Genomic DNA, 55836 nt, shown 5'->3' with positions numbered 1-55836 from the left:
TGGCCGCCAGCTCCCGCACGAAGTCGACCTTCTCCTCCGCGAGGACCGGGACCCCGGCGCGGAACGGGTCGGCGGCGTCCGCCGCGGAGCGGACCACCCACACGCCCTTGCCGTCGTAGCCGCCGCGCACGGTCTTGAGGATGACGGGGAAGCCGCCGACCTCCTCGGCGAACGCGGCGGCGTCGGCCGGGTCGCTCACGATGCGGTGGCGGGGGCAGGGGGCGCCGATCTCCAGGAGCTTGGCCCTCATCACCCCCTTGTCCTGGGCGTGCACCAGGGCATCGGGGCCGGGGCGCACGGGGATGCCGTCCGCCTCCAGGGCCCGCAGATGCTCGGTCGGCACATGCTCGTGATCGAAGGTGATCACGTCGCAGCCGCGCGCGAAGGCGCGCAGCGTGTCCAGGTCGCGATAGTCGCCGATGACGACCTCGCTCACCACCTGGGCCGCCGAGTCCTGGGGAGTGTCACTGAGGAGCTTGAATTTCAGGCCGAGGGGGATGCCCGCCTCGTGGGTCATACGGGCGAGCTGACCGCCGCCGACCATGCCGACTACCGGGAACGTCACGCCTCCAGGGTATCCGCCGCGCCGGTGGTTTCCGGACGGGCGTACGGCGTCGTCCGGCCACCGCCCTCATGGACTCACGGGCGTCACACGGGTGGGCTGGTTAGCATGGCGGGGTTGACGTGGTTGCGTCGACGTCATCCAGACGCCTTCCAACGGACGGGGCCAGCGATCACCATGAGCGAACGGGGCGCACTGCGGACCCGGCTTGAGCTGCTGGCCCGGGAGGTCGCCAAGTTCGGCGCGGTCGGCGCTTTCGGCCTGCTGGTCAATATCGCGGTCTTCAACCTGCTGCGGCACACGACGGACCTCCAGGTGGTCCGGGCGAGCGTGCTGGCGACGTTCGTCGCGATCCTCTTCAACTACGTGGGCTTCCGCTACTGGACCTACCGGGACCGCGACAAGACCGGCCGGACCCGCGAGCTGGTCCTCTTCCTGCTGTTCAGCGCGGTGGGCGCGGTGATCGAGACGGGCGTGCTGTACCTGGCCACGTACGGCTTCGGCTGGAACACCCCGGTCCAGAGCAATGTCTTCAAGATCGTCGGCATCGGGATCGCCACCCTGTTCCGCTTCTGGTCCTACCGGACCTGGGTCTTCAAGACCCTGCCTGCCAAGGAGGCCGTGCTGAGCGCGGAACGGTTTCTGGAGCAGCGCCGGCCGGCGGAGGAGCGAGTAGCGCCCGACCCCGTACGGAACTGACCCGCCGGCCCCGTCGTTGTTCAGCGCACCGGGCGCTCGGGGTCCGTGCGATCGACCGGGACCCGGCTGAGGAAGAGCGCGAAGACCGCCGGGTGCTGCTGGAGCAGCTCCAGCCGCCCGCCGTCCGCCTCCGCGAGGTCGCGCGCGACGGCCAGGCCGATGCCGGTCGAGTTGCGGCCGCTGATGGTCCGCTCGAAGATCCGCGCCCCCAGTTCGGCGGGGACGCCGGGGCCCTCGTCGGTGACCTCGATGACCGCCTGGTTGCCGGTGACCCGGGTGCGCAGGGCGACGGTGCCGCCGCCGTGCATGAGGGAGTTCTCGATCAGCGCCGCCAGGACCTGGGCGACCGCGCCCGGGGTGCCGACGGCCTTCAGCCCGTGCTTCCCGGAGCAGACCAGCGCGCGGCCCGCGCTGCGGTAGGCGGGGCGCCACTCCTCGATCTGCTGCTTGACGATCTCGTCGAGGTCGAAGACGACGGCGGAGCCGGTGCGCGGGTCGCGGGAGTTCGTCAGGAGCCGCTCGACGACGTCGGTGAGGCGCTCGACCTGGGTGAGGGCGATGTTCGCCTCCTCCTTGACCGTCTCGGGGTCGTCGGTGACGGAGATCTCCTCGATGCGCATGGAGAGCGCGGTCAGCGGCGTCCGCAGCTGGTGCGAGGCGTCCGCGGCCAGCCGGCGTTCGGCGGTGAGCATCCGGGCGATCCGCTCGGCCGAGGAGTCCAGCACGTCGGCGACCCGGTCGAGCTCGGGCACCCCGTACCGCTTGTGGCGCGGGCGGGGGTCTCCGGAGCCGAGGCGTTCGGCGGTCTCGGCGAGGTCGGTGAGCGGGGAGGCCAGCCGGTTGGCCTGGCGTACGGCGAGCAGCACGGCCGACACGATCGCCAGCAGCGCCACCGCCCCGATGATCAGGAGGGTGCGCCCGACCTCGCGGGTGACGGCCGAGCGGGATTCCTCGACGGTGACCTTCTCGCCCTGCTCCCCGGTCTCGGTGGCGCGCAGGACGCTGCCGGTGGGGCGTTCGCCCACGGAGATGGGGTCGCGCCCGGGGATCTCGATGAGCGCGTACCGCTTGGGGTCGATCTGCTCGGCCAGCACCCCGGGGTTGATCCGCTCCGAGCCCAGCAGCCGGCTCTCGACCACGCTGATCAGCCGGAGCGCCTCGGACTCGACGCTCTCCTGGGCGCTGGCGCTGATGGTGCGCGTCTCCACGATCACCAGCGAGACGCCGAAGACGGCGATGACGACGAGCACCACGGCGAGCGTGGAGTTGATCAGCCGGCGGCGCATACCCGCCTCATCGGATCGTCGGGACGCACGTCGGTACGCACGTCAGGGCAGTCTTCGCAACGCATGGGAGCTTCGTACGTCAGCTCTTCTCGAACCGGAAGCCGACGCCCCGGACGGTGGCGATGTAGCGCGGATTGGCGGCGTCGTCGCCGAGCTTCTTGCGCAGCCAGGAGATGTGCATGTCGAGGGTCTTGGTGGAGGACCACCAGGTGGTGTCCCAGACCTCGCGCATCAGCTGGTCGCGGGTGACGACCCGGCCGGCGTCCCGGACCAGGACCCGCAGCAGGTCGAACTCCTTGGCGGTGAGCTGGAGTTCCTCCTCGCCCATCCAGGCCCGGTGCGACTCGACGTCGATCCTGACCCCGTGGGTGGCGGGCTGCGGGACGGGCTCGGAGGCCCCGCGGCGCAGCAGGGCGCGGACCCGGGCGAGCAGCTCGGCGAGCCGGAACGGCTTGGTGACGTAGTCGTCGGCGCCCGCGTCCAGGCCGACGACCGTGTCGACCTCGTCGGCGCGCGCCGTCAGCACCAGGATCGGGATGGTGTGGCCGCCGGCCCGGAGCCGTCGGGCGACTTCGAGACCGTCCATCCCGGGCAGCCCCAGGTCGAGGACGACCAGGTCGATGCCGCCCTGGAGTCCGGCGTCGAGCGCGGTCGGACCGTCCTGGCGGACCTCGACCTCGTAACCCTCCCGACGCAGGGCGCGGGCCAGTGGCTCCGAGATGGATGCGTCGTCCTCGGCGAGCAGTACACGGGTCATGGACTGATGGTAGTCCGGACGGGGGGCCGGGAGTGAGGCCCACGGCGCTACCTGCGGGTCAGCGACACAAAGAGGATGGGCACCTTTGAATATGGGAGTCTGGTTCCATCCGGACCTGTGATCCATGTCTCAAGTCCTTTCATATCCCGCTGTGTCGTGTCGTATGGTGTCCGAACGCCTGTTGCACTACTCAAGGACCTTTGGGCAGCCATGAGCGCCAAGGGTCTCTTTTGTGTGCGGGGCCGGTACCCGCCGGCCTGTTAACCGAGTGAATGACCTGTGAGCCGGGCCCGGAGCGCGAGAACGCGTGACGGGCGTGGATCCCGACGCGGTTCCTCCCCGCTCCGCCGCCGCATCTCCGCCAGGAGTCCGGCCGTACGGAGCGCGTCCCCCAGGCGTGGGGACGGGGTACGCCGCGCCGGTGCCGGCTGCCCCCCACCGGGCGCGTAACGCTCACGAGGCGACGCGTCCCGACCAGCAAGGATCGACCATGGCGTCCAGCCTGACGAAGGATTCGCCCCATCCCGGGGAAAAGACCTTCTTCGGCCATCCCCGCGGTATGGCCACCCTGTTCATGACGGAGATGTGGGAACGCTTCTCCTGGTACGGGATGCGCGCCATCCTCACCCTGTACTTGGTGGCCGCCGTGCTCGACGGCCCCCTGGAGGGCCGGGAGGCGCTCGCCGCCTCCATCTACGGCGTCTACAACGCCGTCGTCTACATGGCCGCGATGCCCGGCGGCTGGGTCGCCGACCGTCTCTGGGGCGCCCGCAAGGCCGTCCTGGTCGGCGGCATCGTCATCGCGCTCGGCCACTTCACCCTGGCCCTGCCGAGCGACATCGCGTTCTTCGTCGGCCTCACCCTGATCGCGGCCGGTACGGGCCTGCTGAAGCCGAACATCTCGGCGATGGTGGGCGCGCTCTACGAGGGGCAGTCCAGCGCCCGCCGTGACGCCGGTTTCACCCTCTTCTACATGGCGATCAACATCGGTGGCCTCGCCGCCCCGCTGCTGGTCGGCTACCTCGGCGAGAACGTCAACTGGCACCTCGGCTTCGGTGTCGCCGGTGTCGGCATGACCTTCGCGGTCATCCAGTACGCCCTCGGCTCCAAGCACCTCGGCGAGATCGGCAAGCTGCCCGCGAAGCCCGCCTCTCCCGAGGAGCGGCGGCAGATGCTGCGCAAGGTGGGCCTGTGGTCCGGCGTCGCGGTCGTCGCGCTGCTGATCGACCTGGCGCTGGGCACGTACGACATAGAGCACATCGTCAACGTCCTGGCCGTCCTCGGCGTCGTCGTGCCGATCGTCTACTTCATCTCGATCTTCCGGGACCCGGCGCTGACCAAGGAGGACCGGCCGAAGATCAAGGCGTACGTGTGGTTCTTCATCACGGCCGTGCTCTTCTGGATGATCTACGACCAGTCCGGCTCGCTGCTGACGATCTTCGCCGACAATAAGACGGACCGCCTCATCGGCGGCTGGGAGTTCCCGGCCTCCTGGCTGCAGTCGGTCAACCCGGCCATGGTCATCATCCTGGCCCCGATCTTCGCCGGGCTCTGGGTCAAGCTGGCCACCCGCAACCGTGAGCCCAGCACCCCGATGAAGTTCGCCCTGGCGATGCTCCTCATCGGCGGCTCCTTCGGCATCATGGGCCTGGCGGGCGCGGCCGCGGCGAACAGCGACACCGGCAAGGTCACCGTCTTCTGGCTGCTCGCCGTCTACCTGGCGCAGACCATGGGCGAGATGTGCCTCTCCCCGGTCGGCCTGTCGCTGTCGACGAAGCTGGCGCCGAAGATGTTCATCGGCCAGATCATGGGCCTGTGGTTCCTGGCCACGTCGACGGGCAACGCCCTGAACGGCTGGACCACGAAGCTCAACGCCCCGCTGGGCGACGCCGCGTACTACACGTTGCAGGCGGTCGTGGCGGTCGCGGCGGGCATCGCCTTCATGGTGGCGGGACGCAAGATCCGCGCTCTCATGGGCAACGTCAAGTAGCGAGGCCCCCGGCGACGTCACACCGTCGCCCCGGTCACGCCCGAACACGGCAACGGGTCCGCACGAGCTTCTCGTGCGGACCCGCTGCCGTTCGGTTCGGGCGGTCGCGACGACTACTTGGTCTCGACCTTGACGCTCCGCAGGAAGCTGCTGAACCCGCACTTCACCGAGGACTTCTGGCTGGGCTTCTTCCAGCTGCCCATCACCGTCCACGGAATGGTGTGCTCGGCTCCGCGCCCCCGGACCACATCGCAGACGAGCACGGCACGGTGCTTCTTGACGCTCTTGCCCTTGGCGGACTTCTTGCAGGCGGAGGTCGACACCGGGCGCCCCAGCGAGAGGCTGGGCGTCGCCTTGCAGCTGTACTTCGCACCGGCCGCCGCAGCCGGCGCGGCGGTGGCCAGCGTCAGTCCGGACGTCATCAGCAGGCCGGCGAGCACGCCCGTCGCAGCCTTCTTCCCCCAGGTCACGTTCATGGTGTTCCTTTTCTCAACCCGTGCGGCAGCAGCAGGTGGTCAAGCCTGCCGGACAGTTCCGCACCCAGACGATGCCCTTCGCTGCTGCGAAGAGACGCACGGGAAACCTAGCCTTGTCGATCTTGTGCGAGCAAGGCGCGGCGGGTGATTTGAGCAAGTTCAGAGCATGACGGGGGCTCCGCCAGGAGAGACGCTCTCCGGGCGGAGCCCCCGCACGTGGTCCCGGCTCAGCGCATGCCGCGCAGCTTTCGCCACGGGGTGAACGTGAACACCGCGCCGCCCAGCAGGATCGCCGTGCCGGCGACCAGGCCGAGCGCCCTGAGCGCGCCGTCGCCCTCGGCCCCGGTGGCGGCCAGGCCGCCGCCGGAGTCCGTGCCGCCGCCGGACGCCGCCGCTCCGCCGGAGCCGGTCGCGCCGCCGCTCCCGCTGCCGCCGGACGCGCCGCCCGGCTGGGCGGAGGTGTCCAGCTCCAGGGAGACGGCCACATCGTCGGGCGGGGTGCAGGTGGTCGTCGTACCGGCGGCCATCACCGTCAGGACACCGGGGCTGAGCGTGGACTTACCGCTCGCGCCGGGCTTGTAGGTGCCGGTGAGATCGGGGATCTCGATCGGCGCACCGGTCTTGATGACCTCCTTGTTCAGCGGTCCCTCGACCTTGACCGTGCCCTGGTCCGCCCCGCCGAGCTTGACGTCCATGGATGGTTTGACCTGGTTGGCCGGAATGTCGATCGGGCTGTCCATCACGGACTCGCTGAACTTCACCGTCAGGTCGTACGCGCCACCGTTCTTCTTGGCGCTGATCCGGACGGGCGAGGTGGCGTTCTTGTCCCCGATCGGGGTCTTGCACGCGTAGGCGACGGACACCTCCTCGCCGGGGAAGTCGGTCTCGCCTCCCCCGCCGCCGGTGCTTCCACCGGACGTGGTTCCTCCGGTGTCCGCGCCGCCGTCCGCGCCGCCCGAGCTCGTGCCGCCGGAATCTGCGCCTCCGGACGTGGTTCCCCCGGTGTCCGCACCGCCCGCCGTGGTGCCGCCGGTGTCCGTGCCCCCGCTGTCCGTGCCCCCGGAGGTCGTGCCGCCCGTGGTGGAGCCGCCGCCCTCGGTGACCTTGACCGTGACGCCCGGCTGGACCTGTTCCTTCGGCGTGCACTTGGTGTCCGTGGAGATCGGCTTGGACACGTTGATGTTGTACGCGCCCGGCGTCAGCGTGATCTCGCCGGCGGCCTCCAGCTTCAGCGTGCCCTTCATGTCGGGCAGCACCATGGGGCTGTTCTTGGGAATGGGCGGGTTCTGCCGCGGGCCCTCCAGCTTCAGTTCGCCGCTCGCCGCACCGCCCAGGGTGACGGTTCCGGTCGGCTTGACCGTGTCCGCTCCCAGGTCCAGCACGTCCGGGTTCTTGGACGCGGCCTCGACCGTCTTCCAGACGACCTCGATCTCGTCGCCCACCTTCGCCTCGGCCGGGGCGGTCAGCTCCACCTTCGTGGTGCCCTGCACAGCGGGCAGTCCCGAGATCGGCGGCGGAATGCACTCCGTCGCGTAACTGACCTCGGCGGCCTGGGCCGGGCTCGCGGCCATCAGGATGCCCGCGCCGCCGAGCATCAGCGCGACTCCGGCCGCGCTCATCCTCCGTTGCGTGCTCACGCTTGTCCCTTCGTCGTGGGTGGGGGTCGGTTCTCTGACGGTGCGGAATCCTGGGTGAACCACGGCAGCACGGCCGTGGTCGCGTTCGTGGTCGCGTTCGTGGTCGTGGTCACGTTCGTGCTCGTGCCCGTGGTCACGTTCGCGTTCGTGCTCGTGCCCGTGCCCGTGCTCGCGTGGGGCCCGGCGCTCGTGCCCGGAGGCCGGGTCGGCGGCCGTGTCCGTGTCCGCGTCCGCTTCCGCGTACCGTGCGAACCGGCGGGGCGGGGCCGGACCTTGTCCACGACCGCCATACCGATGCGGAAGACGGCCGCCGGGACGACGAGGCACAGCAGGACCCAGAAGAGCGGGACGCCCCACGGGCGGCTCACCCCCCACGGCTGCTCGGCCAGCACCTTGTCCCCGTACCGCAGGGAGACCTGGTAGTCGCCGTGCGCGCCCGCCGACAGTTCGACCGGCAGTTTGATCTGCGCCTTGCCGCCGGGGGCGACCGTGCCGCGCCACTGGCGTTCCTCCCACTGCGGGGCGTAGACGCCGTGCGCGGTGCCGATCTCGAAGACGGGGTCCTCGACGGGGGCGGACCCGAGATTGCCCACGGTGAAGACGAGCCGGCGGGCGGGCGGGGCCCCGAACCAGGTGAGCAGCGAGCTGTCGCCCTCCAGGCGTGTGGTGGCCAGCACCGCGAGCTTCCCGTCGCCGGTCTGCCGCGGCAGGTCCGCCGTGGGGTGGCCCGCGACCGTGAACACCGCGTCGGCCAGGGCCTGTTCGCCGGTCACCGTGGCGACGTGCACCACGCAGGGGCACGGCTTCGGCGGTTCGGTGACCGGCAGTTTCTTGCTGAAGGCGCCCTTCTTGTCGGTCGTGACCGCGCGGCCGTCGGCGTTGGCGCAGGAGTTGGTGCCGCCGATCACGCCCCGCTCCGGCGTGGACTGACCGCAGACCAGCAGCATCAGCAGCGCCTGGGCGCGCCAGCCGCTGCCGCTGACGGTGATCTCCCCGCCCTGGCCGGCCTCCTTCTTGGACAGGCTGACGGTGGGGTCGCCGTCGGCCGCCCGCGCGCCCGGCGCGGTCAGGACGACCAGGGCGGGCAGGAGGGCCAGGAGAGCGGCCAGGAACAGGAGGACGGGCGACGCGGTGCGCCGGAGGGCTTCGGTGCCGGACTGCCGCTTCACGATTCCGCTCCCGCCTTCACCAGGGGTCCCGTATGCACGGGGGGTCCCGCCTTCACCGGGGATCCCGTCTTCACCAAGGGCCTCGTCTCTGTGGTCGGCCGCCGATCGCCGGAGGTCTCCGGTGCCTCCGGCTCGTCCGGTGGCCCGCGCCGGCCGCGTCGCCGCCGGTACGCGCCGGAGCCGAGCACGGCCAGGACACCGAGGACCAGCAGCCCGCCGCCGACGGCCGGGAGTACCGGGACGTACGTCGCCGAGACCTGCGCCTCGTCCCGAGCGCCCCCCGACGCGCTGACCCGCAGCCGTACGGTGACCGCGTCCAGGGCCGGGGCGCCGGGCCAGGGCTCGGCCAGTTCCACCCGTCGGCCGGGGGCCAGTTCCAGCGGCAGGGGCCGTTCCGGGCGGTCCAGCAGCGTGCCGAACACCCCGTCGACGCGCACCGCCAGCCGGGGCTCCAGCAGCGCGTTACCCCGGTTGACCAGGGCGTACCGAAGGGTTCCGCCGGATATCTCGACGTCCTCGACGGTGAGCGCCGCCAGCGTCGGGCCGCCGATCCGCACCCGGACCGGTACGCGGACCTCCTCGTCCCCGCCGGTGGCCACGACCTCCCCGGACGCGTCGCCGGGCACCGCGTCGGAGGGCACCGTGAGGGCGAACGGCACCTCGGCACGGGTCCGGGCCGGGACGGTGACCGTGTCCGCGGCGAACCCGGTCCAGGCCCCGGTCCGGCCGTCGCCCCGCAGGCGTACGGTCAGCGGGGCGCGGCCGGAGTTGGTCACCGCGAGCCGGTCCTGGAGGGCCGTCCCGGGGGTGCCCTCCAGATAGACGTAAGGCCGGGCGTCCCGGTCGGTGCTCCCGCCGGCGGGCCGGGCCGTCCAGTCCGCCGGGCCGTCGGCGGCGGCGGCCGGGAGCGGGGTGAGCGCCGCGCACAGCAGCGCGGCGAGCACCGCCGTCAGGACGAGCAGCGCCCGGCGGAGGCGCGGGGTGGGTGGCGACATGGGCGGCTCCTCTGCCGGGGAGGGATCAGCCTGCGGAGCGCTGCCCCCGCCGGGTCAGCCAGAGCACTCCGGCCGCTCCGGTCAGCAGCACGGTGCCGCCGAGGGTGCCGAGCGCCGCCGCCGAGTCCAGCGGGCCGGTGCGGGGCAGTTCGCCGCCGCCCGAAGCGCCGCCGGTCGAGCCGCCTCCGCCGGATCCGCCCGTGGAACCGCCCGTGGAGCCGCCGCCGGTGGAGCCGCCGCCCGACGAACCGCCCGCCCCCTGGACGTCGAGTTCGAGGGAGGGGCCGGGGCTGTTCTTGGGCGTACAGGTGGTGGTCGTACCGAGGGCCTTGATGGTGAGCACCCCGGCGGTGAAGGTGACCTTGCCGCTCTTCTTCGGGGTGTACGTCCCCGACAGGTCACTGATCTTGATGGGGGTGTTGGCCGGAATCGCCTCGGCGTTCGCCGGGCCGGAGACCTGGACCTTCCCCTTCTCCGCGCCGCCCAGCTCGATCACGGCGCTCGGGTTCATGGCCCCCTTGCCCAGTTCGACCGGGCTGGAGGAGACGCCCTTCTGGAAGGACATGGTGAGCCGGTAGCCGTCGCCGCTCCTGACGCCCTTGATATCGATGGGCGAGACCGCCCCTTTGGGCCCGATGGGCGTCACGCACTGGTAGTTGACGTCCACGACCTCGGCGTGCGCGGCGGGGGCGCCCGCCACCACGATCGATCCTGCCAGCGCAGCCGCCAGCGCGAGAGTGGTCCGCTTCTGGTTCGACACCTCGTGTTCCCCTCATGCCGGACGCCGCCGCGCTACGCCCGTACGGGCGCACATTCCTGACGGCACATCAGATTGGGCGCTCAAGGTACGCCCGGGGCCTGATGGAGGGAAGACAAAGTGCGCGGCCGATCCGGCGCGCTCGTCCGGGGCTGCCGCCGGCCCGGCTGTCGGCCCGGCTTTCGGGGATCGGCGGGTCCAGCGAAGCGGGCGGCCCGGGTCCCTCTGGCCGATCTGAAGGACGGCGCCGCGCTGTCGCCGATCCGGAGGACGGCGCCGCGCTGTCGCCCGCGGCGGCCGACGCTCTGCGCATGATGGACCGGGCGAAGGCGGCCCGCACAGCCGCTCGTTGAGGATCGCCGGGAATCCCGGCGGAACGGACCCCTAGGCGGGCGCGGCCAGCTCCGCCCAGACCGTCTTGCCCGGGGCGTCCGGTGTGCGCAGGACGCCCCAGTCGAGGCAGAGGCGCTGCACGATGAACATGCCGTGTCCCCCGGGCCGGCCGGCGCGGTGCGGCGTACGGGGTGCGGGCTGCCCGGCGCCCCGGTCGACGACCTCGACCCGCAGCACCTTGGCGGTGCGGCCGATCCGGAGCTCCTCGGGGCCCTCTGCGTGGAGACAGGCGTTGGTCACCAGCTCGGAGACCACCAGCAGAACGTCCTCGGCGGCGGCCCGGCGGTCGGCGCTGGACGCCGGGAGCCAGCCCCAGTCGTGCAGCGCCTGCCGGGCGAAGTCGCGGGCGGCCGGAACGATGCCGCCGGCCTGACCGAGGGAGAGCGTGCGCCACTGCCGCTCGGCCGGGACGGCCGGGGCTGCGCCCGCTTCGTCCGGCTCGCGACCGAGGTCGCCCGGCGGATGCTGCCGGGTGGTGCTCATCAGCGCTTCACCTCACCGATTCGCCATGTCGCCATGTCGCCGTCGTACAGATAGTGATCAGTTACCGAGTGTGCCGGAGCCCTTGCGGGGCGCCGCCGGGGTGTCTCCTGCCCTGCCGTATCGCAACAACACCCACTTGGGGCACACGATCGCGTGACACAGCCGACATCGGGGAGGTCCACGGTCGCACGCCCCTGCCGGGTCAGGTGGCCAGAGCCTCTTCGAGCGTGGCGTGGACGGTGAAGACCGCCTCCGCGCCGGTGATCTCGAAGACCCTCGCCACGACGGGCAGCATTCCGGCCAGATGAACCCCTCCGCCGACCGCCTCCGCCTTGAGGCGGGCGCCGAGCAGCACGTTCAGCCCGGTGGAGTCACAGAAATCCAGGCGGGAGCAGTCGACCACCAGGCGTGACCGCCCCTGCTCGACCGCACTCTCCAGCGGCTCGCGCAGCAGATCCGCGGTGTGGTGATCGAGCTCACCCACCGGCGTCACGACTTCGCTGCGCCCCTCGGTCCGGGCCTCGACCTGTAGCCGACCCCGGTTGGCACTGCCGACCGTCCCGCGGTCCATCGCTGTCCCTCTTCGCCGTTCGTCACTGTGCGCGTCACTGCCTGTGCGGCTGTATGCATACCTGCCGCCGACATGCGTAAAACAGTACGCGTTCCGTTCGCCACGCGGTAGTCGGAGACCTCAACAAACCGGACATATGGCATCAATTGGCGCTTGTCACTGCTGGCCGGGACCGGGTATGGGTAGAGGGACACCAGAAACACGACCGGCTTTGGAGGCGCCGCTTCACCGCAGGAACACGTATGGGCATCGGCAGCCATATGCCGAGAACGATGGAGGAGAACCATGTCACCCCGGCTCGACGAAGCGCGTACCCACAACGCGTCGTCGGCATGTCCTCAGGGACCGACCAATTCCGACTCCCCCGCCGCGAGCGCCGTTCCCGGCCCGCGCGCCAGCACCACCGGCACCACCGGCACCACCTCAGACTTCTCCGGCGCTTCCGGCGAGGGGCTCGAAGGACTTCCCGAGATCCCGCCCTATGCCGAAGTCGGCGCTCTGGACGCCAGGGCGCTGTCCAAGACGCTCTTCGAGCGGCTGGAGTCCCTCGAAGAGGGCACCCACGAGTACAGCTACGTACGCAACACCCTCGTCGAGCTCAACCTCGCGCTCGTCAAGTTCGCCGCCTCCCGGTTCCGCTCCCGCAGCGAGCCGATGGAGGACATCGTCCAGGTCGGCACGATCGGCCTGATCAAGGCGATCGACCGGTTCGAGCTGAGCCGCGGTGTGGAGTTCCCCACGTTCGCGATGCCGACCATCGTCGGCGAGATCAAGCGCTTCTTCCGTGACACCAGCTGGTCCGTGCGCGTGCCGCGCCGGCTCCAGGAGCTGCGGCTCGACCTGGCGAAGGCGGGCGACGAGCTCTCCCAGCAGCTGGACCGCGCGCCCACCGTGGCGGAGCTGTCCGAGCGCCTCGGCATCACCCCGGAAGAGGTCGTCGAGGGCATGTCCGCGAGCAACGCGTACACCGCGAGCTCGCTGGACGCCAAGCCCGAGGAGGACGACAACGAGGGCGCCCTCGCGGACCGCATCGGGTACGAGGACCACGGCCTCGAAGGCATCGAGTACGTCGAGTCCCTGAAGCCGCTGATCGCCGCGCTGCCCTCCCGGGACCGGATGATCCTCTCGCTCCGCTTCGTCAGCAACATGACGCAGTCGGAGATCGGCGAGGAGCTGAACATCTCGCAGATGCACGTGTCCCGGCTGCTCTCCCGGACGCTGAACAAGCTCCGCAAGGGTCTGACCCTGGAGGAATGACCCCCGACCGGCCCGCTGCCCCGCCACGGGGCCCCACGGGCCGTCGAGCACCGCGGAAGGACCCGCCCCGGATACCGGGAGCGGGTCCTTCCGCGTGTGCGGGCGGTGTCACACCACCCGCTGACCGCTCCGCCAGACCGCGCTGACCAACGGCACGCCGGGCCGGTAGGCGAGGTGGACGTGGCTCGGGGCGTCGAGGAGCACCAGGTCGGCGCGGGCCCCGGGGGTGATCCGGCCGATGTCGGTACGGCGCAGGGCGGCGGCCCCGCCGGCGGTGGCGGACCAGATCGCCTCGTCCGGGGTCATCCCCATGTCGCGCACGGCCAGCGCGATACAGAAGGGCACCGACGAGGTGAACGACGAGCCGGGGTTGCAGTCCGTGGAGAGCGCGACGGTGGCCCCCGCGTCGAGGAGGCGGCGGGCGTCGGGCCAGGTGGCGCGGGTGGAGAACTCCGCGCCCGGGAGCAGCGTCGCCACCGTGTCACCCTGGCCGAGCGCGTCGACGTCCGCGTCGGTGAGGTGGGTGCAGTGGTCGGCCGACGCGGCGTCGAGCTCGACGGCGAGCTGGACGCCGGGGCCGTACGTGAGCTGGTTGGCGTGGATACGGGGGTGCAGCCCCTTGGCGCGGCCCGCCGTGAGGATGGCGCGGGCCTGGTCGCCGTCGAAGGCGCCCTGCTCGCAGAACACGTCGATCCAGCGGGCGTGCGGGGCGCAGGCCTCCAGCATCGGGCCGGTGACCAGGTCGACGTAGCCGGCGGGGTCGTCCGCGTAGTCGGGGGACACGATGTGCGCGCCGAGGTAGGTGACCTCGTCGGTGTGGCGGGCCGCGACCCGCAGGGCACGGGCCTCGTCCTCGACGGTGAGGCCGTAGCCGGACTTGGTCTCGAAGGTGGTGGTGCCCTGGCGCAGGGCCTCGGCGAGGTAGCGGGCGACGTTGGCGGAGAGCTCCTCGTCGGAGGCGGCCCGGGTGGCGGCGACGGTGGTGCGGATGCCGCCGGCGCGGTAGGGCTGCCCGGACATCCGGGCGTTGAACTCCTGGGTGCGGTCGCCCGCGAAGACCAGGTGGGAGTGGGAGTCGACGAAGCCCGGGACCACCGCGCGGCCGGCCGCGTCGAGGACGTTGTCAGTGGCGGGTGCTTTGCTGGATTCACCGGTCCAGACGATGCGGTCGCCCTCGATGACGACGGCCGCGTCCTGGATCAGGCCCAGGGGGGTCCCGTTGCCGAGGGAGGGGTCATTGGTGACCAGGCTGGCGATGTGGGTGACGGCGGTGGTCGTCATCGTGAGGCTGTTCTCCTTGCGTTCCGGGAGAGCCCGGAGCGTCGGGCGCGGGAGTGCGGGTCGCTCCGGACGTCCGGGGTGGCGGACGGGGCGTGGGGCGGTCAGCCGTGCAGAGCGGCGATGGCGGTCGCGAGCGCCCGGGGCACGTCCTCGATCTGCGTGTGACGGCCGTCCCGGACGATGTGCCGCCCCGCCACGACCGTGTGCCGCACATCAGCGGCGGAGGCGGCGAATACGGCGCTCTCCGCTGCCAGTCGGGGCACCGGCCCTGCCGTTCTGACGGAGTCCAGCGCGACGGTGGTCAGGTCGGCGGGGGCGCCCGGTTCCAGCACGCCCGCGTCGGGGCGGCCGAGTGCGGCGTGCCCGTCGGCGGAGGCGGCCCGGAGCAGGGCGGCGGCCGTCCAGTGGCCCCGGATGTGGGTGCGCAGCCGCTCGTTGAGCTCCATCGCGCGCGCCTCTTCGAAGAGGTCGATCACGGCGTGGCTGTCGCTGCCCAGCGAGAGCGGCGAGCCCGCCTTCTGGAGGGCGGCGGCGGGGCCGATGCCGTCGGCCAGGTCGCGTTCGGTGGTGGGGCACATGCAGGTGCCGGTGGCCGAGGAGCCGAGCAGCTCGATGTCCGCCCCGGTCAGATGTGTGTTGTGGATGCCGGTGGTGCGCGGGCCGAGGACCCCGTGGTCGGCCAGCAGCCGGGTGGGGGTGCGGCCGTGGGCGGCCTGGCAGGCGTCGTTCTCCGCCGTCTGCTCGGAGAGGTGGACGTGGAGCGGGGCGCTTCGCTCCTCGGCCCACCGCACGACGGTGGCCAGCTGTCCGGCCGGGACCGCCCGGACGGAGTGGACCGCCGCGCCGATCAGGGTGTGGTCGTCGCCCTTGAGGAGGGAGGCGCGCTCCGCCCAGGCCTCGGCGGTGGTGTCGGAGAAGCGCAGCTGGTGCCGGTTGGGCTTCTCGCCGAATCCGGCGGCGAGATAGGCGGTGTCCAGCAGGGTGATCCGGATCCCGGCCTCGGCGGCGGCCGCGATCAGCGCCTCGCCCATGGCGTTCGGGTTGGCGTAGGGGGTGCCGCCGGGGGCGTGGTGCAGATAGTGGAACTCGCCGACGGAGGTGATGCCGGCCAGGGCCATTTCGGCGTAGGTGGCGCGGGCCAGGTCGAAGTAGCTGTCCGGGGTGAGCCGGGAGGCTGTCCGGTACATCAGCTCGCGCCAGGTCCAGAAGGTGCCCGAGCCGACCTGGACGGTGGCGCGCAGGGCCCGGTGGAAGGCGTGGGAGTGGGTGTTGGCGAGGCCGGGGAGGGTCAGTCCGCGCAGCACGGTGGCGCCGGGCGGCGGTGTGTCGACCCCGGTCCTGATCCCGGCGATGCGGCCGCCCGCGACGTCCAGGGTGACGCCCGGCTCGACGTGTGTGCCGAGCCAGGCGTGGTCCATCCAGTACGTCGCGGTGACGGGCGCGCCCGTCGTCCGGTGTGTCAGCTGCACGCGAGACCTTCCAGTACGTCGGCGAGTGCCCCGACCCCGGCCGTGCAGTCGTCCTCGGCGGCGTGCTCGGCGGGTGAGTGCGAGATGCCGGTGGGATTCCGTACGAAGAGCATGGCGGTGGGCACCGAAGCGGACAAAATACCCGCATCGTGGCCCGCGCCGGTGCCGAGGACGGGGACGGGCCGTCCCGTGTCGCCGGTCCGCTCCAGGATCGTGCCGAGCTCGTCGCGCAGGGCGTGCTCGAACTCGACGACGGGCGTGAACGATTCGCGGACCACGTCGAGGTCGATCCCGGCCCGCTCGGCGTACTCGCGGGCGGCGCGTTCGACGCCGGTGACGACGGCGTCGAGGGTGGCCTGGTCGGCGGCGCGGGAGTCGAGCCAGCCGCGCACGAGGGAGGGGATGGCGTTGACGCCGTTGGGCTCGACCGCGATCTTGCCGAAGGTGGCGAGCGCGCCGGTCAGTTCGGCCTCGCGGCGGGCGGCGAGCACGGTCTCGGCGTACGTGAGCATCGGGTCGCGGCGGTCGGCGAGGCGGGTGGTGCCCGCGTGGTTGGCCTCGCCCCGGAAGTCGAACCGCCAGCGGCCGTGCGGCCAGATGGCGGAGGCGATGCCGACGGGGTCGCCGGTCAGGTCGAGGGCGCGGCCCTGCTCGACGTGGAGTTCGACGAACGCGCCGATGCGGGCGAGCCGTTCCGGGTCGGGGCCGATGGTCCCGGGGTCGTATCCGGCTCCCTCCATGGCGGCGGGCAGGGTGATCCCGTCGCCGTCGCGCAGCCGGTGGGCGTCGGCGACGGCGAGCTGTCCGGCGGCGAGCCGGGACCCGACGCAGGCCAGGCCGAAGCGGGCGCCCTCCTCGTCACCGAAGTTGGTGACGGCCAGCGGCCGGGTGAACTCCACTCCCCTGCGATGGAGTTCGTCGAGCGCGGCGAAGGAGGACACCACGCCGAGCGGACCGTCGAAGGCCCCACCGTCCGGGACGGAGTCCAGGTGCGAGCCGGTGACGACGGCGTCCCCGGCCAGGGGGTCGCCGAGCCAGGCCCACTGGTTGCCGTTGCGGTCGGTCTCGTGGGTGAGGCCCCGCGCCTCGGCCTGCGCGCGGAACCAGGCCCGGCAGTCGAGGTCGGCCGCCGACCAGGCGTAGCGCCGGTAGCCGCCGCTGTCGGGGTGCCGTCCGACGGGCGCCAGCTCCCGCCACATCGAGAGGAAGGAGTCACCGGAGCGCCACTGCTCCCGGGCGCCGGGAGAGGGGGCGGGCTCGCCCCCGGACCTGCCGGACGACATCAGTTGCCCTCCGTCATCGGGACGCGTACGCCCTGGTCGGCGGCGACGTTCTCGGCGATGTCGTAGCCGGCGTCCACGTGGCGGATGACGCCCATGCCGGGGTCGTTGGTGAGGACGCGGCGGATCTTCTCGCCCGCGAGCTTCGTGCCGTCGGCGACGGAGACCTGGCCCGCGTGGATGGAGCGGCCCATGCCGACGCCGCCGCCGTGGTGGAGGGAGACCCAGGAGGCGCCGGAGGCGACGTTGACCATGGCGTTGAGCAGCGGCCAGTCGGCGATGGCGTCGGAGCCGTCGAGCATGGCCTCGGTCTCGCGGTACGGGGAGGCGACCGAGCCGCAGTCCAGGTGGTCGCGGCCGATGGCCAGCGGGGCGGCGAGTTCGCCGCTCGCGACCATGTCGTTGAAGCGCTCGCCGGCCTTGTCGCGCTCGCCGTAGCCGAGCCAGCAGATGCGGGCGGGCAGGCCCTGGAAGTGGACCCGCTCGCCGGCCATCTTGATCCAGCGGTGCAGCGACTCGTTCTCCGGGAAGAGCTCCAGCATCGCCTTGTCGGTCTTGTGGATGTCGGACGCCTCGCCGGACAGCGCGGCCCAGCGGAAGGGGCCCTTGCCCTCGCAGAAGAGGGGGCGGATGTAGGCGGGGACGAAGCCGGGGAAGTCGAAGGCCCGGTCGTATCCGGCGAGCTGGGCCTCGCCGCGGATGGAGTTGCCGTAGTCGAAGACCTCGGCGCCGGCGTCCATGAAGCCGACCATGGCCTCGACGTGGCGGGCCATCGACTCGCGGGCGCGCTGGGTGAAGTCGGCGGGCTTCTCGGCGGCGAGGTCCGCCATGTCGTCGAAGTCGACGCCGAGCGGCAGGTAGGCCAGCGGGTCGTGGGCGCTGGTCTGGTCGGTGACGATGTCGATCGGCGCGCTCTCGGCGAGCATCCGGGGCAGCAGCTCGGCCGCGTTGCCGAGGAGGCCGATGGAGAGCGGGCGGCGGGCGTCGCGGGCCTCGACGGCGAGCTGGAGGGCGTGCTCCAGGTTGTCGGCCTTCACGTCCAGGAAGCGGTGCTCGATGCGGCGCTCGATGGCGCGCGGGTCGCAGTCGATGCAGATCGCGACGCCGTCGTTCATGGTGACGGCGAGCGGCTGCGCGCCGCCCATGCCGCCGAGCCCGGCGGTCAGGGTGATCGTCCCGGCCAGCGTCCCGCCGAACTTCTTGGCGGCGACGGCGGCGAAGGTCTCGTAGGTGCCCTGGAGGATGCCCTGGGTGCCGATGTAGATCCAGGACCCGGCGGTCATCTGGCCGTACATGGTGAGTCCGAGCGCCTCCAGGCGGCGGAACTCCTCCCAGTTGGCCCAGTCGCCGACCAGGTTGGAGTTGGCGATGAGCACGCGCGGCGCCCACTCGTGGGTCTGCATGACGCCGACCGGACGCCCGGACTGGACGAGCATCGTCTCGTCCTGCTTGAGCGTCTCCAGCGTGCGGACCATCGCGTCGAACGAGCGCCAGTCGCGGGCCGCCTTGCCCGTGCCGCCGTAGACGACGAGCTTGTCGGGGTGCTCGGCGACCTCGGGGTCGAGGTTGTTCTGCAGCATCCGCAGGGCGGCTTCCTGCTGCCATCCCAGGGCGGTCAGTGCGCTGCCGCGCGGTGCGCGTACGGGGCGGGGTCCTGACATGGCGGTGCCTCCTCGCGACGGTGAAAATCTATTCACATCCTGCTGCTCTGAATAGTCGTAGTCAACAGGGGCGGCCCGCACCGCGGCCCGGGGCGTCGATTTCCCGCCGAAACCGGCCGGTCCCGGCGACGCGCGGGAAGGCTCCGGGAGGCCGCCGCCGAGGGGGGCCGGGCCGCGACTCCTCGTCGAGGCGGTGATGAAGGCCCGCGCGAAGTCCGGGGCCGCGCACCCCGGCGGAACCTCACCCGCCCCTCCGGCCACCGCATTCAAGCCGCTCCTTTACACCCTGGAACGCATGTACCAAAGGAAAATGCCAGAACCTCCACCAGCCATGAGCACGTTGCGTAGCCTCTGCGTTACAGCCGTACGCCACGTCGGGAGGGGAGATCCGCGTGCCCGGAATCGACGAGTGCCTGCTCGAAGTCATGAGGCTGCCCGGCGCCCGGGGCGCCTCGGTGGTCGACTGGACGAGCGGTCTCGCCCTCGGCACCATCGGGGAATCCCCCAGCGGCGACCACGAGGCCACCGCCGCCGAGACGGCGGAGGTGGCCCGGATGACCGCCGAACAGCCGGCCTTCACCCGCCTCGCCGCACCCGGCGGGAACGAGCCGTCCGAGGGGCCGCCGAGCACCCCCGTCGAGGACGTCATCGTCACCACCCACGACGGTTACCACATGCTCCGTTTCGTGGAGACGGCATTCGACAGCAGCGTCTTCCTGCATCTGTGGCTGAACCGCTCCGAGGGCAATCTCGCGCTCGCCCGGATGCGGCTCGGCGAGCTGGCGGAGCGGCTGGTGCTGGCATGAGCGCGATAGCCGCAGACCCCGGCGCACCGAGAACGGACCGGCTCCCGGTCCTCTCCCCGATGCTCCAACGCCTCGCCGCCGAACGGGCCACCGGCGCCCTGCTGCGCGACCGCGGCACGCTCTACCTCGCCGACGGCCAGGTGGTGCACGCCGAGAGCCCCGCCACCCCCGGCATCGACGTCCTGCTCACCACCGGCGGGACCCTGCCGCACGAGGGCTGGTGGGACGCCGTGGCGCAGGCCGGGGCGGGCCGCCGGGTCGGCCGCTATCTCGTGGACAGCGGTCATGTTCCGGGCGGCGCACTGGAGTTGTGCCATCTGGGCGCGCTGTACGACGCCGCGTTCTTCGCACTCGCCCCGACCGGGACGCCCGCCCGGTTCCGGTACGGGGTGTCGCACTGGATCGGCCCCGTGCGGCCGGTCCCGGTGGCCGCGGTGGAGCGCGAGACGCTGCGCAGACGGGACTTCCTGGACCGGATCTGGCCGGACCCCGCCTGCGACGGCGCCCCGCTCCTGCGGACGGCGGCGCACCGGACCGACGCCCCGGTCCCGGCCCGGCAGCGCCGGCTCCTGGAGCTGGCCGACGGGGTCCGCACCGCCTCGGACATCGCGCAGGCGCTGGGCCGTTCGGCCTTCCACATCCTGGTCGACCTGCGGCGGCTCGCGGCGGCCGGCCTGGTGGAGGCGGTCCGGGCGCAGCCCCTGCCGGTCTCCTCCGCGGCCGCCCGGATCACGCTCCCCGAGGTGACGGCCGACCCCGATATCGCCCTGCTGCGCCGGCTCCGAGACGCATTGGAGGCCCTGTGATACGCGCGCTCAGACAGCGTGCCGGGAGGAGACAGCTGATGGTGCCCGAGGCCGAAGCGCGTGATGTCCTCGACGAGCTCCAGCGGTTACGGGCCCGGGTCCCGCTGCTCTCCGGGGCGCTGGCCGCCTCCACCGACGGACTGGTCCTGGCCCACGACACCCCGGGCGTCGAGGCGGAGGGCGTCGCCGCTCTCACCGCCGCCGCACTCGGCGTCTCCGTCCGGATGACCGACGCCACCGGCCGGGGCGGCTTCCGCGAACTGCTGGTCCGCGGCGACAGCGGCTACATCGCCACCTACGCCGCCGGATCGTCCGCCGTCCTGACGCTGCTGGCCGAGGACCGCATCAACGTCGGCCGGCTCCATCTGGAGGGCCGCCGCGCCGGCGCCCGCATCGGCGAACTCGTCGACGCCGCGCTGAAACGCACCGAGCGCCCCGCCGCCGCGGCCCGCGCCGCACCCCCGCGCCCCGCCACCGCGCCGAACCGCGCCCTGCCGCAACGCCCCACGTAACGCGCCCCGCGCCCCGGCCCGATCCCCCCACCCGCACCGCCACAGCCACCGGGACTCACGCCATCACGCAGAAGCCCGCGCAACAGCCCGCACAGAAGCCCGCACAGCATCGGACCCGGTCACCGCGACCGGCCAGGGAAAGGAAACGAGCCTCCATGGCGAACACCGAAGCGTCACTGAAGGAAGCGATGAGCTCGATCGAGGGCACCACGGGTGTCGCCCTCGTCGACTACACGAGCGGGATGGCCCTGGGCACGCTCGGCGGCGGCAAGGACTTCAATCTCGAGGTCGCCGCCGCGGGCAACACCGACGTGGTCCGCGCCAAGCTCCGCACCATGGAGCAGCTGGGCATCAAGGACGGGATCGAGGACATCCTGATCACGCTCGGCACCCAGTACCACCTGATCCGGCTGCTCACCTCACGCGGCGGCAACGGCCTGTTCCTCTACCTCGTGCTGGACGCGAGCCGGGCGAACCTGGCGATGGCCCGCCACCAGCTGAAGAAGATCGAGGCGGAGCTGGAGGTCTGAGCACCTCCCCGTCCCTCACCGGCGGCGACGTCGCGCCCCGCCCGGCGCGGCGTCCCCCGCCTCCGGACCCGTCGTCCGGTGCGCCTTCACGTGCTTGCCGATGGGGCTCCCGGACCCGGCCCAGTCCGTGCGCACCCAGTACAGGACGTCCTCACGGCGCTCCCGCTGTCCGATCCGTACGGCCTTGACCCAGAGACCGGCGCCCGCGCCCGCGAGCAGCAGCCCGCCGGCCCCGGGCAGCGCGAACGAGGACGCCACCGCCACGACGAACGCGCCCAGCAGCCACCACCGACGCCCGCGCCGCCACCCCCGTACGGTCACGGCCCGGTCCTGGAGGAAGTCGCCGCGCCCGGCGCGGGAGGCGCTGCGGGCCAGCTCCGCGTACCGCTTCCCCCTCGCCAGGGCCACGACGGCGACGGCGACGATGAAGAGCGCCGCCCCGGCCAGCAGTCCGATCCGCCGCCCGGTCAGCCCCGGAACGAACGCCCCCGCCGCCGCGGCCACCAGCCCCGCCCACCACAGCGGCGCCGCCCCGGCCCGTACCGTCACGGCCACTCTCGCCAGCGACTGTCCTCCGCGCCCCACGTCCCCACCCCTCTCCGCGGATCTCTCCGCGGATCTCTCCGCGATCTCTCCGCGCATCTCTCCGAGAACCGGTGGTCCCGAGATCCCGCGCACCGCCGATGCAGCGGTGCTTCTGGGCGCGGAGATTAGCGGCCGCAGATGAGCGATGCGTGAGAATCCGCGCAGGAGCGGGACGCGCGGCCTCTCACTCCCTCATCCCCCTCGCTCCGTTCACTCGCCTCACTCCACGAACAGAGCGCGCGCCGCCGCCCGTACGTCGAACTCCTCCAAGCGCGCCTGGGCGTCGGGGAGTTCGTCGCACATCGCTTCCAGCAACACCCGGCCGAGTAGCATCGGCGCGCAGACGGTGTCGAAGGAGAGCCCGGAGCCGATGGCCGCCGGGAGCAGCAGATCGCTGTGCTTGGCGACGGGTGCGAAGGCGGAGTCGGCGACCGTGACCACGGTCAGCCCCTGGTCCTGGGCGTACGCGAGCGCGTCCACGGTCTCCTTGGGGTGGCGCGGCAGTGCGAAGCACATCAGGGCGGTGGCCCCGGCCCGGCGGGCGGAGTCGATCCGGTCGGGCAGCATGCTGCCGCCCTCGTCGAGCACCCGGACGTCGGGGTGCACCTTGGCGGCGAAGTAGCCGAAGCCGCGCGCCTGGGAGGAGGCGGCCCGCAGCCCCAGCACCGGCAGCGGCCGGGAGCCGGCGAGCAGCCGCCCGGCCCGCTCGACGGGCGCGGGGTCCGCGAGCACGTCGGAGAGGTGCTGGAGGTTCTCGATCTCGGCGCGGACGGCCTGCTGGTACTCGTTGTACGTCTCCCCCGCGTCGTCCTGCTCCGCGTCGGCGGGCGCGACCTCGCGCAGGTGCCTGCGCAGCGCCGGATAGCCGTCGAAGCCGAGGGCGACGGCGAAGCGGGTGACGGAAGGCTGGCTGACCCCGGCCAGCTCGGCCAGCTCGACGCTGGAGAGGAACGGTGCGTCGGCGGCCCGGCGGACCATGCAGTGCGCGATGCGCCGCTGGGTGGGCGTGAGCCGGTGGCCCTCGAAGAGCCGCTGCAACCGTGCGGCGGGGCTGCTCCCACTCATGCTGTCCCCTTGCTGGATCCGTCGCGCCACGACCGGCGCCGACGGTTCTATTCAGCCAGGAAGGTCGCTGTATGTCCATATGCAGGGGTGGGGCAGGAGGTGGCCGGGAGGGGGGTTAACCCCACGGAACCCGGGGGCTAGCCCCACTGTCCGCGGCCTCCCGGCTCCGTACCGTGGTCGGCATGGAAGCCCGTGACCACGAGCTCAAGAAGGAGCTCGCCGCCACCCTCCAGGCCCGCGGCGAGCTGGGCGCGGAGTACGAGTCCGCGCTCATCGAGTCGTTCCTGGAGAAGGTCGAGCAGCGGCTCGACACCACGCTCGACCGCCGGGTCCGCCGGCAGCTCGCCGAGCAGCAGATGAGCGTCGCCCGGGGTGCGCGTCCGGCGGAGCCGGGAAGCTTCGGGGAGCGGCACGGTCTGGGGATCGTGTCGCTGATCCTGGCGGTCCCGCTGTCCGCGATCGGCGTCGTGAACGCCGGGATCGAGGGGTTGGTCGTGGCCTGGCTCGGGATCGTCGGCGTCAACGCGTTCCAGGCGGCGCGGGGCGGCGGGCTGTTCCGCCGCCGGGAGGAGCACGCGCCGTCGGACTGGAAGGGCTGAGGCCCAGAACAAGACCGCGCGGCCGGACCCACGGGGGAGTCCGGCCGCGCCGCTGTCTGCGGAAGTATGTCGCGGGGACCGCCGCACCCCCGGTTGCCCGGGGGGCGGGACGACGACGGTCCCCGCGAGGGACGCGGTCCGGGTCAGGGCCGGATACCCGCGTCCGGGCGACGGTGGAGGTCCGGGAGCCGCTCCGTAGTCCGGTGTCGCCGTTCTGGGCGCCGGCGGGTTTCCCTGCCGACACCCACCAATGTGCCGGAGCCGTGTTAAGCGGGTGCTGCGCGGACGTGACGCGCTCGTACCGTTTTCGCGAAGGCCGGATTCCCGGGCCGTCGGGTCCCGGCCGGAGCTCGGCCTCCGGACTGTCAGGTCCCGGCCGGAGCCCCGCCTCCGAACCGTCAGGCCTTCGCCGTGCCCGCGTCCTTGGCCAGGAACGCCAGCAGGTCCTGCCGGCTCACGACGCCCTTGGGCTTGCCCTCGACGAGCACGATCGCCGCGTCGGCCCCGTCCGCGCCGCTGAGCACGGCCATCAGGTCCTCGACCGGTTCGCCCGAGCCGACCTGCGGCAGCGGGGCCGACATCTGCTTCTCCAGCGGGTCGGTCAGCGAGGCGCGCTGGGTGAACAGCGCGTCCAGCAGCTGCCGCTCCACGACGGACCCGATGACCTCGGCGGCCATCACGTCCGGGTGGCCCGCGCCCGGCTTCACGATCGGCATCTGGGAGACGCCGTACTCGCGGAGCACCTCGATCGCGTCGCCGACCGTCTCCTCCGGGTGCATGTGGACGAGGGAGGGCATCGGGCCCTCCTTGAAGTCCAGGACCGCACCGACGTTGGCGGAGGTGCCGGTGTTCTCCAGGAAGCCGTAGTCGGCCATCCACTCGTCGTTGAAGATCTTGCTCAGGTAGCCGCGCCCGCTGTCGGGGAGCAGCACCACGACGACGTCCTCGGGGCCGAGCCGCTTGGCGACCTCCAGGGCCCCGACGACCGCCATGCCGCAGGAGCCGCCGACGAGCAGCCCCTCCTCCTTGGCGAGCCGGCGCGTCATCTGGAAGGAGTCCTTGTCGGACACCGCGACGATCTCGTCGGTGACGGTGCGGTCGTAGGCGCTCGGCCAGAAGTCCTCGCCGACGCCCTCGACCAGATACGGCCGCCCGGAGCCGCCGGAGTAGACCGAGCCCTCCGGGTCCGCGCCGATGACCTGGACCGCGCCCTCGCTGATCTCCTTGAGGTAGCGCCCGGTGCCGCTGATCGTGCCGCCGGTGCCGACGCCCGCGACGAAGTGCGTGATCCTGCCCTCGGTCTGTTCCCACAGCTCGGGACCGGTGGTCTCGTAGTGCGAGCGGGGGTTGTTCGGGTTGGAGTACTGGTCGGGCTTCCAGGCGCCCGGCGTCTCGGTGACCAGCCGGTCGGAGACGTTGTAGTACGAGTCCGGGTGCTCGGGGTCGACGGCGGTGGGGCAGACGACGACCTCAGCGCCGTACGCGCGCAGCACGTTGATCTTGTCCGTGGACACCTTGTCCGGGCAGACGAAGATGCACTTGTAGCCCTTCTGCTGGGCGACGATGGCGAGGCCGACACCCGTGTTGCCGCTGGTGGGCTCGACGATCGTGCCGCCGGGCTTCAGCTCCCCGCTCTGCTCGGCCGCCTCGATCATGCGCAGCGCGATGCGGTCCTTCACGGACCCGCCGGGGTTGAAGTACTCGACCTTCGCGAGGACGGTCGCCTGGATACCTGCCGTGACGTTGCGCAGCCTCACCAGCGGGGTGTTGCCGACAAGACTGATCATCGAATCGTGGAATTGCACCGTGTACTCCGGGATCTCCGAGATGGTCCGGCCCAGAGTATGCGTACGGGACGGACTCTGCGTACGGGAAGGAGTACTCGGTGCCCCGCGCGGGGCAGGTAGGTAGATGTACGGCGGTACGGCGAGGAGGAGGTGGACCGGACTGTGTCGAGAGCAAGGGTGGCACGGCGGATCGCGGCGGGCGCGGCCTACGGCGGTGGCAGCATCGGACTGATCGGTGCGGCGGCCGTGGGCGTGTTCCTGGCGGAGGTCCAGCTCGCGAAGAGGCAGGTGGGCGGAGGTACGGCACCGGTTCCGCCGAGCGCGGACGGGCGGTACGGAGTGGCGTTCGCCGGGCCGTCAGATCCGTTGCGGCTCGGGCTGCTCGGGGACTCGACGGCCGCGGGTCAGGGCGTGCGGCGGGCCGGGCAGACCCCGGGGGCGCTGCTCGCCTCGGGGCTCGCGGCGGTGGCCGAGCGGCCGGTGGACCTGCGGAACGTGGCCCTGCCGGGGGCGCGGTCGGACGATCTGGAGCGGCAGGTGTCCCTGCTGCTCGCGGATCCGGCCCGCACCCCGGACGTCTGCGTGATCATGATCGGGGCGAACGACGTCACCCATCGGATGCCCGCCACCCAGTCGGTGCGCTGTCTGACGACGGCGGTGCGCAGACTGCGGACGGCGGGGGCGGAGGTGGTCGTGGGGACCTGCCCGGACCTGGGCACGCTGGAGCCGGTCTACCAGCCGCTGCGCTGGCTGGCCCGGCGGGTGAGCCGGCAGCTGGCGGCCGCGCAGACGATCGGGACGGTGGAACAGGGCGGGCGCACGGTGTCGCTGGGCGACCTGCTGGGCCCCGAGTTCGCGGCGAACCCGCGCGAGCTGTTCGGCCCGGACAACTACCACCCCTCCGCCGAGGGCTACGCCACGGCGGCCATGGCGGTCCTGCCGACGCTGTGCGCGGTGCTGGGCCTGTGGCCGGAGACCGACCGGCTGGACGGCGCCCGTCGCGAGGACATCCTCCCGGTGGCGAAGGCGGCGTCCCAGGCGGCCCGGGAGGCCGGTACGGAGGTCACGGGGGCGCGCGCTCCCTGGGCTCTGCTCAAGCACCGCAGGCGGCGGCGGCTGCCCGCCTCCACCGAACCCACCCCGCACACGCACCCGGACGCCGCGCACGGGCACGCGTGAGTCGACCTCGGGGTGCGACCAGCGGGCGGCCGGCTCCCTGCCGGCCGCCCGGCCGCTCGCCACGTGCTGGTGCGCCGGGGCGGCCGCCCGGTCCGCGTCCCGGGCGGCGATGGCCTCGTACAGCTCCTCGTGCTCGGCGCACTGCTGGTCGGCGTCCCGCTGGGCGGTGAGCCGGAACAGCCGTGCGTACGGGCTTCCAGCGACTCGCGTACGTCGAAGAGGTCCCGTACGTCGGTGGGGGTGAAGGGGGCCACCAGCGCGCCCCGGTGCGGCACCAGGACCACCAGGCCCTCGGCGGCGAGCAGCCGCGGCCCGGCGGTCCTGAGCAAGCGCTTAGAAAAGAGTCCCGCATCACACGGCCTGCCGGGTGACCCCGGCGATACGTCCGGGTAACTTCCAGAGGAGTTCCGCCGTCCACACAGCCTTCCAGCCCCTTGGAGCCGCGTGATGCCCGAAGCCGTGATCGTCTCTGCCGCCCGTTCGCCGATCGGCCGCGCCTTCAAGGGGTCCCTGAAGGACCTGCGCGCGGACGACCTGACCGCAACGATCATCGCGACGGCGCTGGCCAAGGTCCCCGAGCTGGACCCGAAGGACATCGACGACCTGATGCTGGGCTGCGGCCTGCCCGGCGGCGAGCAGGGCAACAACCTGGGCCGCATCATCGCCGTGCAGTTGGGGATGGACCACCTTCCCGGCTGTACGGTCACCCGCTACTGCTCGTCCTCGCTCCAGACCAGCCGGATGGCGCTGCACGCGATCAAGGCGGGCGAGGGCGACGTCTTCATCTCGGCGGGCGTCGAGATGGTGTCCCGCTTCGCCAAGGGCAACTCCGACAGCTGGCCGGACACGCACAACCCGCTGTTCGCCGAGGCCGAGGCGCGCACCGCCGCCCGCGCCGAGGAGTCCGGCGCGAGCTGGCACGACCCGCGCGAGGACGGCATCGTCCCGGACGCGTACATCTCGATGGGGCAGACGGCGGAGAACCTGGCCCGGACCAAGGGCGTCACCCGCCAGGACATGGACGAGTTCGGCGTACGGTCGCAGAACCTCGCCGAGGAAGCCCTGAAGAACGGCTTCTGGGAGCGGGAGATCACCCCGGTCACCACCCCCGACGGCACCGTGGTCGCCAAGGACGACGGCCCGCGCGCGGGCGTCACCCTGGAGGGCGTGCAGGGCCTGAAGCCGGTCTTCCGCCCCGACGGCCTGGTCACCGCGGCCAACTGCTGCCCGCTCAACGACGGCGCGGCCGCCCTGGTGATCATGTCCGACACCAAGGCGCGCGAGCTGGGCCTGACCCCGCTGGCCCGGATCGTCTCCACCGGCGTCTCCGGCCTCTCCCCCGAGATCATGGGCTACGGACCGGTCGAGGCCAGCAAGCAGGCGCTGAAGCGGGCCGGTCTGACCGTCGACGACATCGACCTCGCAGAGATCAACGAGGCGTTCGCCGCCCAGGTCATCCCGTCCTACCGGGACCTCGGCCTGCCGCTGGACAAGGTCAACGTCAACGGCGGCGCGATCGCGGTCGGCCACCCCTTCGGCATGACCGGCGCCCGCATCACCGGCACGCTGATCAACAGCCTCCAGTTCCACGACAAGCAGTGGGGCCTGGAGACGATGTGCGTGGGCGGCGGCCAGGGCATGGCGATGGTCATCGAGCGGCTGAGCTGATCTGAGCTGAGCTGAGCCGAGCCGAGCCGAGCCGCAGCGGAGGCCCGCTCCCCTCCCGCGCGGCGGGGGTTTCGAACCCCACCGAGCTCCGACCGTGACCGAATCTCCCCCAGGATGTGATCTGCGTCCCGGGGGAGAGTCGTTTCCGCAGGTCACCTGCCATATGGGGCTAAACATCGGACCGAAAGACCTGTCCATTTCGTGACGTAATGCACTGACAGCACGTACCGGTACAGGCCAAGCTGATGTAGGAAGTCGGGGGTATCGATAGAAACCGGGAGTATGTCAGTGAGCGCCATGTCATTTGCCCTGTTGCTGACCACCGCCGCTGCCACGGCCGTCGGCGCCGCCGCACTGCACGCCGCTCACGGGCTGCGCAAGCAGGTCACGGCTCTGCGCACGGAGCTGGCCGCCGGCCACGCCCTGAGCGCATCGGTGCCACCACAGAGCCGCAGTACGGCCACCCCCGCCGAGGAGATACGCGCGGCCGTCGCCGAAGCGCTCGCCGAGGAGCGGGAGCGCGAGCTCGCCGAGGCGCGCGCCTTCTGGGCCGCCCAGGAGGCCCGCGACGCCGCCGACGCCCCGTCCCTGCTGGGCGGCCTGTCCGGTCTCGGCGACGACGCCCCCTACTACCTGCCCCGGCAGGCCGACTTCGCCGGTCTGGAGTCGATGGACCTCGAAGCGGCCGAGGCGATGGAGGAGCTCGCGGAGCTGAGCGAGCGGACCCTGGCGGAGCACGAGGTCGGCGAGCTGACCGACCTCCCGGAGCTCGCGGAGTTCCCCGACGACTCCCCCGAGCTGGCCGCCGCCCGCCGCCGCCACCCCTCGCACCCGGACTTCGTCCCCGTGCAGACACCCGTGGTCACCGACCACGAGCGCACCGTGAGCCGCCTCGAAGAGCTGGCCGACACCGCGACCGAACTGACCGACGTACGGCCCGGCCCGCTGGGCACCCTCGATGTGTACGTCTTCGCCGACGGCACCACGCTCTGCATGACCCCCGGCCACCGCGAGACCGCCGAGCGGCTCGCCGACGCGCTGCGGGCGGGCCGGCAGCCGGTGCTGCTGGGCGGCTCGGGCGTCTCGGGCGCCTACGCGCTGACCTTCTCCTGCGGCGAGGACAACGTGTACATCCTCGCCGACCGCGTCATCGCCTCGTTCTGACCGCCGGGCGCGGGCCGCTCACACGCATCACGCGAAAGCCCGCGCCGCCGCTTCCCCGACGTATCGCACGGCCTCGTCCAGCTCCTGGGACGGGGCCGTTTCCAGTGCCACGGCCAGATCCCGCCCGGCGACGGCGAGTTGGTCGCCCACGGCGAACATCCCGGCGTCCGGCAGCTCCCGGGGCTCGGCGTCCGGATGCTCCAGACGCTGGGCCCGCACCGCGAGTTCGCGGGCGGCGGCCAGCGCCTCGGCTGCCGCACCGCGTTGCAGGCGGCTCTGCGGGGCCGAGCGCAGGCGGTCGGCGAAACGGTCCACGGCCAGGATCAGGGGCGTCGTATCGAGCACCCGGCCGACCCTACGCGCCCCCTCCCGCATGGTTGCCAACGGCCGTCCGCTCGGGCACGGTGTCGGGAAGGAACAGCAACGCGCACTGCGTCGGAGGCGCCGATGTCCCCTGTCTTCTCCGAAGAAACCCACCGCAACCTGCTCTCCCGGATCCCCCAATGCACCGGTCGTGGGATCTCCGACTGGCTCCGCACCGTCGACGAAGGCCCCTCCCTCGTGCGCTTCGAGGAGAAGGTCAGCTGGCTGCGCGGCGAGCACGACCTCGCCTACGGCCACGCCAAGGCGATCATCCACGAGCACGACCTCAGGCGGGCCGCACGCAAGCTGCTGTGACCCCGGCCCGCCCGGTGCGCCCGCACCGGAACGCGGAAACGGCCCGCAGGCGTGATGCCTGCGGGCCGTTCCGGTGTCACGGGTGTGACGGGTGCTGCTCGGCCGGTCAGTCGTCGCCGCTGAGGATCGCGACCAGGCGCAGCATCTCGATGTAGATCCACACCAGGGTCACGGTGAGGCCGAAGGCGGCGAGCCAGGCCTCCTCGCGCGGAGCGCCGTACGCGATGCCGTCCTCGACCTGCTTGAAGTTCAGGGCGAGGATGCACGCGCCGATGACGATGGCCACGATGCCGAAGACGACGCCGAGGGCGCCGCTGCGGAAGCCGAGGCCGTCCCCGCCGCCGAACACGGCGAACAGGAGGTTGACCATCATCAGCAGCATGAAGCCGATGGCGGCCGCCATCACGAAGCCGTAGAAACGGCGCGTGACCCGGATCAGTCCGGTGCGGTAGGCGATCAGCACACCGGCGAAGACCGCCATGGTGCCGATCACCGCCTGCATCGCGGCGCCCGGGGCGACGTACATGCTGACGATGTTGCTGACGATGCCGAGGAAGACACCCTCGAACGCCGCGTACGTCAGGATCAGCGGCGGCGAGGGCCGGCGCTTGAACGAGTTGACCAGCGACAGGACGAAGCCGATGATCGCGGCGCCGATGGCCACGCCATAGGCGCTGCCCAGGTTCGCCCGGTCGACCGGCATGACCCACCACGCGATGGCGGCGGCCACGATCACGGTGCCGAGCGTCATCGCCGTACGCGTCACCACGTCGTCGATGGTCATCGCGTCGGGACGGGTGGGCGCCTGCGGGGCGCCGTGGGTGTCCGTCTGCGCGTAGGGGTTGGTGGCGTACGGGTTGGCGGCGGTGCCCTGTGCGTACGGGTTGGCTCCCGTCGCGGGGGCCCCGGCCTGCGGCGCCGCGTTGAAGCCCGCGTGGCCGTTGTCGCGGCTGAACCCCCGTCGCGAGAAGACCGGGTTGCTGCTCCTCATCTCACTCCTCCATGGCCACACTGCGTGGCCTTGCCACAAGAGTAATGGGTAGGCAAAAGAATCACCCTAGTGCCAGGGGAGGATCTTTGGCGCGGTCTGCCACGAGGTCCCTCGGGAGGCGTCCGGGGCCAGGTGCCCGGGGCCGGGGGGCGGCGTCGTCGCGCCGGTCGCGCTCAGGGCCGTCCGGGTCACGCACGGTGCGGTGCGTGGTGCCCGGAGCCGGACTCGAACCGGCACGCCCCCGAGGGGCAGCGAGGTTTAAGCTCGCCGTGTCTACGTTCCACCATCCGGGCGTGCCGCGCGGCTCCGCGTTTGGCTACCGACCCTATCCGGGGACGTCCCTCGATCAGCGGAACAGTGGCGCGATGTTGTCTTATTTTATTGACCGCTTGAGGGTCCGTCAGCACATCGGGCCGGTCTGACCGCACGCCCGCGGCCGATCTCGGGCGGTCGACGCGCCGAACGGGAATGACGGAAAGTCGCCGCACTCGTACGGCCCAATGCGCCAGGTCCGCGCCAGGCTTCGCCAGGGTGTCCGCCACCCTCGGGTCCCGCGTCGTCGCGGGACGGCGCGCCCGCCGCCGCGCGGGCTGCCGCGGCGGCCCGCCCGACCGCACCCTGCCGCGCTCACGCAGAGTGACGGAGAGGTGGCGGCCACGACTCCGGTCAGGGTCGGTGTCATACCCGAGGAGGACGGATCCAGGCCCCCGATGCGACTCAAGAGGGCCACGGGAACGGGCATCGGGAGTGACGACCGGGCGCGATCGGGACGTAACGATGGAGTAAGTCCCCGGGGCATGGCGTCAGCGCCCGCCCCAGCACGGGCCAGGCGTCCGTGTTCTCGCGTATCCCGCGTATCCCGCGTATCCGCATCATCCGAATCAGGAGCGTCCCTGTGACCACCACCCCCACCGTTCACCGCGCCACCGCGGTGGCTGCCCGCGCCACGGAGCTGTCGAAGGTCTACGGCGAGGGCGAGACGCAGGTCATCGCCCTGGACCGGGTGACCGTGGACTTCCCGCAGGGCGAGTTCACGGCGATCATGGGCCCGTCGGGCTCCGGCAAGTCGACGCTGATGCACTGCGTCGCCGGCCTCGACAGCTTCAGCAGCGGTTCGGTGCGCATCGGCGACACCGAGCTGTCCACGCTGAAGGACAAGCAGCTCACGCAGTTGCGCCGGGACAAGATCGGCTTCATCTTCCAGGCGTTCAACCTGCTGCCGACGCTCACCGCGCTGGAGAACATCACCCTGCCGATGGACATCGCGGGCCGCAAGCCCGACGCCGCGTGGCTCCAGAAGGTGATCGACATGGTGGGGCTCTCGGAGCGGCTGAAGCACCGCCCGACCGAGCTCTCCGGCGGCCAGCAGCAGCGCGTCGCCGTGGCCCGCGCCCTGGCCTCGCAGCCCGAGATCATCTTCGGTGACGAGCCGACCGGGAACCTGGACTCGCGCTCCGGCGCCGAGGTCCTCGGCTTCCTGCGCAACTCGGTGCGCGAGCTGGGCCAGACCGTGGTGATGGTGACCCACGACCCGGTGGCCGCCTCCTACGCGGACCGGGTCATCTTCCTCGCGGACGGCGCGGTCGTCGACCAGATGATGCACCCGACCGCCGACGGCGTCCTCGACCGGATGAAGGCGTTCGACGCGAAGGGCCGCACGAGCTGACGCGAGCGGCCCGCCGGACCCCGGCCCGCCGCCCCCGCGTCCCCGACCCCCTTCCGGAACCCATCCCAGGACACACAGACATGTTCCGTACCGCCCTGCGCAATGTGCTCGCGCACAAGGCCAGGCTGCTGATGACCGTGCTCGCCGTCATGCTCGGCGTAGCGTTCGTCTCCGGCACCCTGGTCTTCACCGACACCCTCGGCAACGCCTTCCGCAACCAGTCCGCCAAGAGCTACGACGACGTCGCCGTCGCCGTGGAGACGTACGCCGGCGGGCGCGACGAGAAGACCGCCGGCATCGACAAGGCGACCCTGGAGAAGATCCGGGGCCTGGACGGCGTCGCCTCCGCCACCGGCCGGGTCAACGGCTTCGCCGGGGTCGCCGACCCCGACGGCAAGCTGATCGGCAACGGCTGGTCCAACACCGGCGCCAACTTCGCCCCCGGCAAGGACGGCAAGGACGCGAGTTACGTCTTCACCGACGGCTCGGGCCCGGCGGAGAAGGGCTCGGTCGCGCTCGACAAGGACACCGCGAGCAAGGGCAAGTACCGCGTCGGCGACCCGGTGCGGGTCGCCACCAACGGCCCGGTGAAGGAGTACACCCTCTCCGGGATCTTCACCACCGAGGACGGCGCGGTCAACGCGGGCGGCAGCCTCGTGCTGTTCGACACCCCGACCGCCCAGAAGCTCTACCTGAAGCCCGGCGTCTTCAAGGACGCCACCGTCACCGCCGCCGGCGCGGTCTCCGACCAGAAGCTGCTGGACGAGATCACTCCGCTGCTGCCCGAGGACGCGACCGCGCAGACCGGCAAGGCGCTGGCGGACCAGCAGGCGAAGGACATCGAGAGCGGGCTGTCCGGCCTCAACGGCATGCTGCTGGCCTTCGCGGGCATCGCCCTGTTCGTCGGCATCTTCCTCATCGCCAACACCTTCACCATGCTGGTCGCCCAGCGGACCCGTGAGCTGGCCCTGATGCGGGCCATCGGAGCCTCCCGCCGCCAGGTCAAGCGCTCGGTGCTGATGGAGGCCGCCGTCGTCGGCACGCTCGCCTCCGTCATCGGCTTCGCCCTCGGCCTCGGCCTCGCCACCGGACTGCGCTCCGCGATGGGGCTCCTGGGCGGCAAGATCCCCGCCGGCCCCCTGATCGTCTCGCCGACCGCCGTCGGCTCGGCCCTCGCGGTCGGCATCCTGATCACCCTGCTGGCCGCCTGGCTGCCCGCCCGGCGGGCCGCGAAGATCGCCCCGGTGGCCGCGATGAGCAGCGTGCACTCCGCTGCCTCCACCAAGTCCCTGGTCGTACGGAACTCCATCGGCGCGGTGATCGCGCTGCTCGGCGCCGCGGGCATCGTCGGCGGCGCGGCGGCCGGCGGCACGTCCGGCAGGCAGCTGGTCGCGGGCGGCGCGTTCTTCGCCCTGATCGGCGTGATCATCCTGATCCCGCTGCTCTCCCGCCCGGTCATCGCCCTGGTCCGGCCGCTGCTGAAGAAGGTGTTCGGCGTCTCCGGGAAGCTGGCCTCGCAGAACGCGGTCCGCAATCCGCGGCGTACCGGAGCCACCGCCTCCGCGCTGGCCATCGGACTGACCCTGGTCACCGGCATCTCGGTGCTCGGCGTCACCCTCGGCCAGGCCATCGACAAGATGACCACGGACAACATCAAGGCCGACTACATGGTCTCGATGGCCAGCGGCGACTCCCTCGACCCGTCCGCGCTCAAGGCGCTGGCGAAGGCCGACGGCGTCTCCGCGCTCTCCCCGCAGCAGGCGGCCTGGTTCGAGGCCGACGGTGAGCACTTCTCGGCCTCCGCCGTCACCCCCGGCGACGTGGAGCAGGTCTTCTCGCTGACGACCGAATCCGGTTCGCTGGCCTCGCTGAAGGAGGGCCAGGTCGCGGTCGGCTCCAAGACCGCGAAGTCGAACGGCTGGAAGACCGGCGACACCGTCCCGGTGAAGTTCGACGACGAGAAGAAGGGCGAGCTGACCATCGGGGCGGTCTACAAGGAGAACGACTTCCTGTCGACCTTCGTGATCCCCAAGGAGCTGGCGGACGCGCACAGCACCACCTCGCGCCCCGAGATCCGCGAGATCTGGATCAAGGCGGACGGCGGCGCGAGCAAGGCCAACGAGCAGTCCATCGTGAACGCGCTCGGCGACAACCCGGCGATGAGCGTCATGGACCGGCAGGACATCCGTGACATGTTCGGCGGCTTCATCAACACCGCGCTGAACATCATGTACGGGCTGCTCGCCATGGCCCTGCTGATCGCGGTCCTCGGGGTCGTCAACACCCTCGCGATGTCGGTGTTCGAGCGGCAGCAGGAGATCGGGATGCTCCGCGCGATCGGTCTCGACCGGGGCCGCGTCAAGCGGATGATCCGTCTGGAGGCCGTCGTCATCTCGGTCTTCGGCGCGGTGATCGGGGTCGGCCTCGGCGTCTTCCTCGGCTGGGCGATCGGTCAGACCCTGTCCGCCGACATCCCCGGCTACGCCCTGGTCATCCCGTGGGACCGGCTCGGCGTCTTCCTTCTGCTCGCCGCCCTGGTGGGCGTCCTCGCCTCGCTGTGGCCCGCCCGCAGCGCCGCGAAGCTCAACATGCTGACGGCGATCAAGACCGAGTAACCGGAGCCCCGGGGACGGGGACGAAGGGGACGACGAGGGGCCGGTGCACCGCTGGGAAGCGGCGTACCGGCCCCTCGCCCGTTGCCGTGGGCGTACGGGTCAGTCGCGCGCCGGCGCCGTCCAGGTGCGGGCGCGCAGCGGCATCCGGGAGCCGCCGCCGTCCAGCGGGCGCACCGCGAGGATCTGGTTGACGCCGATCTTGTTGTGCTCGAAGGAGAGCGCGGACGCGGCCATGTACAGCCGCCATACCCGGGCCCGGCCCGGGGAGGTGGCGCGGACCGCCCGCTCCCAGTGCCGCTCCAGGTTGGCCACCCACTGGCGCAGGGTCAGTGCGTAGTGCTCGCGCAGCGCCTCGACGTCCCGGGCCTCGAAGCCGGCCTCCTCCAGGGTGGCCAGGGTCCGGCCGACGGGGGCCAGCTCCCCGTCGGGGAAGACATAGGCGTCGATGAACGCGTCGATGCGGTAGGCGTCCTCGTCCTTCTCGGGGCGGCGGGCGATCTGGTGGTTCAGGAGGCGGCCGCCGGGCTTCAGGAGGGCGTAGAGGTCATCGGCGTACTCCCGGTAGCGGACCGAGCCGACGTGCTCGGCCATGCCGATCGAGGAGATCGCGTCGTACGGGCCGTCACGGACGTCCCGGTAGTCCTGGACCCGGATCTCGATCCGGTCGGTCAGGCCCTCCTCGGCAATGCGTTTGCGGGCGTGGGCGGCCTGTTCCCGGGAGAGGGTGATGCCGGTGACCCGCGCCCCGTAGGCACGGGCGGCGTGGATGGCCATCGAGCCCCAGCCGCAGCCGACGTCCAGGAGCCGGTCGCCCTCCTTCAGGCCGAGCTTGCGGCAGACCAGGTCGAGCTTGTCGCGCTGGGCGTCCTCGAGGGTTCCGCCGTCCTGCCAGTAGGCGCAGGAGTAGACCATGGAGGGGCCGAGGACCAGGGCGTAGAAGTCGTTGCCGACGTCGTAGTGGTGGCTGATGGCCTCCTTGTCGCGGCGTCTGGTGTGCAGCGGCCCGGCACGGCGGCGCACCTCCTCCACGGGCGGGGCGGGCGGCGGCCAGGGGCCCGCGAGGGCGAGGAGGCCGCGGGCGAAGGCGCGGACCTGGGGGTCGCGGACCGGGTGGACGCTGTCCTTGGCGTCGGCTCCGCGGTCCCAGAGCAGTCCGGCGATCCGGTCGAGCACCTCGTACAGATCGCCGTCGACATCGATCTCCCCGGCCACCCAGGCGCGGGCCAGGCCCAGTTCGCCCGGCCTCCACAGGAGCCGGCGCAGGGCGCGGCGGTGGCGGATCACGAGGACCGGGGCGCCGGGCGGCCCCGATTCGCTGCCGTCCCAGGCCCGGATCCGGACCGGCAGGGGTTCCGAGAGCAACTCCTCGGCAAGAGCGGTCAGCCGCGACGCGGCGTCTGCCATGGCGCACACCTCCGTGGTGTTCCCCGACAAGCACAATGCGTACAGACATGCTCGTAGCCTCGTCACGACACCCCGGTGCCGCGGCGAGGTACACCTGCGTCAACTGTCCTCGCACCCTCCGTCATCCCGCTACCGGGCAACGAAACGGCAAAGTGCATGCAGGCACCATCCACATCGGCGGGACGGGGCCACCGGCCCCCTCGCGGCCCCGGCCCCCGACCGCGCCCGGATACGCCGAAGGGGCCGTCCGCACCACGGATGGCGGACGGCCCCTTCGGGCGTCGTACGGTGCGCTCCTCACGGAGCGTCCGACCGGGGGGTCAGGAGGCCTTGGCCTTCTCGCCCTCGGACTTGGCGGCGGCCGGAGCCGGGGCCGGCTTGGCGGCCTCGTAGAACTCCTCGCGCGGCGTCTCCATGGCGCCGAGCGAGACGACCTCGCGCTTGAGGAACACGGCGAGCGTCCAGTCGGCGATGACCCGGATCTTGCGGTTCCAGGTCGGCATGGCCATGCCGTGGTAGCCGCGGTGCATGTACCAGGCGAGACGGCCCTTGAGCTTGATCTTCACCTTGCCCATGACGATCATCGCGACGCCCTTGTGCAGGCCCAGACCGGCGACCGCACCCTTGTTGGCGTGGCTGTACTCCTTCTGCGGGAAGCCCCGCAGGCCGGAGATCACGTTGTCGCCGAGGACCTTCGCCTGACGCAGCGCGTGCTGGGCGTTGGGCGGGCACCAGGCGTTCGGGTTGCCGGCGCGGCGGCCGACCATGTCCGGCACCTGGGCGTTGTCGCCCGCGGCCCAGATGTAGTCGGTGCCCTGCACCTGGAGCTTCTCCGAGGTGTCCACGTGCCCACGGGGGCCGAGCGGCAGGCCGAAGCGGGCCAGCGCCGGGTTCGGCTTCACACCGGCGGTCCACACGATGGTGTTGGAGTCGACCTCCAGGCCGTTCTTCAGCACCACGTGGCCGTCGACGCAGGAGTCCATCGAGGTGGAGAGGTAGATCTCCACGCCGCGGCTCTCCAGGTGCTCCTTGCCGTAGGCGCCCAGCTTCGGGCCGACCTCGGGAAGGATCTTGTCGGCGGCGTCGACGAGGACGAAGCGCATGTCCTCGCGCTTCACGCTGGTGTAGTACTTCGCCGCGTCGCGGGCCATGTCCTCGACCTCGCCGATGGTCTCCGCGCCGGCGAAGCCGCCGCCCACGAAGACGAACGTCAGCGCCTTGCGGCGGACGTCCTCGTCGGTCGTGGAGTCAGCCTTGTCCAGCTGCTCCAGGACGTGGTTGCGCAGGCCGATGGCCTCCTCGATGCCCTTCATGCCGATGCCCTGCTCGGCGAGGCCGGGGATCGGGAAGGTACGGGAGACCGCGCCCATCGCGATGACCAGATAGTCGAAGGGCAGCTCGTAGGCCTCGCCGACGAGCGGCGAGATCGTGGCGACCTTGCGGTCCTGGTCGATGGTCGTGACACGACCGGTGAGAACCTCAGCCTTGGGCAGCACGCGTCGCAGGGGAACGACGACGTGCCGAGGCGAGATGCTGCCTGCAGCAGCTTCGGGGAGGAAGGGCTGGTACGTCATGTACGAGCGCGGGTCGACGACCGTGACGGTCGCCTCTCCGTACCGCATCTTCTTCAGAATGCGACGAGCTGCGTACAGGCCTACGTACCCACCGCCTACAACGAGGATCCTGGGACGCTCCGTGGTGCTCATGCCATCGAGTATCCACCCCTCCCCAGGGGGGTGCTCGTGAGCCCCTTCACAAGGATTGGCCTACCCTCTGCTACACTTCGCCGCCCACGTGACCCACTTCATGGGCGCCCCGGGGAACCACGCCACCCCCGGAAACGTTGTTCACCGCTTGTGAGCTGGCCCTTGACCCTCCGGGCGGGGTGAACCACCACTCCCCTTCATACGGACGCAACACCCCGGGAACGCGCCCGGGACGCCTCCGCGCGGCCCCGAAGACCCCCCGCACGGGCTCGATGGGCCCGAACTGCGGCCAACAGGGCCCCATTCCTTGTGAAGAAGTTCACGAACTTTCTCGCGGCGCGTCCCCGAAGGGCTCCCGAGGGCCCTCCGGAGGGGCCGGATCGGGGCTCAACGGTGCAGGTCGTGATGCGATTGAGCGGGCAGCAGGCGGGGGACGGCACGGACGCAGAGCACCATCCCGACCACCTCCACGAGGGTCTGGGCGACCACCACGACGGCCGCGACGGCGTACGCGTCCGGCAGGGCCAGGGCGAGGGGCAGGACGACCAGGGAGTTGCGCGTCGCCCCGCTGAAGACCACGGCCCGCCCCCCGGGCACATCCAGCCGGAAGAGCCGGGCGACCGCCTTCCCCGCGAACGCCATCACCACCAGGAACGCCGCGTAGAAGGGGACGACCGCGGCGACGTCGGCGAGGCTCCCTCCCAGCTCCGGCACCTGGGAGGCGACGACGACCAGCAGGGTCGCGGCCATCAGCGGCACCATCGCCGTGCTCGCCGCGCCGGACACCCGCCGCCCGCTCTCCCGCCGCCCCGCCCAGAACTGGAGCGCCCAGGCCAGCGCCAGCGGAACGGCGATCAGGAAGACGAACGCCTCCAGGAACGGCCCCGCCTCCACGAGGTCGGCGAGCCCGGAGCCGAGGAACACGTACAGGAGAGCCGGCAGCAGCAGCATCTGCGCGACCAGCAGCAGCGGGGTCGCCGCGAGCAGCCGGCGGGCCGAGCCCCCGGCCAGACCGCTGAAGACGATCACGTAGTCGACGCACGGGCAGAGCAGCACGAGCAGCACACCGAGGCGCACCGCCCGGTCGGCGGGCAGGAAGGCGAACAGGGCGGCGACCACGAGCGGCACCACGAGGAAGTTCACCACCAGCACGGCGGACAGGAACCGGCCGTCGCGCAGCGAGCGCAGCAGCTCGGCCGCCGGGACCTGGAGGAAGGTCACGAACAGCAGCGCGCCCAGAACCGGGTTGATGAGGTGCTCGAGACCCGGCCCCGCGGCGGGGGCGGCGAGCCCGAGGAGGGCGCCGAGGGCCATCGCGGCGAGGTAGATCACCACCTGGTGGTGTTCCATCCGCTCGACGGGCCCGCGCGGGGCATCCGTCGGTTCCCGCGTCACCGGCCGCTCACCCGCCGCGCTCCCTCCCCGGCACCGGCCGGCCGCTCGCCTACGCGGCGCTCCAGGCGATGCCGTCCAGGATGTCGTGCTCGCTGACGACGACCTCGTGGGCGCCCGTCCGTTCCATCACGGCGAGCAGGACGAGCGCTCCGGCCCCGATCACGTCGACCCGGCCGGGGTGCATCACGGGGATCGCGGCGCGCTCCTCGTGGGTCGAGCGCAGCAGGTGCTCGGTGATCGCACGGACCTGGCCGCGGGAGATCCGGGAGTGGTGGATGGCCTCGGAGTCGTACTCCGTCAGCTCCAGCGCGATCCCGGCGACCGTGGTGACGGTGCCCGCCAGGCCCACCAGCGTGCCGGCCCCGGTGAGCGGCACGGTCTTCTCCGCCAGGTCGAGGGCCGCGTCGATGTCCGCGCGGATCGCGGCGACCCGCTCGTGGCTGGGCGGGTCCATGACGGCCCCGTCCACCACGAGGTGACGCTCCGTCATCCGTACGCAGCCGACGTCCACGGACCGGGCCGCGTCGACCCGGTCCGAGCCGAGGACGAACTCGGTGGAGCCGCCGCCGATGTCGACGACCAGATACGGCTCCGCCAGGTGGTCGCTGCCCGCCAGCTCCTTGGTGGCCCCGTCGAAGGAGAGCTGCGCCTCCTGGTCGCCGGTGATCACCTCGGGCTCGACGCCGAAGATGTCCCGGACCCCGGCCACGAACACGTCGCTGTTCTCGGCGTCGCGGGACGCGGAGGTGGCGACGAAGCGGATCCGTTCGGCGCCCAGCTCCGCGATCGTCGCCGCGTACGCGCGGCAGGCCGCGAACGTCCGCTCCAGCGCCTCGGGGGCGAGCCGGCCGGTCTTGTCGACGCCCTGGCCGAGGCGGACGATCGTCATCCGCCGGTCCAGCTCGGTGAAGGAGCCGGTGGCCGGGTCCACGTCGGCGACGAGGAGCCGGATGGAGTTCGTACCGCAGTCGACGGCGGCGACCCTGGTCACGCGTCCTGCCCTTCGGGGGCCGCGGAGCACGGTGTGACGCAGGCGCCCTTGGCCCACCACTCGGGCAGCATCGCGATGGCCTCGTCGCCCAGCGGGTTCACCCCGGGTCCGGCGGCCAGCGAGTGGCCGACCAGGACGTGCAGGCACTTCACCCGGTCCGGCATGCCGCCCGCGCTCGGGAAGCCCTCCAGGACCTCGATGGCGTCGCGGCGGGTGAGGTAGTCCTCGTGCGCGGCCCGGTAGGCGTCGGCCAGCTCCGGGTCGGTCTCCAGACGGGCCGTCATCTCCCTCATGACCCCGTTGGCCTCCAGCGTGCCGATCGCCGAGGCCGCCCGGGGGCAGGTCAGGTAGTACGTCGTCGGGAACGGCGTGCCGTCCTCCAGACGCGGCTGGGTCTCCACCACGTCCGGATTGCCGCACGGGCAGCGGTGCGCGATGGCGCGCAGACCGCGCGGCGGGCGGCCGAGCTGCTGCTCGAACGCGGCGATGTCCGCGTCGGTGGGCCGGGTGGACTCGGTCTGCGGAGGGGGCGTTTCCATGCCTGCCTTGGTTCTGCTCGGAAGCTCGTCGAAAGGAAGTGGACGGGGGCGTACGGAGGTCGGTCGGTCAGTCGCGGTCGGCGCTGTCCACGCCGTCCCAGAGGTTCGAGTGCCAGGGGCGGTCGCTCGCACCCGGCTCGCCGCGCCGGTCCTGAGCCGCGTCGGGGTCGGCCACGGTGTAGCCGGTCTCCCCGGGGAGGACGTAATGGAGGTGCTGGCGGGCCAGACGCATGATGTACGCGTCGTCCTGGAGCCGCGCCTTCTCGTCCCGCAGCTCCTCGGTGCGCTGCTCCGCCTGCTGCGAGAGCCGCTCCTGCTCGGCGATCTCGTCGCGCTGGGAGACGTACTGCCGCATCGGGTAGGCGAGCGCCACCACCAGGGAGCAGACCACCAGCGCCAGGAACGCGGCCCGGCCGGTGAGCCGGGAGCGACGGGCCTGGCGGCGGTTCTGGGATCGGTACACGCGGGCCGCGGTCTGCTCGCCGAGCAGTCGCAGCCTGGTCGCGGTGGAGAACCGGTCGCGGTCCTTCCCGGCCATGTCTCCCGCCTCCCCGTTACGCACGTCCGTCCCCGCACACGGTACGGGACCGAGTGCGGGGACGGACGGAGGCTATGCCTTCGGCCCGGGACGGGCCATCGGGATCAGCCCTTGAAGCGCGGGAAGGCGGAGCGGCCCGCGTACACCGCGGCGTCGTCGAGGATCTCCTCGATGCGCAGCAGCTGGTTGTACTTGGCGACACGGTCCGAGCGGGCCGGGGCGCCGGTCTTGATCTGGCCGCAGTTCACGGCGACGGCGAGGTCGGCGATGGTGACGTCCTCGGTCTCGCCGGAACGGTGCGACATCATGCACTTGAAGCCGTTGCGCTGGGCCAGCTCGACGGCGTCCAGGGTCTCGGTCAGCGAACCGATCTGGTTGACCTTGACGAGCAGGGCGTTGGCGGAGCCCTCCTCGATGCCGCGGGCCAGCCGCTCCGGGTTGGTGACGAAGAGGTCGTCGCCGACGATCTGGACCTTGGCGCCGATGCGGTCGGTGATGACCTTCCAGCCGGCCCAGTCGTCCTCGTACAGCGGGTCCTCGATGGAGACCAGCGGGTACGCGGAGACGAGCTCCTCGTAGTACTCGGTCATCTCGGCGGCCGAGCGGGACTTGCCCTCGAACTCGTAGACGCCGTCCTTGTAGAACTCGGACGCGGCGACGTCGAGCGCGAGCGCGACGTCACGGCCCGGGACGTAACCGGCTTCCTTGATGGCCTCGACGATGAGGTCCAGGGCGGCGCGGTTGGACTCCAGGTTCGGGGCGAAGCCGCCCTCGTCGCCGAGTCCGGTGGACAGGCCCTTGGTCTTGAGGACCTTCTTCAGCGTGTGGTAGATCTCCGCGCCCCAGCGCAGGGCCTCGGAGAAGGACTCCGCGCCGATCGGCGCGATCATGAACTCCTGGATGTCCACGTTGGAGTCGGCGTGCGAGCCGCCGTTCAGGATGTTCATCATCGGAACGGGCAGCAGGTGCGCGTTCGGGCCGCCGAGGTAGCGGAAGAGCGGCAGGTCGGACGCCTCGGATGCGGCGTGCGCGACGGCGAGCGAGACGCCGAGGATGGCGTTCGCGCCGAGCGAGGCCTTGTTCTCGGTGGCGTCCAGGTCGAACATCGCCTGGTCGATGAGGCGCTGCTCGGTGGCGTCGTACCCGACGAGCTCCGGGCCGATCTGCTCGATGACGGCGAGGACGGCCTTCTCGACGCCCTTGCCCTGGTAGCGGTTGGGGTCGCCGTCGCGAAGCTCAACAGCCTCGAACGCACCGGTGGAGGCGCCGGACGGAACAGCAGCACGACCCGTGCTGCCGTCGTCGAGGCCAACCTCGACCTCGACCGTGGGGTTGCCCCGGGAGTCGAGGATTTCCCTGGCTACGACGACGTCGATGGACGGCACGAGGCATCTCCTTCTGGGATATGACGCTGGTTGTGCAGGGTCACTGTGGCCTTGCGACACGAGCCTATCGGGCGTGGCCGCGTCGGCCAGCCGACCGCCCGCCTCCTGGGACGAAAAAGGACCCAAGGGCTTGCATCACCGGACAAATCTCTAGAAATCTACTGGACAGTAATAAGCGCTGCCGACAAGAGGTGAACGCATGCGGGCCTCCCGGACACCCGCCGTTCACGAAGAACCCGGCCCGGCGCGCTGGGGGGAAGAGCGCGCCGGGCCGGGAAGCCGTGCGAGGAAGAGTGCCGCCGGACGCCCTTCCTCCGGGGAGGAGAGACGGCGATTACTTCAGGTGGAGCTGCTGGCCCGGGAAGATCAGGTCCGCGTCCTCGACGATGTCGTCGTTGAGCTTGAAGACCTTGCTCCAGCCGCCCTTGACGTCTTCCGCCTGGGCGATGCTGCTCAGGGTGTCGCCGGCCTTGACCTTGTACTCGCCGTCGCCCTTCTTGACCTTGTCGCCGGTCGGGGTGGTGACGGTCTTCTTGCTCTCGGCCTTCTTCTCGGCCTGCGGAGCGGTGCGCTGCTCGGAGCGGGTGGCGGGCTGCTCGGCCTGACGCTCGGGCTGCGCCTGCTCGGACTTGCTCTCGGACTGGCCGGAGCCGGTGTTCACGCCCGGGTCCACACCGTCGTTGGTGAGGCCGCCGGCGCCGGCGCAGGCCCAGGCGCCCGGACCCTGGAGGTCCAGGAGCTTCTCGGCGGCGGCGATCTGCTGGTCCTTGGAGGCCAGGTCGGCGCGGGAGGCGTACTGCGTACCGCCGGCGGCGGCCCAGCTGGACTGCGAGAACTGCAGTCCGCCGTAGTAGCCGTTGCCGGTGTTGATGGACCAGTTGCCACCGGACTCGCACTGGGCGACGGCGTCCCAGGTCTCGACGGAGGCGGCGGAGGCGCTGGTCGCGCCCATCAGCGGGACGGCGACGGCCGCACCGGTGACACCCGCGAGGGTGGCGAGACGGACGGTCTTCGAGGGGCGGCGGTGCTTGCCCTTGCTGTTCAGCAGCATGGAACGAATCTCCTCACCGACGCCTACGAGGTGAGCTGTCGGGTTCGGGCTGATGAGTTGCCCGGTCGCGCAGTGCTGCGCGACTTCACCCCAAGCCGTTCCCGTACGTCCCCGTCGGTTCGACGAGGCGTCCGGACCCGGCGGCTTACCTGGGTCCCCCGCTCCTGCCTACGGCGCTTACGCGTCTGTTCCCTTCGACCGACGGCAGGATTCGGCGTGACGGTCGACGGGGCCCGCGGTGCGAGCGGCTCCGACCGTAAACACAGGCAACCCCGACATTCAAAGATGGACATAGGGGGCAATCACCCCGAACTCGCAGCAGTCGGCGGACCGTTTCCGCAGGTCGGGGGCGATACGCCCGGACCGGCCGGACGAAACGCGCCAGTTGAAGCAAAGAGACCCATGTCTCACTTACGCAAAAGTGGACATAGGCCTCTGAACTGCCCGGATTTTCGGGGTGTTTTCCCGAATTGGATCAGTTGGCGGCAGGCTCCTCGACGCCCTCCGGCGCACCCTGGTCCGTGACCTGGTCCAGGCCCAGATCCAGGTTCTGGCCGGGCAGGATCAGGTCCGGGTCGGAGCCCAGGAGATCCTTGTTCGTCTCGTACAGGCCGGTCCAACCGCCGGGAAGCTCCTGCGCGTCGGCGATCGCCCAGAGGTTGTCCCCGGGCCGGACCGTGTACCCGCCGGCAGTCGTGGCGTCGCCGTCCCGGGCGTCGCCCTCGCCGCGCGAGGCGTGCCGGCCGGACTCGCGGGAGCCGTCACCCTGGCCCGCGTCGGCCTCCTCGGGCGCGGGGGCGCCCCGGTGCTTGCCGCCCTGGCCGTCCTCGCCCTTCGAGGCGTCGGGGGCGCCGGAGGGGTCCTTGGCGTCAGGGGCGTCGGAGGCCGGCGGGGCGGTGGGCGTCACCGAGGAATCGGGAGCCTCGCCCTCCTTCTCCGTACCGCCGCTTTCACCCTTACCCGACTTGTCGCCCTTCTCGTCCTTGTCAGCTTCGTCGGACTTGCCGGATTCATCCGCTTCACCGGTTGCGTCCGTTTCGTCGGTCGCATCCGCCGCGTCGGTCGGGTCGGCCGTCGGGTCGGCGGACGGCGAGGTGCCCGGGTCGACGCCGGGCAGACTGCCGTCCACGGCGAGTCCGGAGATCACCGCACAGCTGGGCCACGCCTTCGGCCCCTGGTCGTCCAGGACCTTCTCGGCGACGGAGATCTGCTGCGAGCGGCTGGCGAGGTCGGCGCGGGGCGCGTACGCCGTGCCGCCGTACGCCGACCAGGACTCCTGCGAGAACTGGAGCCCGCCGTAGTAGCCGTTGCCGAGGTCGGCGCTCCACATGCCGCCGCTCTCGCACTCCGCGACCCGGTCCCAGGTGGAGGCCTCGGCCGCGTGCACGCCGGTGGCGCCGAGGAGCGGGATGGCGATGGCCGATCCCGTCACACCGGCGGCGACGACGATGGCGGGTGCCTGGCGAGGTCGGCGGTGTCTGCCGTTCGCGGAGCCCATGGGTATGCCTTCCGTGCGACTGACAAGCGAGTGACTCGAGCGCCGTGCAGCAGGAATCCGTGCCTGCACCGGCGCACAAGTGACGCGTGGGCAACGAGCGACCGACGCGTCGAACCGTGAACCTAGCGGGACTCGAACGTGTGTCACAAGTCGATGCAGCGCAGATCACGTGAAAGTCACAGAGTTGACAGGGTGTCACTTTTTTCGGAACGACTGCCCGGCTCGAACTCGACCGGAAGAGTGCGCAGTCCCCGCATGATGAGCCCGCCACGCCAGCGCAAATCGGCAGCTTCTCCCGCAAGTCGCAGGTCAGGAAGGCGCCTCAACAGCGTGGCCAGCGCGGTCTGTCCCTCCAGCCGGGCCAGCGGCGCCCCCAGGCAGTAGTGGACGCCGTGCCCGTATCCGAGGTGCTGATTGTCACGCCGGGCGAGGTCCAGGGTGTCCGGCCCGGCGAACCGCTCCGGGTCCCGGTCGGCCGCCGCCAGCACCACGAGGACGGGATCCCCCGCGGCGATCTCCTCGCCGCCCAGGGTCAGCGCCTCGGTGGCGTACCGCCAGGTCGCCATCTCGACCGGGCCGTCGAACCGGAGCAGTTCCTCGAGCCCGGTGGCCAGCAGCGCACTCTCCCCCGCCTCCAGGGAGGCCTCCAGCCGGGCGCGCTGCTCGGGGTGGCGCAGCAGGGCGTACGTGCCGTTGCCGATCAGGTTCACGGTCGTCTCGAAGCCGGCGAACAGCAGGATGAACGCCATCGCGGCCGCCTCGTTCTCCGTGAGGTGCTCGCCGTGGTCGCTGGCCCGGATCAGCCCGGAGATCAGGTCGTCGCCCGGATCCTCCCTCTTGCGGTGGATGAGTTCGGCGAGATAGCCGCGCATCTTCTTCACCGACCGGGCGACCCCGCCGCGCGGCCCGCCGCCGTGCCGGATCATCATCCCCGCCCAGTCCCGGAAGTCGTCCTGGTCCTCGCGGGGAACGCCGAGCAGGTCGCAGATGGCGTAGATGGGGAGCGGGAAGGCGAAGTCATGGATCAGATCGGCCTTGCCCTCCTCGATGAACCCGTCGATGAGCCGGTCCGTCAGCTCCTGCACGCGGGGCGCGAACTCCGCGACCCGGCGCGGGGTGAACGCCTTGGACACCAGCCGGCGCAGCCGGGTGTGGTCCGGCGGGTCGATATTGAGCAGATGCGTCATCAGCTCCGCCTTGCGCTCCCCCGGGATCCCCGTCTTCCCCTTGGCGTGCGGCGACTCCGCGTGGTGGGCCGGGTTCTTGGAGAGCCGGGCGTCGGCGAGCGCCTGCCTGGCGTCCCCGTACCGGGTCACGAGCCAGGCCTCGACCCCGCTGGGCAACACGGTGCGGTGCACGGGGCGGTGCTCGCGGAGCCAGGCGTACGCGGGGTAGGGGTCGGTGGCGAACTCCCAGGTGAAGAGTTCGGGGGCGGCCGGGGCGGCGGGGGTGTGGGGGCAGGCGGGAGTGTCGTTCACTCCTCGACGTTATCGGGCGGGGTGCCGGTGGCCGCGCGCAGCGGGCAGGGCCCGCACCGCGGCGGGGTGCCCGGCTTCGGCCGCCCGGGTCAGCCAGCTCTGCGACCGGGCGGCCAGCACCATGCCCAGCTGGTACTGCGCCCGTACGATGCCGGCCTCGGCGGCCGCCTCCAGGTACGGGATAGACTCCGCCACATCGTTGCGCGCGGCGAGCAGCTCGCCGATGGTCGCCGCCGATTCGGCGTGGCCCGCGTCCGCCGCCTTGCGGTACCAGTGCAGGGCGGTCTCGATGTCGCCCATCACGGCGTTGATGTAGCCGAGGACCACCGGGACCTCCGGGTCGCTGTCGGCCAGCGGCACCAGCGCCTCGTGCGCGCGCCATCTCACCGTCCAGCGCTCGGCCTTGTCGGGTGCCACGACGAACGCGAAACGCCACAGGACGGTCGGCACGGGCGGGCTGTCCGGCCGTGCCTCCGCATCCGCGACGAGCGAGCCGAAGACGGCCCAGGCGGCCGGCCGCTCCCCCGGCACCGGGGTCAGCAGCCCGCTCACCCCGTGCCGGACCTCGGCGGCCCAGGCGAGTGCGTCCTCGAAGGACTCCGCCCCGGCCGCCGCGGACGCTTCCGGATACAGGTCCTGCGCTTTGCGCAGCGCCTGCCCGGAGACCCGGGACACCCCGCACCGGGCGAGGTCGATCGCCGCCCGCACCAGCAGGTGGCCGCGCGGGTGGGCGTTCGGCCGGCGCGCCCGCCGCCACTCCTCCATGAGTTCGGGACCGACCGCGAGGTACTCGGGCACGGTGTGCTCACCGCGCCACACGGCGGCGGCCCGCAGACGGGGCTCCCCGCCCGGAGCGGCCAGGCCCGCCAGCTCGCCCTCGCTCCACACCCGCTGCAACTCGACCGGCTCGGCCCCGCTCAGCACCCCCGCGCGGGCCGACGTGCCGAAGCGGCGGGCGTCGTAGGCCTCGTCGTCCATCGTGGCGAGCACGGGCACGCGCAGCCGTACGAGCTCCGCGAGAACCGTCGGCGTCAGCCCGTGCTCGCCCAGGTGGCCCGCCAGGTCGTCCAGCCACAGGACGCAGCTCTCCTCGCCCCGCCCGCGCAACACCGCCGGAAGCCCCCGCAGATCCGTCCCCGGCTGCGGGGCGAGGATCCGGGCCGTCTTCGGAAGATGCCGCATCAGCGCGGACCACACCGTCCGGCTCTTGCCGGAGAGCGGGGCGCCGGTCACCACCACCAGCCCGCCCGACCGGGCCGCCTCACCGACCTGGTCGTCCAACTCCGCGTCGCAGTCCCGCTCCGCATAGGGCGGCAGCGGTGACTCGCCGGGCAGGCAGCGGGTTCGCCGCACCCCGAGAGCGATCGGGTCGGCGGTGTCCAGCCGCGGCCACTCCGGGACCGGCGGCAGGGAGGAGTGCGCGGGCGCGTAGTAGTGGTGCACGCCGCCGGTGACGGATCCGGTCTGGACGACCGGGGCGTGGAAGGCGCCGCCGGAGACGGAGTTGTCGGTCTCCGGGTGGTCCGGTACCTGCCGCTCGGTGTCCATGCCCGTCCCCCACCCCTCGTGAAGCCCCTGGTGCCACCGTACTAACCCGCCCCGCCCTCCGCCGTCACGATCGCGTCGCGGTAGGCGCGGGCCGCCGCGCGCAGGGCTGCCTCCGGGTCCGCGCCGTCGGCCTCGGCGCGTACGGCCAGGGCGAGGAGCTCGTAGCCGATGGTGTCGCCGGCCGGCAGCGGAACGGTCAGTCCTGCCGTACGGACCCGGCTGCCGAGCTTCGCGGCGAGGGCCAGGCCGGGCTGGCCGAGGGGGACGCCCTCGGTGACCGAGGTGCGCTGCTTCTCGATCGCCTTGGTGCGCAGCCAGTGCGCGTGGACGTCCTCCGGGGTCTCGGCACTCTCGTCGCCGAAGACGTGCGGGTGGCGGTGGATCAGCTTCTCGACGAGGCCGCCCGCGACGTCGTCGATGGCGAACGGCTCCGCCCCGTCCCCCGGGCGGCCTTCCTCGGCGATGCGCGCGTGGAAGACGACCTGGAGCAGGACGTCGCCGAGCTCCTCGCGCAGTTCGTCCCGGTCGCCGTCCTCGATCGCCTCGACCAGCTCGTACGCCTCCTCGATGGCGTACTTGGCGAGGCCCCGGTGCGTCTGCTGCGAGCTCCAGGGGCACGCGCGGCGGATCCGGTCCATGACCTGGACCAGGTCCAGCAGGCGGGCGCCCGGCAGGTCGTACGAGCCGGGGAGCAGTTCCAGGTCCGGCATCCGCACGCGTCCCGAGCCGCCGAGGCGGGCCAGGCCGTCGGTGAGGGCCCCGTTCCCCTCGCCGCCGGTCAGGACGACGACGGTCCGGCCGCCCGCGCAGTCGGCGACCAGTTCGTCGGCGGAGGGCGCGGCGTGCTCGACACGTACGCCCGCCTCGCGCAGGTAGGGCAGTTGCGGCTGCTCGGGGTCCGCGCACAGGACGCGGTCGGCGGCGTGCAGCGTCTGCCAGGCGGGCCAGGACAGCAGGCCGGGCGCGACCCGATGGCTGGCGGTGAGCAGGATGACGCGGCCGGGGTCGGCGGAGCTGTCGGGGGCTGCGGGGGCTTCGGCGTTCACCCTGCGAACCTACCCCCGGCTCCGGCGGCTCGGGCCCGGGGCCGGCTCAGGCGCCCGTCGGCTCCTTCGGCGGGAACTCGGTGACCTGGGTGATCCAGGGCGCGCTGTAGTTGCCGAGCTGCATCTTCTGGTCGTCCCAGGCGCCGAAGCGCGGGTTGACGTCGATGTCGAGGGCCTTCGACGCCTTCGTGAGCGCCTGGCCGACGGTCTGCTGACCGGCGGGGGTGCCGAGGTCCGCGCCGATGGCACGGGCGAGCTTGGGGAGCTGGACCTCCTGGCGCATGTCGGTGTCGATCTGGTCCGGGGCGACCCAGCGCTGCTGGAGCATCATCGCCACGAACTGCTCCTCGCCGCCCTGCTGCGCGCGGTTGGCCTTCCGCATCTCCTGGATCTCCTTGCGGGTGACCGTGACCCCGGCGTCCGCGGCGGCCCGGTCCAGGATCCGGCCGAAGATCATCCCGTGCAGCTTGGCGCGGTTGAGCTGGCCCGACTTGTTCACCAGCTGGGCGGCCTGCGGGGAGCTCTCCTGGGCGCTGCGGACATCCGCGGCGCGGGCCTGGACCGCGGACACCTCGATCCGCTCACCGCCCACGACGGCCGCGGCGCCGGGATGGGCCTGGTTGCCGCAGGCCGAGAGGAGTGGTGCGGCGACGAGCGTTGCGGCGAGGACGGCGAGCGCGGTACGACGGCGGTGCAAAGGAGCCTCCCGTGGAGAGTTTGTGCATCGGTGCACAAAGCCTTGCGGTGATCGATGTTAGGCAGTGGATGTGGCCCGTGCCACTGATTCGACCAACGATTCGGGAGGAGTTGGGGATGTGGTCCGGTATGGGCTGCTGTCAGCCCCCGCGAACGTCCCGCTGGTGGCTGAGGAGGCGGCGCAGGTCCGCCGGCAGCGGGTGGTGCGGCCCGTAGGTGCGCTCGGCGTCGTACAGCAGGGCCTGGAGCTGTGCCCGGCCCGCGGTGTGGTCGCCGACGGCCAGGAGCAGTTGTCCGATGCGGTGCCGGATGTCGAGGGCGCGGCCGGGGTCGGAGGTGATCGCCCCGTAGGCGTTCTCGTAGTACGGGAGGACCGCGCGGTACTCGCCCAGCGCGGCGCCGGCCTCGCCGAGCTGTTCGAGGCACTGGGCCGCGTCGTAGCGGAACTGGAGGGCCTGGGCGTCGGCCGGGCCCGCCCCCGCGGCGCGGTCCTCGGCGAGGCGGCGCAGCTCGGGCAGGGCGCGGCGGTACTGCCCGTCGTCCATCAGCGTCGCGGCGTACTGCTTGCGCAGGATGCGGACGACCGGGGAGTGCTCGCCGTGCTCGGCGGCGGCGGCCGGCAGGGTGGCGCCGAGGACGTCCACGGCCTGGGTGATCCGGCCCTCGCCGAGCAGCTTCTTCACCTCGTCCACGGCCCGCGCGACATCCGGCCGGGCGGGCGGCGGGGTGGTCGTGGGGGGAGGGGTGCCCGGCGGCAGGTGGGCGGGGCGTGCGGGGGACGCCGGGACGGCCGGGGGCGGGGTGAAGGACCGCTGGGCGGCGACCGTGGGCGGCGGCGCGGCGAAGGTGGCGGGTGCGGGCACGGAGGCCGGGGTCGCGGCCCGGTCCGGCCAGGGGGCGTGCGGCCGCAGGAACGGGCGCGTCGGGTCGAGCGGCGCGGCCGGGGTCCCGTGCTTCGGCAGCAGCGGGGCGAGGTCCTCGTACACCTCCTGCGCGGAGGCGGGCCGGTCCTGCGGGTCCTTGGCGAGGAGCCGCAGCACGAGGGCCTCCAGCGCGACGGGCACCTCGGGCCGGGCCTGCCGGACCGGGACCGGGGCCTCGTAGAGGTGGCGGTGCAGGACGCCGAGCGCGGTGGATCCGGCGAACGGCACGTCTCCGCTGAGGAGTTCGTGCAGGAGGACCCCGAGGGCGTACAGGTCGGTGTACGGGCCGACCGCGCCGCCCATCGCCTGCTCGGGGGCCATGTAGGCCGGGGAGCCGATGGGTGAACCGGTGTGCGTGAGGCGGGTGGTGTCCGTGTCGAGGACGGAGGCGACGCCGAGGTCGAGCACGGTGACGGTCCCGTCGGGGCGGACCATCACGTTCCGGGGCTTGAGGTCGCGGTGGACGATCGGCACCGCGTGCACCGCGCAGAGGACCGCGCAGAGCTGGGCGGCGACCGCGACGGCCCAGGGCCAGGGGTAGGGGCCCTGCCGTCCGGTCAGATGGTCGGCGAGGTCGGCGCCCTCGACGTACTGCATGACGAGGTAGAGGTCGTCGTCGTCGCTGCCGGCGTCGTGGACGGTGACCAGGCCGGGGTGGTCGACCTGCGCGGTGACCCGGCACTCGCGGACGAACCGGCGGCGCAGCTCGTCGGCCGCGTCGCTGCCGGTGGGCCCGGCGACCCGGTCGGGGCGCAGCAGCTTCACGGCGACGCGGCGGTCCAGGCGCCGGTCGTACGCCGTCCACACCTGGCCCATGCCGCCCTGGCCGAGGATGCTCGCCAGTTCGTACCGGTCGGCGATGGTCCGCCCGGTCACCGGCCCTCGCCCTCCTTGCGGAGGTAGTCGCTCAGCTCGTCCAGCTCGGCGCGGACCTGGTCCAGGCGCTGGGGCGCGGGCTTGGGCGTGGGCGGCGGGGTCGGGACGGTGTACGGGTTGGGCTGCGGGTGCTGCTGCTGGGCGGGGCGCTGCTGGACGGGGCGCTGTTGGACGGGGTGCTGGTACGGGCTCTGTGCGGTGTGCGGGGCCGCCCCGGCGTACGGGGGCGGCGGGCCGAGGGTGCTGTAGTGGCGTATCTCCGCGTACAGGTAATAGGTGATCACCCCGGCCAGCACGCCGACGAGCCAGAGCATCATGATCGCCGCCTGCGCGTCCGTCATCTCGTCGGGATCGTCCGGTGTGGCATTGATGAAGGCGAACAGCCCGATGTTGAGGACGATCACGACCGCCAGCAGGGCCCAGTCGCGCGGCTTGCGGGTGACGAACGCGAGCCGCAGCATCGCCGCCCAGCCCAACAGACCGCAGCTCAGCACGGTCACCACCACGAGGATCACGCGCACGGTGGTGAGCGTCGCCGGGGACGGCCGGGGTTTCGTCGGCTGCTGCGGCGTCGGGCCGTAGCCGTGCATGTGCTGCTCCTGGGACGCGTATGTCGGACGTGTGGGGTGAGCGTATACACCTCCGCCGACCGACCGTCCCCGGTTGGGCCCAACGTTGTGCCCAACCGTTGTGCTTCGGCCCGCCGGTGGCGCGACCGTGCCGTCCTTCAGCCCGCCGTGCGTCCCCCCGGCCGGCGGCCCGCCGCCCGGACGCCGCCGCCGAAGTCCACCTCGGCCGACGGCAGTACGCGCACCCGGCGGCCGGGGAAGCGGAGGTGGCGGTAGATCTCGTTGTGGTGTGCGACGGATTCCTCCGGCGCGGCGTACGGGCCGGGGCCGGGCCGGACCGATGTGGTGTGCCCGTCCGCCACGAGCACCACGTCGTACCCCCGGCTCAGCGCCTGCCGGGCCGTGGACTCGACGCAGATCTCGGTGGCGAACCCGGTGACGACGACCTCGGTCACGCCCCGGGCCCGCAGGACCGCGTCCAGTTCCGTGTCCAGGAAGCTGTCCGGGGCGGCCTTGGGGACGACCGTCTCACCGGGTGCGGGGGCCAGTTCGGGCACGATCCGCCAGCCCTCGGTCCCGGGCTCCAGCTCCTCGTCCCCCTGCTGCACGAGCACCACCGGCGCACCCGCCGCCCTGGCCCGCTCCTGGAGACCGGCGATGGCCGCTACGGTGCCGGACGCCCGGTGCGCCATCGCCACCAGGGCGTTCTGCATGTCGACGACGAGGAGCGCGGGGACGGGGGCTGGGGGTGCCGCACTCGGATCTCCGGGCATCACAGCCGGTGCCGTACCCAGACGTTGGGCTCGACGTAGACCGCGTATCCGTGCGCGAGCGCGCAGTGCACCGGGACGAGCGCCCCCGGCACCTCCACCGGACCGTCCGTGTCGAACGGCAGCCCGGTCCACTCCCGCCACTGCGCGAGCGAACCGCTCACGGTCATCGACACGGTGGCGACCGAGTCCACCGTCCCGCCGGCCCGGACGTGGACCCGCAGCCAGGGGTCCTCGGGCAGCCCGTCCTCGGGGCGGGTCAGGCGGGCGTACTCCTCCATCGGCAGACCGGCCCGCAGATGCTTGCCGCTGGGCCGCACCGGGGCGACGACCTCCCGGAAGCCGAGCCGTTGCGCGTTGTCCCGCATCGCGGCGAGCATCCGGCCCGAAAGGCCCTTGCCCTGATGGCCGGTGGCCACCGTGATCTCGATCGCGCCGACCGTGTCGGGCGTCCGCCCGCGCCGCAGGTCCGCGAGCGCCCACAGCAGCATCCGGTCCCAGCCGCCGACCGGCAGTTCCCCGCGCCCGGGGGCGTCCAGCACGAAGGGCACGCTGTAGGCGCGGGCGACCACGGATCCCCCGGAGTCGGTGGCGACCAGTACGTACTGGGGGAACTCGACGGCGATCCGTGCGAAGTTCGCCCAGCCGACGATGTCCTCCAGCACGAACTCCGGCCAGGTGTCCGGCATCCCGTCCAGGGCGTCGGCGAGCTCCGGGCGCTCGGCGAGGGTGGTGACGATCAGCTCCATGCGCCCGACCCTAAGCAGCTCGCGCCTCTCCGACCAGCGAATATCGACTCCGTACCGGCGCGTGCACCGGTGGGACGACGCCCCGCGCCACCGCCGCCCGGCTAGCGTCTCGCCGCATGACGACGACACCGCCGCGCTCGCGTTCCTCCTCCTCCGGCCCCGTCCTGATCCGTCCCTGCCGGGCGGCGGACCTCGAACTCCTGGAGCGGCACATGCCCTCGCCCGGACGGACCCGGCGGCACGCCGCCCGGTTCGACCGGCAGGAGCAGCGGCTCAGCACCTTTCTGACCGCCTGGATCGACGACGTACCCGTCGGATCGGCGCAGATCCTGTGGCAGGGCTGCGCCGCCCCCGAGGTCCAGGCCCGCTTCCCCGGCTGCCCCGAGCTGAACGGGCTCGGGATCTGGCCGGCGGACCTGCGCTCCCGGGGCATCGGCACAGCGCTGATCCGTGCGGCGGAGCAGCGGGTCCGTGAGGCGGGCCATGACCTGATCGGCCTGGGCGTGGACGACGCCAACCACCGGGCGGCCGCGCTCTATCTGAGGATCGGCTACCGGGAGACCGGCTGCCGCTATCGGGACCGGTACGCGTTCCTCGACGCCGACGGTGTCCGGCAGGAGGTCGCGGATCCGGCCCGCTTCCTGGTCAGAGGCCTCGGCGGGGCCTCTTCCGGACCGGAGTGAGCCGGGCGGAACCGTGAGGTGTGCATGCCGCGTCCCCACCCGTGACTTCGTCCCCGTGCACCACCCGTCGAGGAGCAGAACCATGACCCAGCCCGGTACGACACCGCCCCGCCCCCGGAGAGCCGCCGGGTGCCTGCAGAGCCTGGTGGTGCTCGCGGTGATCCTCGGGCTGGGCTACGGAGCGTCCAAGATCTTCGGCGACGAGTCCTCGAAGTCCTCGTCGTCCGCCTCGTCCTCGCCCTCGTCCGCCTCGGACGGCAAGGGCGGTTCGTGGAAGATCGGTGACTGCGGAGGGCCGGACCCGGAGAACAAGCCCGACGGATACCGCGCCTTCGACTGCGACGAGTCGGGAGCGACCTTCGAGGCGCTGGAGATCAAGAGCGCGAGCATCCTGCCCAACGCGATCCAGTGCCCGGCCGGGACGGACCTGATCATCCAGGTCTCGCGGGTCTTCGGCTCCGGCGACGGCAAGAAGGGCGGCGGCATCCCCACCAACACCGTCTGCGGCCGCAACCTGACCGGGGAGCACCCCGGCGACGCGGGCGCCGGAGGCGGCCAACTCGTCGAGGGCGACTGCGTGTCGGCGACGGCCCAGGAGGTCGCCTGCGCCTCGGCCG

At 72.1% G+C, this 55836-nt stretch carries 52 protein-coding genes, 1 tRNA gene and 1 riboswitch (2 of these 54 cut by a window edge); of the genes, 16 read left to right on the top strand and 37 right to left on the bottom strand.

Annotated features, from left to right (window positions below):
- Nucleotides 1-565: the 5' portion of a 5-(carboxyamino)imidazole ribonucleotide synthase gene (locus ACH4UK_RS27470; protein WP_398360540.1), read on the bottom strand. The gene continues 587 nt to the left of window position 1, outside the view; 565 of the gene's 1152 nt are visible here — the first part of the coding sequence; it begins with the start codon at nucleotides 563-565; the stop codon falls past the left edge of the window.
- A 174-nt stretch (nucleotides 566-739) separates the two neighbouring features.
- On the opposite strand from ACH4UK_RS27470, the gene ACH4UK_RS27465 reads away from it, so the two are divergent.
- Nucleotides 740-1261 (top strand): GtrA family protein, encoded by a 522-nt coding sequence (locus tag ACH4UK_RS27465; RefSeq protein ID WP_398360538.1) that lies wholly within the window; start codon nucleotides 740-742, stop codon nucleotides 1259-1261.
- A 20-nt stretch (nucleotides 1262-1281) separates the two neighbouring features.
- On the opposite strand, the gene ACH4UK_RS27460 is transcribed toward ACH4UK_RS27465, so the two are convergent.
- Together ACH4UK_RS27460 and ACH4UK_RS27455 are read right to left on the bottom strand one after the other, a co-directional pair.
- Nucleotides 1282-2547: an ATP-binding protein gene (locus ACH4UK_RS27460; protein ID WP_398360537.1), complete on the bottom strand. Its 1266-nt coding sequence runs from the start codon at nucleotides 2545-2547 to the stop codon at nucleotides 1282-1284.
- Between the two features lie 79 nt (nucleotides 2548-2626).
- On the bottom strand, nucleotides 2627-3304 hold the full coding sequence (locus ACH4UK_RS27455) for a response regulator transcription factor (RefSeq protein ID WP_007450117.1): 678 nt from the start codon (nucleotides 3302-3304) through the stop codon (nucleotides 2627-2629).
- A 490-nt stretch (nucleotides 3305-3794) separates the two neighbouring features.
- Here ACH4UK_RS27455 and ACH4UK_RS27450 point away from each other — a divergent pair, with 490 nt between their 5' ends.
- Nucleotides 3795-5294, top strand: a complete 1500-nt coding sequence (locus tag ACH4UK_RS27450; protein WP_398360535.1) for a peptide MFS transporter — start codon at nucleotides 3795-3797, stop codon at nucleotides 5292-5294.
- A gap of 113 nt (nucleotides 5295-5407) precedes the next feature.
- Here ACH4UK_RS27450 and ACH4UK_RS27445 read toward each other — a convergent pair whose 3' ends face one another.
- The 7 genes from ACH4UK_RS27445 to ACH4UK_RS27415 form a co-directional block, all read right to left on the bottom strand.
- Nucleotides 5408-5770 carry a hypothetical protein gene (locus ACH4UK_RS27445; protein WP_398360533.1) on the bottom strand — a complete coding sequence of 121 codons (363 nt, stop codon included), beginning with the start codon at nucleotides 5768-5770 and terminating at the stop codon, nucleotides 5408-5410.
- Between the two features lie 227 nt (nucleotides 5771-5997).
- Entirely contained in the window at nucleotides 5998-7389 is a 1392-nt protein-coding gene (locus tag ACH4UK_RS27440; RefSeq protein ID WP_398360648.1) for a hypothetical protein, read from the bottom strand.
- A 14-nt stretch (nucleotides 7390-7403) separates the two neighbouring features.
- The gene (locus ACH4UK_RS27435; RefSeq protein ID WP_398360532.1) at nucleotides 7404-8576 is read right to left on the bottom strand and encodes a hypothetical protein; all 1173 of its coding nucleotides are present in this window, start codon (nucleotides 8574-8576) and stop codon (nucleotides 7404-7406) included.
- Nucleotides 8573-9571 (bottom strand): hypothetical protein, encoded by a 999-nt coding sequence (locus ACH4UK_RS27430; RefSeq protein WP_398360530.1) that lies wholly within the window; start codon nucleotides 9569-9571, stop codon nucleotides 8573-8575. Before ACH4UK_RS27430 ends, ACH4UK_RS27435 begins: the two co-directional genes overlap by 4 nt.
- A gap of 25 nt (nucleotides 9572-9596) precedes the next feature.
- Nucleotides 9597-10331 carry a peptidase gene (locus ACH4UK_RS27425; RefSeq protein WP_398360528.1) on the bottom strand — a complete coding sequence of 245 codons (735 nt, stop codon included), beginning with the start codon at nucleotides 10329-10331 and terminating at the stop codon, nucleotides 9597-9599.
- A gap of 381 nt (nucleotides 10332-10712) precedes the next feature.
- Complete coding sequence (locus ACH4UK_RS27420) at nucleotides 10713-11204, bottom strand: ATP-binding protein (protein ID WP_398360526.1); 492 nt, start codon at nucleotides 11202-11204, stop codon at nucleotides 10713-10715.
- Nucleotides 11205-11406: 202 nt separating this feature from the next.
- Nucleotides 11407-11775, bottom strand: coding sequence for an STAS domain-containing protein (locus ACH4UK_RS27415; protein ID WP_003968692.1), 369 nt, complete (start codon nucleotides 11773-11775; stop codon nucleotides 11407-11409).
- Nucleotides 11776-12060: 285 nt separating this feature from the next.
- Between ACH4UK_RS27415 and ACH4UK_RS27410 the strand changes: the two genes are divergently transcribed.
- Nucleotides 12061-13032, top strand: a complete 972-nt coding sequence (locus ACH4UK_RS27410; protein ID WP_398360524.1) for an RNA polymerase sigma factor SigF — start codon at nucleotides 12061-12063, stop codon at nucleotides 13030-13032.
- A 108-nt stretch (nucleotides 13033-13140) separates the two neighbouring features.
- Here the strand turns inward: ACH4UK_RS27410 and hutI are convergent, their stop codons facing one another.
- From hutI to hutU, 4 genes are all read right to left on the bottom strand, one after another.
- Nucleotides 13141-14313: an imidazolonepropionase gene (gene hutI / locus ACH4UK_RS27405; RefSeq protein ID WP_398360522.1), complete on the bottom strand. Its 1173-nt coding sequence runs from the start codon at nucleotides 14311-14313 to the stop codon at nucleotides 13141-13143.
- 101 nt (nucleotides 14314-14414) lie between these two features.
- Nucleotides 14415-15782: a formimidoylglutamate deiminase gene (locus ACH4UK_RS27400; RefSeq protein WP_398360520.1), complete on the bottom strand. Its 1368-nt coding sequence runs from the start codon at nucleotides 15780-15782 to the stop codon at nucleotides 14415-14417.
- The gene (locus ACH4UK_RS27395) at nucleotides 15773-17065 is read right to left on the bottom strand and encodes an allantoate amidohydrolase (protein ID WP_398360518.1); all 1293 of its coding nucleotides are present in this window, start codon (nucleotides 17063-17065) and stop codon (nucleotides 15773-15775) included. The genes ACH4UK_RS27400 and ACH4UK_RS27395 overlap by 10 nt, the downstream gene beginning before the upstream one ends.
- Nucleotides 17065-18723: a urocanate hydratase gene (hutU, locus tag ACH4UK_RS27390; protein WP_398360516.1), complete on the bottom strand. Its 1659-nt coding sequence runs from the start codon at nucleotides 18721-18723 to the stop codon at nucleotides 17065-17067. The genes ACH4UK_RS27395 and hutU overlap by 1 nt, the downstream gene beginning before the upstream one ends.
- Nucleotides 18724-19115: 392 nt before the next feature.
- Here hutU and ACH4UK_RS27385 point away from each other — a divergent pair, with 392 nt between their 5' ends.
- The 4 genes from ACH4UK_RS27385 (at nucleotide 19116) to ACH4UK_RS27370 (ending at nucleotide 21377) form a co-directional block, all read left to right on the top strand.
- Nucleotides 19116-19529: a hypothetical protein gene (locus ACH4UK_RS27385; protein WP_398360515.1), complete on the top strand. Its 414-nt coding sequence runs from the start codon at nucleotides 19116-19118 to the stop codon at nucleotides 19527-19529.
- Nucleotides 19526-20335 carry a winged helix-turn-helix domain-containing protein gene (locus tag ACH4UK_RS27380; protein WP_398360513.1) on the top strand — a complete coding sequence of 270 codons (810 nt, stop codon included), beginning with the start codon at nucleotides 19526-19528 and terminating at the stop codon, nucleotides 20333-20335. The genes ACH4UK_RS27385 and ACH4UK_RS27380 overlap by 4 nt, the downstream gene beginning before the upstream one ends.
- 38 nt (nucleotides 20336-20373) lie before the next feature.
- The gene (locus ACH4UK_RS27375; RefSeq protein WP_398360511.1) at nucleotides 20374-20847 is read left to right on the top strand and encodes a roadblock/LC7 domain-containing protein; all 474 of its coding nucleotides are present in this window, start codon (nucleotides 20374-20376) and stop codon (nucleotides 20845-20847) included.
- 155 nt (nucleotides 20848-21002) lie between these two features.
- Nucleotides 21003-21377: a hypothetical protein gene (locus ACH4UK_RS27370; RefSeq protein WP_398360509.1), complete on the top strand. Its 375-nt coding sequence runs from the start codon at nucleotides 21003-21005 to the stop codon at nucleotides 21375-21377.
- A gap of 15 nt (nucleotides 21378-21392) precedes the next feature.
- Here the strand turns inward: ACH4UK_RS27370 and ACH4UK_RS27365 are convergent, their stop codons facing one another.
- Together ACH4UK_RS27365 and ACH4UK_RS27360 are read right to left on the bottom strand one after the other, a co-directional pair.
- Nucleotides 21393-21932, bottom strand: a complete 540-nt coding sequence (locus ACH4UK_RS27365) for a hypothetical protein (protein ID WP_398360646.1) — start codon at nucleotides 21930-21932, stop codon at nucleotides 21393-21395.
- Nucleotides 21933-22181: 249 nt separating this feature from the next.
- Nucleotides 22182-23027 (bottom strand): MurR/RpiR family transcriptional regulator, encoded by an 846-nt coding sequence (locus tag ACH4UK_RS27360; protein WP_398360507.1) that lies wholly within the window; start codon nucleotides 23025-23027, stop codon nucleotides 22182-22184.
- Between the two features lie 182 nt (nucleotides 23028-23209).
- Between ACH4UK_RS27360 and ACH4UK_RS27355 the strand changes: the two genes are divergently transcribed.
- Nucleotides 23210-23626: a hypothetical protein gene (locus tag ACH4UK_RS27355; protein ID WP_398360505.1), complete on the top strand. Its 417-nt coding sequence runs from the start codon at nucleotides 23210-23212 to the stop codon at nucleotides 23624-23626.
- 398 nt (nucleotides 23627-24024) lie between these two features.
- Here ACH4UK_RS27355 and ACH4UK_RS27350 read toward each other — a convergent pair whose 3' ends face one another.
- Entirely contained in the window at nucleotides 24025-25431 is a 1407-nt protein-coding gene (locus ACH4UK_RS27350) for a cystathionine beta-synthase (protein ID WP_398360503.1), read from the bottom strand.
- A gap of 159 nt (nucleotides 25432-25590) precedes the next feature.
- On the opposite strand from ACH4UK_RS27350, the gene ACH4UK_RS27345 reads away from it, so the two are divergent.
- From ACH4UK_RS27345 to ACH4UK_RS27335, 3 genes are all read left to right on the top strand, one after another.
- Complete coding sequence (locus ACH4UK_RS27345; RefSeq protein WP_398360644.1) at nucleotides 25591-26592, top strand: SGNH/GDSL hydrolase family protein; 1002 nt, start codon at nucleotides 25591-25593, stop codon at nucleotides 26590-26592.
- A 447-nt stretch (nucleotides 26593-27039) separates the two neighbouring features.
- Complete coding sequence (locus ACH4UK_RS27340) at nucleotides 27040-28260, top strand: acetyl-CoA C-acetyltransferase (protein ID WP_398360501.1); 1221 nt, start codon at nucleotides 27040-27042, stop codon at nucleotides 28258-28260.
- Nucleotides 28261-28557: 297 nt separating this feature from the next.
- Complete coding sequence (locus tag ACH4UK_RS27335; RefSeq protein ID WP_398360499.1) at nucleotides 28558-29424, top strand: hypothetical protein; 867 nt, start codon at nucleotides 28558-28560, stop codon at nucleotides 29422-29424.
- A 27-nt stretch (nucleotides 29425-29451) separates the two neighbouring features.
- On the opposite strand, the gene ACH4UK_RS27330 is transcribed toward ACH4UK_RS27335, so the two are convergent.
- Complete coding sequence (locus ACH4UK_RS27330; protein ID WP_398360497.1) at nucleotides 29452-29769, bottom strand: hypothetical protein; 318 nt, start codon at nucleotides 29767-29769, stop codon at nucleotides 29452-29454.
- Between the two features lie 102 nt (nucleotides 29770-29871).
- On the opposite strand from ACH4UK_RS27330, the gene ACH4UK_RS27325 reads away from it, so the two are divergent.
- Nucleotides 29872-30102, top strand: coding sequence for a DUF4287 domain-containing protein (locus ACH4UK_RS27325; protein WP_398360495.1), 231 nt, complete (start codon nucleotides 29872-29874; stop codon nucleotides 30100-30102).
- 106 nt (nucleotides 30103-30208) lie between these two features.
- Here the strand turns inward: ACH4UK_RS27325 and ACH4UK_RS27320 are convergent, their stop codons facing one another.
- Together ACH4UK_RS27320 and ACH4UK_RS27315 are read right to left on the bottom strand one after the other, a co-directional pair.
- Nucleotides 30209-31093, bottom strand: a complete 885-nt coding sequence (locus tag ACH4UK_RS27320) for a Bax inhibitor-1/YccA family protein (protein ID WP_398360493.1) — start codon at nucleotides 31091-31093, stop codon at nucleotides 30209-30211.
- Between the two features lie 207 nt (nucleotides 31094-31300).
- Nucleotides 31301-31386: transfer RNA gene (locus tag ACH4UK_RS27315), tRNA-Leu, on the bottom strand.
- A 602-nt stretch (nucleotides 31387-31988) separates the two neighbouring features.
- On the opposite strand from ACH4UK_RS27315, the gene ACH4UK_RS27310 reads away from it, so the two are divergent.
- Nucleotides 31989-32759, top strand: coding sequence for an ABC transporter ATP-binding protein (locus tag ACH4UK_RS27310; RefSeq protein ID WP_398360491.1), 771 nt, complete (start codon nucleotides 31989-31991; stop codon nucleotides 32757-32759).
- An 80-nt stretch (nucleotides 32760-32839) separates the two neighbouring features.
- Nucleotides 32840-35374, top strand: a complete 2535-nt coding sequence (locus ACH4UK_RS27305; protein WP_398360489.1) for an ABC transporter permease — start codon at nucleotides 32840-32842, stop codon at nucleotides 35372-35374.
- A gap of 99 nt (nucleotides 35375-35473) precedes the next feature.
- On the opposite strand, the gene ACH4UK_RS27300 is transcribed toward ACH4UK_RS27305, so the two are convergent.
- The 17 genes from ACH4UK_RS27300 to ACH4UK_RS27220 all read right to left on the bottom strand — a co-directional run bounded on the left by ACH4UK_RS27300 (nucleotide 35474) and on the right by ACH4UK_RS27220 (nucleotide 54536).
- Complete coding sequence (locus tag ACH4UK_RS27300) at nucleotides 35474-36778, bottom strand: class I SAM-dependent methyltransferase (protein WP_398360488.1); 1305 nt, start codon at nucleotides 36776-36778, stop codon at nucleotides 35474-35476.
- A 320-nt stretch (nucleotides 36779-37098) separates the two neighbouring features.
- The gene (locus ACH4UK_RS27295) at nucleotides 37099-38484 is read right to left on the bottom strand and encodes an NAD(P)/FAD-dependent oxidoreductase (RefSeq protein WP_398360486.1); all 1386 of its coding nucleotides are present in this window, start codon (nucleotides 38482-38484) and stop codon (nucleotides 37099-37101) included.
- Between the two features lie 387 nt (nucleotides 38485-38871).
- Complete coding sequence (locus ACH4UK_RS27290; protein WP_398360643.1) at nucleotides 38872-39834, bottom strand: arsenic resistance protein; 963 nt, start codon at nucleotides 39832-39834, stop codon at nucleotides 38872-38874.
- A gap of 94 nt (nucleotides 39835-39928) precedes the next feature.
- On the bottom strand, nucleotides 39929-40870 hold the full coding sequence (locus ACH4UK_RS27285) for an exopolyphosphatase (RefSeq protein ID WP_398360485.1): 942 nt from the start codon (nucleotides 40868-40870) through the stop codon (nucleotides 39929-39931).
- Nucleotides 40867-41409: a DUF501 domain-containing protein gene (locus tag ACH4UK_RS27280; protein ID WP_398360483.1), complete on the bottom strand. Its 543-nt coding sequence runs from the start codon at nucleotides 41407-41409 to the stop codon at nucleotides 40867-40869. The genes ACH4UK_RS27285 and ACH4UK_RS27280 overlap by 4 nt, the downstream gene beginning before the upstream one ends.
- A gap of 67 nt (nucleotides 41410-41476) precedes the next feature.
- Nucleotides 41477-41947, bottom strand: a complete 471-nt coding sequence (locus tag ACH4UK_RS27275; RefSeq protein ID WP_398360482.1) for a septum formation initiator family protein — start codon at nucleotides 41945-41947, stop codon at nucleotides 41477-41479.
- Between the two features lie 104 nt (nucleotides 41948-42051).
- Nucleotides 42052-43332 carry a phosphopyruvate hydratase gene (gene eno, locus ACH4UK_RS27270; protein WP_398360480.1) on the bottom strand — a complete coding sequence of 427 codons (1281 nt, stop codon included), beginning with the start codon at nucleotides 43330-43332 and terminating at the stop codon, nucleotides 42052-42054.
- A 334-nt stretch (nucleotides 43333-43666) separates the two neighbouring features.
- A complete protein-coding gene (locus ACH4UK_RS27265) occupies nucleotides 43667-44383 on the bottom strand; it encodes a transglycosylase family protein (protein ID WP_398360478.1) in 717 nt (238 codons plus the stop codon).
- Nucleotides 44384-44388: 5 nt separating this feature from the next.
- A riboswitch (cyclic di-AMP (ydaO/yuaA leader) is annotated at nucleotides 44389-44569 on the bottom strand.
- A gap of 289 nt (nucleotides 44570-44858) precedes the next feature.
- Nucleotides 44859-45881 (bottom strand): transglycosylase family protein, encoded by a 1023-nt coding sequence (locus ACH4UK_RS27260; protein ID WP_398360476.1) that lies wholly within the window; start codon nucleotides 45879-45881, stop codon nucleotides 44859-44861.
- 176 nt (nucleotides 45882-46057) lie between these two features.
- Complete coding sequence (locus ACH4UK_RS27255; protein ID WP_398360475.1) at nucleotides 46058-47359, bottom strand: cytochrome P450; 1302 nt, start codon at nucleotides 47357-47359, stop codon at nucleotides 46058-46060.
- Between the two features lie 9 nt (nucleotides 47360-47368).
- Complete coding sequence (locus ACH4UK_RS27250; protein WP_398360473.1) at nucleotides 47369-48907, bottom strand: tetratricopeptide repeat protein; 1539 nt, start codon at nucleotides 48905-48907, stop codon at nucleotides 47369-47371.
- A gap of 41 nt (nucleotides 48908-48948) precedes the next feature.
- Nucleotides 48949-49953: a nucleoside triphosphate pyrophosphohydrolase gene (locus tag ACH4UK_RS27245; protein ID WP_398360471.1), complete on the bottom strand. Its 1005-nt coding sequence runs from the start codon at nucleotides 49951-49953 to the stop codon at nucleotides 48949-48951.
- Between the two features lie 46 nt (nucleotides 49954-49999).
- Nucleotides 50000-50650, bottom strand: a complete 651-nt coding sequence (locus tag ACH4UK_RS27240; RefSeq protein WP_398360470.1) for a SurA N-terminal domain-containing protein — start codon at nucleotides 50648-50650, stop codon at nucleotides 50000-50002.
- 139 nt (nucleotides 50651-50789) lie between these two features.
- Nucleotides 50790-52448, bottom strand: coding sequence for a protein kinase (locus ACH4UK_RS27235; RefSeq protein WP_398360468.1), 1659 nt, complete (start codon nucleotides 52446-52448; stop codon nucleotides 50790-50792).
- On the bottom strand, nucleotides 52445-53038 hold the full coding sequence (locus ACH4UK_RS27230) for a hypothetical protein (RefSeq protein WP_398360466.1): 594 nt from the start codon (nucleotides 53036-53038) through the stop codon (nucleotides 52445-52447). The genes ACH4UK_RS27235 and ACH4UK_RS27230 overlap by 4 nt, the downstream gene beginning before the upstream one ends.
- 137 nt (nucleotides 53039-53175) lie before the next feature.
- Nucleotides 53176-53790 (bottom strand): cysteine hydrolase family protein, encoded by a 615-nt coding sequence (locus ACH4UK_RS27225; protein WP_398360641.1) that lies wholly within the window; start codon nucleotides 53788-53790, stop codon nucleotides 53176-53178.
- Nucleotides 53790-54536 (bottom strand): N-acetyltransferase, encoded by a 747-nt coding sequence (locus ACH4UK_RS27220; RefSeq protein WP_398360465.1) that lies wholly within the window; start codon nucleotides 54534-54536, stop codon nucleotides 53790-53792. The genes ACH4UK_RS27225 and ACH4UK_RS27220 overlap by 1 nt, the downstream gene beginning before the upstream one ends.
- 116 nt (nucleotides 54537-54652) lie before the next feature.
- Here ACH4UK_RS27220 and ACH4UK_RS27215 point away from each other — a divergent pair, with 116 nt between their 5' ends.
- Both ACH4UK_RS27215 and ACH4UK_RS27210 read left to right on the top strand, forming a co-directional pair.
- Nucleotides 54653-55219: a GNAT family N-acetyltransferase gene (locus ACH4UK_RS27215; RefSeq protein ID WP_398360463.1), complete on the top strand. Its 567-nt coding sequence runs from the start codon at nucleotides 54653-54655 to the stop codon at nucleotides 55217-55219.
- Nucleotides 55220-55301: 82 nt separating this feature from the next.
- A protein-coding gene (locus ACH4UK_RS27210) for a hypothetical protein (RefSeq protein WP_398360462.1) crosses the window boundary here: on the top strand, nucleotides 55302-55836 show its 5' portion. The gene runs 131 nt beyond the window's last position; the window shows 535 of its 666 coding nt (coding positions 1-535); its start codon is at nucleotides 55302-55304; its stop codon lies beyond the right edge, outside the window.

The organism is Streptomyces sp. NPDC020884 (assembly GCF_044333935.1).
Classification (GTDB): domain Bacteria; phylum Actinomycetota; class Actinomycetes; order Streptomycetales; family Streptomycetaceae; genus Streptomyces.
The sequence above is the reverse complement of the archived record's forward strand: the minus strand, read 5'-3'. Positions and strand labels throughout refer to the sequence as shown.

Excerpts from the sequence above, each read along its gene's own strand:
- ACH4UK_RS27380 (WP_398360513.1), top strand. The coding sequence starts at position 19,526 with ATGAGCGCGATAGCCGCAGACCCCGGCGCACCGAGAACGGACCGGCTC.
- ACH4UK_RS27375 (WP_398360511.1), top strand. The coding sequence starts at position 20,374 with ATGGTGCCCGAGGCCGAAGCGCGTGATGTCCTCGACGAGCTCCAGCGG.
- ACH4UK_RS27280 (WP_398360483.1), bottom strand. The coding sequence starts at position 41,409 with ATGGAAACGCCCCCTCCGCAGACCGAGTCCACCCGGCCCACCGACGCG.
- ACH4UK_RS27340 (WP_398360501.1), top strand. The coding sequence starts at position 27,040 with ATGCCCGAAGCCGTGATCGTCTCTGCCGCCCGTTCGCCGATCGGCCGC.
- ACH4UK_RS27220 (WP_398360465.1), bottom strand. The coding sequence starts at position 54,536 with ATGGAGCTGATCGTCACCACCCTCGCCGAGCGCCCGGAGCTCGCCGAC.
- ACH4UK_RS27265 (WP_398360478.1), bottom strand. The coding sequence starts at position 44,383 with ATGCTGCTGAACAGCAAGGGCAAGCACCGCCGCCCCTCGAAGACCGTC.
- ACH4UK_RS27410 (WP_398360524.1), top strand. The coding sequence starts at position 12,061 with ATGTCACCCCGGCTCGACGAAGCGCGTACCCACAACGCGTCGTCGGCA.
- ACH4UK_RS27370 (WP_398360509.1), top strand. The coding sequence starts at position 21,003 with ATGGCGAACACCGAAGCGTCACTGAAGGAAGCGATGAGCTCGATCGAG.
- ACH4UK_RS27460 (WP_398360537.1), bottom strand. The coding sequence starts at position 2,547 with ATGCGCCGCCGGCTGATCAACTCCACGCTCGCCGTGGTGCTCGTCGTC.
- ACH4UK_RS27355 (WP_398360505.1), top strand. The coding sequence starts at position 23,210 with ATGGAAGCCCGTGACCACGAGCTCAAGAAGGAGCTCGCCGCCACCCTC.
- ACH4UK_RS27250 (WP_398360473.1), bottom strand. The coding sequence starts at position 48,907 with ATGGACACCGAGCGGCAGGTACCGGACCACCCGGAGACCGACAACTCC.
- ACH4UK_RS27335 (WP_398360499.1), top strand. The coding sequence starts at position 28,558 with ATGTCATTTGCCCTGTTGCTGACCACCGCCGCTGCCACGGCCGTCGGC.
- ACH4UK_RS27395 (WP_398360518.1), bottom strand. The coding sequence starts at position 17,065 with ATGTCGTCCGGCAGGTCCGGGGGCGAGCCCGCCCCCTCTCCCGGCGCC.
- ACH4UK_RS27215 (WP_398360463.1), top strand. The coding sequence starts at position 54,653 with ATGACGACGACACCGCCGCGCTCGCGTTCCTCCTCCTCCGGCCCCGTC.
- ACH4UK_RS27455 (WP_007450117.1), bottom strand. The coding sequence starts at position 3,304 with ATGACCCGTGTACTGCTCGCCGAGGACGACGCATCCATCTCGGAGCCA.
- ACH4UK_RS27360 (WP_398360507.1), bottom strand. The coding sequence starts at position 23,027 with ATGAGTGGGAGCAGCCCCGCCGCACGGTTGCAGCGGCTCTTCGAGGGC.
- ACH4UK_RS27430 (WP_398360530.1), bottom strand. The coding sequence starts at position 9,571 with ATGTCGCCACCCACCCCGCGCCTCCGCCGGGCGCTGCTCGTCCTGACG.
- hutU (WP_398360516.1), bottom strand. The coding sequence starts at position 18,723 with ATGTCAGGACCCCGCCCCGTACGCGCACCGCGCGGCAGCGCACTGACC.
- ACH4UK_RS27320 (WP_398360493.1), bottom strand. The coding sequence starts at position 31,093 with ATGAGGAGCAGCAACCCGGTCTTCTCGCGACGGGGGTTCAGCCGCGAC.
- ACH4UK_RS27260 (WP_398360476.1), bottom strand. The coding sequence starts at position 45,881 with ATGGGCTCCGCGAACGGCAGACACCGCCGACCTCGCCAGGCACCCGCC.
- ACH4UK_RS27415 (WP_003968692.1), bottom strand. The coding sequence starts at position 11,775 with ATGGACCGCGGGACGGTCGGCAGTGCCAACCGGGGTCGGCTACAGGTC.
- ACH4UK_RS27420 (WP_398360526.1), bottom strand. The coding sequence starts at position 11,204 with ATGAGCACCACCCGGCAGCATCCGCCGGGCGACCTCGGTCGCGAGCCG.
- ACH4UK_RS27445 (WP_398360533.1), bottom strand. The coding sequence starts at position 5,770 with ATGAACGTGACCTGGGGGAAGAAGGCTGCGACGGGCGTGCTCGCCGGC.
- ACH4UK_RS27295 (WP_398360486.1), bottom strand. The coding sequence starts at position 38,484 with ATGAGCACCACGGAGCGTCCCAGGATCCTCGTTGTAGGCGGTGGGTAC.
- ACH4UK_RS27275 (WP_398360482.1), bottom strand. The coding sequence starts at position 41,947 with ATGGCCGGGAAGGACCGCGACCGGTTCTCCACCGCGACCAGGCTGCGA.
- ACH4UK_RS27290 (WP_398360643.1), bottom strand. The coding sequence starts at position 39,834 with ATGGAACACCACCAGGTGGTGATCTACCTCGCCGCGATGGCCCTCGGC.
- ACH4UK_RS27300 (WP_398360488.1), bottom strand. The coding sequence starts at position 36,778 with ATGGCAGACGCCGCGTCGCGGCTGACCGCTCTTGCCGAGGAGTTGCTC.
- ACH4UK_RS27440 (WP_398360648.1), bottom strand. The coding sequence starts at position 7,389 with ATGAGCGCGGCCGGAGTCGCGCTGATGCTCGGCGGCGCGGGCATCCTG.
- ACH4UK_RS27465 (WP_398360538.1), top strand. The coding sequence starts at position 740 with ATGAGCGAACGGGGCGCACTGCGGACCCGGCTTGAGCTGCTGGCCCGG.
- ACH4UK_RS27225 (WP_398360641.1), bottom strand. The coding sequence starts at position 53,790 with ATGCCCGGAGATCCGAGTGCGGCACCCCCAGCCCCCGTCCCCGCGCTC.
- ACH4UK_RS27450 (WP_398360535.1), top strand. The coding sequence starts at position 3,795 with ATGGCGTCCAGCCTGACGAAGGATTCGCCCCATCCCGGGGAAAAGACC.
- ACH4UK_RS27305 (WP_398360489.1), top strand. The coding sequence starts at position 32,840 with ATGTTCCGTACCGCCCTGCGCAATGTGCTCGCGCACAAGGCCAGGCTG.
- hutI (WP_398360522.1), bottom strand. The coding sequence starts at position 14,313 with ATGACGACCACCGCCGTCACCCACATCGCCAGCCTGGTCACCAATGAC.
- ACH4UK_RS27325 (WP_398360495.1), top strand. The coding sequence starts at position 29,872 with ATGTCCCCTGTCTTCTCCGAAGAAACCCACCGCAACCTGCTCTCCCGG.
- ACH4UK_RS27230 (WP_398360466.1), bottom strand. The coding sequence starts at position 53,038 with ATGCACGGCTACGGCCCGACGCCGCAGCAGCCGACGAAACCCCGGCCG.